Below are 56,330 nucleotides of genomic sequence, written 5' to 3'. Positions count from 1 at the left end.
AACGGTCTGCCGCACCTTTTCGTTCAGCGTGCGCACGGTCAGCTTCATCAGCACTTTGTCGTTGATGATGTTGGGTGCATGACCGGCCTGAATGCTGCCGACAGTCACCACGGCGGGTTCAAACGGGGTGATATTTCGCGACACGATTGACTGCAGGGCGAGGGTGATGTGGCAGGCCACCAGCGTGGCATCAACGGTATGTTCCGGCAGGGCACCGTGTCCGCCTACGCCATTAACTTCTATATGGATCGTATCGGAGGAGGCCATCATGGCGCCATCGCGCAGGCCGATTTTGCCCAGCTTCTGCCCCGGCATATTGTGCAGACCAAAAATATGGTCGCAGGGGAAGGTATCAAACAGGCCATCTTCGACCATCACCCGCCCGCCATACAGCAACTCCTCCGCGGGCTGAAAAATCAGGTGCAGCGTGCCGTTAAAATTGCGGGTGCGGGCCAGATATTCGGCGGCATAGAGCAGGGTGGTGGTATGGCCGTCATGACCACAGCCGTGAAATTTATTCTCAACGGTGCTGCTCCACGCTTTGCCGCTCTCCTCCTGCATGGGTAACGCATCCATGTCGGCGCGCAGGCCAAGGCGTTTGCTGCCGTTGCCCACTTTCAGGGTGCCCACCACGCCGGTTTTCGCCATCCCGCGATGCACTTCGTAACCCCACTGCTGGAGCAGTTCCGCGACGCGCGCGCTGGTCTGCTGCTCCTCAAAACCGATCTCGGGATGCTGATGAAAATGACGGCGCAGTTCGATGAACTGCGCTTCGCGGCTCTGCAGTGCTTCAACAATCGGATGTGTCATTTTTGTTATCCTTTTTTTATCAAACAATGCTAATTTCGAGTTTATGCCGATCGCAGCGTCGGAAAATGCACTTTTTTGTTGTGAAGCGACGCATTATTTCTGATTGTTTTTCATACAAATCCGTTATGACAAAAAAGAGCAGGTTATTATTTGTCTTCCCTGGAGGGGTAAATGGAGCAACGGAGTAGCGAATTTTCGGTGAAGGTGCAGGACATCCGTCAGTTTCATCAGGAAGAGGACGATGCGCTGACGCTGCTGTGGCTGCTGGAAGGACGCGCCGAATTGCAAACCGACCAGCGGCAGACGATCCTGATGGCCGATAGCCTGACCATCATTAATCGTAATCAACGCTGGCAGCTCACCAGCGAGAGCGGGAATACGACGATGCGCGTCGTGCTTTCCGGGCGCTGGATCCAGCAGCTTTGCCGCGACTTTTTTGCCCATGATTATGCGATACCGTCCGGGGCCGGAGGCATCTGGCCACAGAGTGATGAGCTACGTCATCTCCTGCGCCAGCTGCTGGTGAGTACCCTGATTAACGATCAGCATCGCTACCGGCTGGAGGCGACCCGCTGGCTGAGCGAGATCCTGCTGCTGCTGACCAGCCGGTTTCAACAGCCGGCACGCCTGGGCCTGCGGGAAAACCATCCAGGCTTAAGCAAACGCATCGCCCGGGTGGTGGAGCGTATCAATGCCAGCTACACCCGACGCATTACGCTTGCCGAAATCGCCGGCAGTGAGTTTGTCTCGGAAGCCTGGCTCTCCCGCCTCTTTCGTAAAGAGATGGGGGTCAGTTTTATGCAGTACATCACCACCCTGCGGCTGGAGAAGGCGGCCGACGCGCTGCGCCTGACCAATCGACCGCTGCATCAGATTGCGCTGGAGCAGGGGTTCGCCAGTACGCGGATGATGAGCGATCTGTTCCGCCGTCATCATCAGATGGCGCCGGGTGCGTTTCGCAAGCAAAGACGACCTCACGCCGGGCTGCCCCGTTCACGGCACAGCAGCAGCGAGCAGCTCTACCCGGTGGCGGTGGATACGCTTTTCAGCCTGCTGAATGAACCTGAAACGCGCGGCTGGGAGCCGTCAGCATTAACGCCCCACCCGGTACAGGAGAGGGTGTTTGATCTGCGCCAGCTTAAACCCGACGCGCCCCTGCGACATACCCGAATGGTGGTGACGGTGCGCGAGCTGGACGATCTCCTGCGGGAGGACGTGCGTCGCGAGCTGGAAAAGCTGGAGGAGGCGATGCCCATTTTCGGGATTGATATCGCGGAGCCTTTTCTCAGCAGCCGCCTGTTTGCCAGCGGCTGGGACGATCCCCTGATGGCGGGGTATGCCTGCTGGTACAATCTGCATCAGGTCTTTACCTGGCTTGCGAAAAAACGGTGGACGGTGCTGCTGCACACCGGGCTGACCACCCGCACCGATCTGCTGGCGCGCTTTTTACAGCAGGCGGTTAATCACTTTTCACCCGACATCACCGGACGCTGGCAATTTGTCATGCACTGGTCAACCCAGGCAAGCGAGGCGGTGCGTCAGCAGGTCTGGCAGGCCCAGCGGGTGACGCTGCACAATTCTCTGCCGCAGGCGACGTTCGGCGTATGGCACCGCTTTTCACCGGGCCGTGCTGCGCAAAACGATGAGGCGCTGCTTAACTCCACTCTTCTCGCGCAGGCCGATTTTCTGGCCTGTCCGGCCGATGCCAACGAGCTTCTCGATCTGGCGCAGCTGGATCCGGCGCATCTCTCTTCATCGGAAAACTATCCGGTGCAGAAGGTCCGGCAGATCCTGGCGTCGCTTCGCCAGCGAAAGCTCTCTCTTCCGGTATGGCTGCTGTCGTGGAACACCCTCACCGGCAACACGCGGGCCACCAACGGCTGGTTTTTCCGCGGCGCCTTGCTGATGCAAAACCTGCTCGGGCTGTCGGAACAGGTCTGGCTGGCGGGATTCTGGCTCAATTCGGGCTTACAGGGCGAGGCGCGGGCCAACAATACCATCGACACTTCGAGCCTGGCGCTGCAGTACAACCATGGCCTGCCGCGCCCCATCTACTGGGTGATATGGCTGTGGCGACGCCTGCGCGGTGAGGTGCTGGTAAACGAAAAGAATCTTTTGCTGCTGCAACACCACAAGGGATATCAACTGCTGCTGCGCAATACGGTAGTGTTTAACCCGCTGCTCTCCAGCGAAGAGGCCTTCATTCAGCGCTTTCGCCAGCAGTACCATGTTCAGCTTAAAGGCCTGAACGGCAGGTGGCGGATCAAATGTTATCTTTTTGACCAGCACAACGGCGCGCTTTATCCCTTGATTGAAGGGGTGCGCAGTGAACGGGGGCCTGACGAAGAGATGTGGTGCTGGATGAAGCATAAAGCACGCCCAACGCTTTCAATGCGCGATGAACGGCTTTATGAAGGCTGGCAGATAACGGAGTCGCTGGAAAGCAACGCGCTGATGCTCTTTGAAATTGCGCCGTTGCTTTCTCATGAGGGGTGATTACTCGCCGCGATAGACACAGCCTGCGGTGCAGGTCTCTTTGATCATCACCGCGCTCAGCAGCGGCACCAGCGGCTTGATCTCATTCCAGATCCATTTCGCCAGCACTTCGCTGGTCGGGTTCTCAAGGCCTGGAATGTCATTCAGATAGTAGTGATCGAGGCGATTGTAGGTCGGCTTAAAGGCGGCTTTCAGCTCGGCAAAATCCATGATCCAACCGGTGTGCGGATCGACTTCACCCGTGATCTCCAGACGCACCATAAAGGAGTGTCCGTGCAGGCGACCACATTTATGCCCTTCCGGGACGTGAGGCAGATGGTGGGCGGCTTCGAAGATGAAATCTTTAAACAGTGTGGTGGACATCGTGGACTCTCAAAAATGCGGAAAAAACCGCCGTAGAGTACCGGAAAGTACATTTTTTATCATTAACTAAAACGGCCCTTATGGTAAGGGGCTACTGACAGCAAAGTAACTGTTGTTTTTTATTATATTTTTCAGGCGGATAGTTAATCACTTTTATTGTTAAGAACAATAGCTAAAAGAGGTTAGTCCATTTGGTTATTTATTATTTCCATCCCGTCTTTAATTGTTATGATCCGCGCCGTTAACCTTACACTCTGTTCTGTCTTTCAGATAAAAATTCAGATTTGCTACTGGAACATAACGACGCATGACAACACAGGCCCCACCTTCAAATTTGCTTCCCCTGAACCCGGAGCAACTGGCACGCCTGCAGGCGGCCACCACTGATTTTTCGCCCACCCAGCTTGCCTGGGTATCCGGTTATTTCTGGGGAATGCTCAATCAACAGCCGGGGGCTGTGGCGAGTGCACCGGCTGCGGCCGTTGAGATCCCGGCAATTACGCTTATCTCCGCCTCGCAAACCGGCAACGCCCGTCGCGTGGCAGAAGCCCTGCGCGACGATCTGCTCGCGGCCAAACTGAACGTGAACCTGGTGAACGCCGGGGATTATAAATTTAAGCAAATCGCGTCAGAGAAGCTGGTTATCGTTGTGACCTCTACCCAGGGCGAAGGTGAGCCGCCTGAAGAAGCGGTTGCGCTGCATAAGTTCCTGTTCTCGAAAAAAGCGCCAAAACTGTCGGGCACCGCCTTTGCGGTCTTCGGCCTGGGCGACTCCTCCTACGAATTCTTCTGCCAGTCGGGCAAAGATTTTGACAACAAGCTGGCCGAGCTGGGGGCAGAGCGCCTGCTGGATCGCGTCGATACCGACGTGGAATATCAGGCCGCGGCTGCCGAATGGCGCGCGCGCATTGTCGATGTGCTGAAAGCCCGCGTTCCGAAAGAGACGCCAGCCCAGGCGGCAGTCACCGCGGCTGGCGCAGTTAACGATATTCATACCAGCCCGTACACCAAAGAAGCTCCGCTGAGCGCGAGCCTTTCGGTTAACCAGAAAATCACCGGGCGTGATTCTGAAAAAGACGTCCGTCATATCGAAATCGATCTGGGCGACTCCGGTCTGCGCTACCAGCCGGGCGATGCCCTTGGCGTCTGGTACCAGAACGATCCGGCGCTGGTAAAAGAGCTGGTTGAACTGCTGTGGCTGAAGGGCGATGAACCGGTGACGGTTGAAGGCAAAACGCTTCCGCTCTCTGAAGCGCTGCAGTGGCATTTCGAACTGACCGTCAACACCGCGAACATCGTGGAGAACTATGCCACCCTGACCCGCAGCGAATCTCTGCTGCCGCTGGTGGGGGATAAAGCCAAACTGCAACACTACGCCACCACCACGCCAGTCGTCGATATGGTGCGTTTCGCGCCAGCCCAGCTGGATGCCGATGCGTTAATCGGCCTGCTGCGTCCGCTGACGCCGCGCCTGTACTCTATCGCCTCTGCGCAGGCCGAGGTGGAAAGTGAAGTCCACGTCACCGTGGGTGTGGTGCGTTACGATATCGAAGGACGCGCCCGTGCCGGCGGGGCATCAAGCTTCCTCGCGGATCGTGTGGAAGAAGAGGGCGAAGTGCGGGTCTTTATCGAGCACAACGACAACTTCCGCCTGCCTGCTAACCCGGAAACCCCGGTGATCATGATTGGCCCGGGCACCGGTATTGCGCCGTTCCGCGCCTTCATGCAGCAGCGAGCCGCCGACGAAGCGCCGGGCAAAAACTGGCTGTTCTTCGGTAACCCGCACTTCACCGAGGACTTCCTCTATCAGGTGGAGTGGCAGCGCTACGTCAAAGAGGGCGTGCTGAGCCGCATCGATCTGGCCTGGTCCCGCGATCAGAAAGAAAAAATCTACGTACAAGACAAACTGCGCGAACAGGGCGCAGAGCTGTGGCGCTGGATCAATGACGGTGCCCATATTTATGTCTGCGGCGACGCCAATCGCATGGCGAAAGACGTTGAGCAGGCTTTGCTGGAAGTGATTGCTGAATTCGGTGGCATGGATACTGAATCGGCGGATGAATATTTAAGTGAGCTGCGCGTCGAGCGCCGTTATCAGCGAGATGTCTACTAATGAGCGAAAAACATCCTGGCCCTCTGGTGGTCGAAGGCAAACTGTCTGATGCCGAGCGCATGAAGGTAGAAAGCAACTACCTGCGTGGCACCATTGCCGAAGATTTAAATGACGGTCTGACCGGCGGTTTCAAAGGCGACAACTTTCTGCTGATCCGTTTCCACGGCATGTACCAGCAGGACGATCGCGATATTCGTGCCGAGCGTGCTGAACAGAAGCTGGAGCCGCGTCACGCGATGCTGCTGCGCTGCCGTCTGCCGGGTGGGATCATTACCACCAAACAATGGCAGGCGATCGACAAGTTCGCCCATGACAACACCCTTTACGGCAGCATCCGTCTGACCAACCGTCAGACTTTCCAGTTCCACGGCATCCTGAAGAAGAACGTGAAACCGGTACACCAGATGCTGCACTCCGTTGGGCTGGACGCGCTGGCGACCGCCAACGACATGAACCGTAACGTGCTCTGCACGTCCAACCCGTACGAGTCAGAGCTGCACGCTGAAGCCTATGAATGGGCGAAGAAGATCTCCGAGCATCTGCTGCCGCGCACCCGCGCCTATGCCGAGATCTGGCTCGATCAGGAGAAGGTCGCGACCACTGACGAAGAGCCGATCCTTGGCCAGACCTATCTGCCGCGTAAGTTCAAAACCACGGTAGTGATCCCGCCGCAGAACGACATCGATCTGCACGCCAACGACATGAACTTCGTGGCGATTGCTGAGAACGGCAAGCTGGTGGGCTTTAACCTGCTGGTGGGAGGCGGTCTCTCGATTGAGCACGGTAATAAGAACACCTACGCCCGCACCGCGAGCGAGTTTGGCTATCTGCCGCTGGAGCACACCCTGGCGGTGGCGGAAGCGGTGGTCACTACCCAGCGCGACTGGGGTAACCGTACCGATCGTAAAAACGCCAAGACCAAATACACCCTGGAACGCGTGGGCGTTGAGACATTCAAAGCCGAAGTGGAGCGTCGCGCCGGCATCAAGTTTGAACCGATCCGCCCGTATGAATTCACTGGCCGCGGAGATCGTATTGGCTGGGTAAAAGGCATCGACGATAAATGGCACCTGACGCTGTTTATTGAAAACGGGCGTATCCTCGACTATCCGGGCCGTCCGCTAAAAACCGGCCTGCTGGAGATCGCGAAGATCCACCAGGGCGAGTTCCGTATCACCGCCAACCAGAACCTGATTATTGCCGGCGTGCCGGAAAGCCAGAAGGCGAAGATCGAGAAGCTGGCGCGGGATCATGCCCTGATGGATGCGGTGACGCCACAGCGTGAAAATTCAATGGCCTGCGTTGCTTTCCCGACCTGTCCGCTGGCGATGGCTGAAGCCGAACGCTTCCTGCCGTCGTTCACTGATAAAGTGGAAGCGGTGCTGGAAAAACACGGCATTCCTGATGAGCATATCGTAATGCGCGTAACCGGCTGCCCGAACGGCTGCGGCCGCGCGATGCTGGCGGAGCTGGGTCTGGTGGGTAAAGCGCCAGGCCGTTACAACCTGCATCTGGGGGGGAACCGCAGCGGAACGCGCATTCCGCGTATGTATCGCGAGAACATCACGGAACCAGAAATTCTCAGCTCGATTGATGAGTTAGTCGGGCGCTGGGCGAAAGAGCGTGAAGCGGGTGAAGGCTTCGGCGACTTTACGGTGCGTGCGGGCATCATTCGCCCGGTGCTCGATCCCGCACGGGATTTCTGGGAGTAATATCCCAGGGGTTTTGTAGGCCGGGCAAGCGCAGTGCCGCCCGGCAAATCAGGCAAACGAGGTTCTTATGTCCGTACTCGATTTAAACGCCCTTAATGACCTGCCAAAAGTTGAACGTATTCTGGCGCTGGCCGAAACCAACGCGGAGCTGGAGAAGCTGGACGCCGAAGGGCGTGTTGCCTGGGCGCTGGAAAATCTGCCGGGTGAATATGTTCTCTCATCAAGCTTTGGTATTCAGGCGGCGGTCAGCCTGCATCTGGTGAATAAACTTCGCCCGGACATTCCGGTGATCCTCACCGATACCGGTTATCTGTTTCCGGAAACCTACCAGTTTATTGATGAGCTGACGGACAAGCTTAAGCTGAACCTGAAGGTCTATCGCGCAGAGCAGAGCGCGGCCTGGCAGGAGGCGCGCTACGGCAAGCTGTGGGAGCAGGGCGTTGAGGGTATTGAGAAATATAATGCCATCAACAAAGTCGAGCCGATGAACCGGGCGCTGTCTGAACTCAACGCTAAAACCTGGTTTGCCGGTTTGCGCCGGGATCAGTCCGGTAGCCGGGCATCATTGCCGGTGCTGGCCATTCAGCGCGGGGTGTTCAAAGTGCTGCCCATCATCGACTGGGATAACCGTACCGTTTACCAGTACCTGCAGCAGCACGGCCTGAAGTATCACCCGCTGTGGGATCAAGGTTATCTGTCGGTGGGTGATACTCATACCACCCGTAAATGGGAGCCGGGTATGGCAGAAGAAGAGACCCGATTCTTTGGCCTCAAGCGCGAGTGCGGATTGCACGAAGGGTAAGGGTATAGGCCCCTCACCCCGGCCCTCTCCCCAAAGGGGCGAGGGGGAAAAGACGGCTCGGTGCGATCCCCTCTCCCCTGTGGGGAGAGGGGGAAAAGACGGCTCGGTGCGATCTCCTCTCCCCAAAGGGGCGAGGGGGAAAAGACGGCTCGGTGCGATCCCCTCTCCCCTGTGGGGCGAGGGGGAAAAGACGGCTCGGTGCGATCTCCTCTCCCCTGTGGGGCGAGGGGGAAAAGACGGCTCCGTGCGATCTCCTCTCCCCTGTGGGGCGAGGGGGAAAAGACGGCTCGGTGCGCTCCCCTCTCTCCTGTGGGGCGAGGGGGAAAAGACGGCTCGGTGCGATCCCCTCTCCCCTGTGGGGCGAGGGGGAAAAGACGGCTCGGTGCGATCTCCTCTCCCCAAAGGGGCGAGGGGGAAAAGACGGCTCCGTGCGATCCCCTCTCCCCTGTGGGGAGAGGGTTAGGGTGAGGGGCACTAACAACGCTACACTTTCCCTGCTTTCGCCAGCTCTTTCACCAGCGGCAGCATCACGCGGACAACATCCCGGCTGCGGTGTTCAATCCGCTGTGGCAGCGTCCCGTCGATATGCTGCAAATTATCCAGCCTGACGTCGTGCCAGCTTGTTCCCTTTGGATACGCCTTCGATTTTGCCCGCTGCTGATAACCGTCCTTTTTACCCAGTGACCAGTTAGTCGCTTCGACATACAGCACCGGGATCCCGGCTTTATCAAACACCTCGCCATCATTGCAGCATCCGGTTCCTTTTGGATACGCGGCGTTGCCCCCCGGGTTGGTGGCAGCCACGATGCCGTGGGCGCGGGCAATCGCCAGCGCGCGGTCGCGGGTTAATTTACGCACCGGAGCCGGGGTCGTTTTTCCGCTGTTAAAGTAGAGCTTATCGCCGACGATCAAGTTATCGAGATTGATCACCAGCAGGGTATTTTTCTTCTCCGCCGGGGTCATGCGTTTAAGCACATTTTCGGCGCCTAGCCGTCCCTCTTCTTCGCCGCTGGTGGCGATAAAGCGAATGCTGTACTGGGTGGGAATGTGTTTCAGCTGGTCGGCCAGCTCCAGCATCACCCCGACGCCGGCGGCATTATCATCAATGCCCTGCAACGTCAGACCACCCAGATTGTTATCGGCATCGCTGTCGCTCATGGGGGCATAGGTATCAAGATGCGCCAGAATAATAATCTGCTCGGCCGCTTTGCCTTCATGGGCGGCAATGACGGTGCTGCCCGTCACGTTGTGCCAGTTCTTGCTCTGATTACGCGAGGTATAGATGTAGCGGCTCTGAAAGGTGCGGATATCGCTCTGGTAACCCATCCCGGCAAACTGCTGGCGCACGTAATCAGCGGAGAGCATTTCGGCGGGGGTACCGGTCATCCGTCCCGGAAAAAAGGTGGCGATATGACGCGCCTGCGTCGCGGCCATCTCACCCAGAGGCGAGGTCTTAGCCTGAACCGTTCCGATCAAGCAAACGCCGAGCGCCAGGGCGGCGTATCGGTGGCGCATTGCGGAAAACATAAGGAGTCCTTAAAAAAATTGTGCAAAATTTTAACGCGCTTAGTATGAAACTGTGACCGCGCTTACACAATTTGATTTGCTCTTAAATGCCCGGAATTACGCGCGTTAAGCACTTTTTGATATGAGCTTTTCCAGAGCGTTATTCCATTGAGTAACTACTCATTCCAATTCGTAATTTCATTCGCTCGTAGCCGCCCCCTATAGTCCCACTATTCCTGATTGTTAGCGAGTTGTAGCATTGTGGATTACCTTCCCTTATTTGCTGCCGTAAAAGACCGTCCGGTGCTGGTGGTCGGCAGCGGCGAAATCGCCGAGCGCAAAATTGCTTTTTTACATCGGGCAGGCGCGCGCGTACAGGTGGTTGCCGAGGCGGACTTTGCTGAATCGCAAATCGACAATGTGGTGCTGGTTATTGCCGCCACCGAAAACCGGGCGCTCAACCAGCGCGTCTCGGATGCCGCCCAAGCCCGTCACCGCCTGGTGAACGTGGTGGACGACCAGCCGCTGTGCTCCTTTATCTTCCCGTCGATTGTCGATCGCTCGCCGCTGCTGGTGGCGATCTCCTCCGGCGGTACTGCCCCGGTGCTGGCCCGCGTGCTGCGGGAAAAAATCGAAGCGCTGCTGCCGACGAGCCTTGGTCGTATGGCCGAAAAGGCCAGCTACTGGCGCAACCATCTGAAAACCCGCCTGACCAGCGTGGCGGAACGCCGTCGCTTCTGGGAGCGCGTGTTTCGCGGGCGCTTTGCCAGCCTGATGCAGGCCGGTAATGAGACCGCCGCGCAACAGATCCTTGAAGATGAACTGGACAATCCGGGCAGCACGGGCGGGGAGATCGTCCTGGTGGGCGCAGGCCCGGGCGATGCCGGCCTGCTGACCTTGCGCGGTTTACAGGTGCTACAGGATGCCGACGTGGTGTTTTATGACCATCTGGTAAGCGACGGCGTGCGCGAGCTGATTCGTCGCGACGCTGAACAAATCTGCGTCGGCAAACGCGCGGGCGGCCACGCCGTACCGCAGCATGAAACCAATCAGATGCTGATCGCCGCCGCGAAAGAAGGCAAAACCGTGGTGCGTCTCAAAGGTGGCGATCCCTTTATCTTTGGCCGCGGCGGCGAAGAGCTGCAGGCGGCAGCCGAAGCTGGCGTGCCTTTCCAGGTGGTGCCGGGAATTACTGCGGCCTCGGCGGTAACGGCCTACGCCGGTATTCCGCTGACGCACCGCGATTACGCCCAGAGCGTCACCTTTGTCACCGGCCACTACAAGGCCGACAGCACCCCGTTTGACTGGACGCATCTGGCGCAAAGCCGTCAGACCCTTGCCATCTATATGGGCACCATGAAAGCGGCGGAAATCAGTGAACAGCTTATTCAACACGGGCGCGATGCGACTACGCCTGTAGCGGTGATATCCCGCGGCACGCGCGTCGATCAGAAAGTTAAGATCGGCACACTACAACAGCTTGCAACTCTGGCGAAAGATGCCCCGATGCCCGCCCTGATCGTGGTGGGGGAAGTGGTGCAGCTGCACAGCACGCTCGCCTGGTTCCAACATACAACCGACACAGAAGGCTTTGGTTCTTCTGTTGTAAATTTGGCTTAGTCCTGAAGCAACAGGCTATTTTATTTGCCATTTTGCCCCGGGCTGTGCTCGCAATCCTCGCGTACTTGAGTACGCTCCGGTTGCTGTGCGCAGGCCGTGACAAAACCGGCTGCAACAATAACGCCTGTTGCACCAGGCCTTATAAGGAACAGTTATGGACCAAAAACGACTGACGCACCTGCGGCAACTTGAAGCGGAAAGTATTCACATTATCCGCGAAGTGGCCGCTGAGTTTGCTAATCCGGTAATGATGTACTCCATCGGCAAAGACTCCAGCGTGATGCTGCATCTGGCGCGTAAAGCGTTTTACCCGGGCACGCTGCCGTTCCCGCTGCTGCACGTGGATACCGGCTGGAAATTCCGCGAGATGTATGAGTTCCGTGACCGTACCGCCAAAGCCTATGGCTGTGAACTGCTGGTGCATAAAAACCCGGAAGGGGTGGCGATGGGGATTAACCCGTTCGTGCACGGCAGCGCCAAGCACACCGATATCATGAAAACCGAAGGGCTGAAGCAGGCGCTGAACAAGTACGGCTTTGATGCCGCTTTCGGCGGCGCCCGCCGCGACGAGGAGAAATCCCGCGCCAAGGAGCGTATCTACTCCTTCCGCGATCGCTTCCATCGCTGGGATCCAAAAAATCAGCGTCCTGAGCTGTGGCACAACTACAACGGTCAGATTAACAAGGGCGAAAGCATTCGCGTCTTCCCGCTCTCCAACTGGACCGAGTTGGATATCTGGCAGTACATCTATCTGGAAAATATCGAGATCGTGCCTCTGTATCTGGCGGCTGAACGCCCGGTGCTGGAGCGCGACGGTATGCTGATGATGGTGGATGACGATCGTATCGATCTGCAGCCTGGCGAGGTGATCAAAAAGCGGATGGTGCGCTTCCGTACCCTCGGCTGCTGGCCGCTGACCGGCGCGGTGGAATCTGACGCGCAGACGCTGCCGGAGATCATTGAAGAGATGCTGGTCTCAACCACCAGCGAGCGACAGGGGCGCGTGATTGACCGCGACCAGGCAGGCTCGATGGAGCTGAAGAAACGTCAGGGTTATTTCTAAGGAGCCGCCATGAACACCACTATTGCTCAACAGATCGCCAATGAAGGCGGCGTCGAAGCCTACCTGCACGCCCAGCAGCACAAAAGTTTGCTGCGTTTCCTGACCTGCGGCAGCGTGGACGACGGTAAAAGCACCCTGATCGGTCGTCTGCTGCACGATACCCGTCAGATCTATGAAGATCAGCTTTCATCGCTGCACAACGACAGCAAGCGTCACGGCACCCAGGGCGAAAAACTCGATCTGGCCCTGCTGGTGGACGGCCTGCAGGCGGAGCGCGAACAGGGCATCACCATCGACGTGGCCTACCGCTATTTCTCTACCGAAAAGCGCAAATTTATCATCGCCGACACCCCGGGGCATGAGCAGTATACCCGCAACATGGCGACCGGTGCGTCAACCTGTGACCTGGCGATCCTGCTGATCGACGCCCGCAAAGGGGTGCTGGATCAGACCCGTCGTCACAGCTTCATCTCCACGCTACTGGGGATCAAACACCTGGTGGTGGCGGTAAACAAGATGGATCTGGTCAACTTCAGCGAAGAGACGTTTAACGAGATCCGTGAAAGCTACCTGACCTTTGCCGAACAGCTGCCGGGCAACCTCGATATCCGCTTTGTGCCACTGTCGGCGCTGGAAGGGGATAATGTGGCTTCTCAGAGTGTGAGCATGCCATGGTACAGCGGCTCGACGCTGCTGGAAGTGTTAGAAACCGTTGAGATCCAGCGTGAAGTGGATACGCAGCCAATGCGCTTCCCGGTGCAGTACGTTAACCGCCCGAATCTCGATTTCCGCGGCTTCTCCGGCACGATTGCCTCCGGCAGCGTGCGCGTGGGCCAGCGCGTGAAGGCGTTGCCATCCGGCGTGGAGACGGCTATCACCCGCATCGTAACCTTTGATGGCGATCTGCAGGAGGCGGGTGCAGGTGAAGCGGTTACCCTGGTGCTGAAAGATGAAATTGATATCAGCCGCGGCGACCTGCTGGTGGATGCGCAGGAAACGCTGCCTGCGGTGCAAAGCGCTTCGGTGGATGTGGTGTGGATGGCCGAGCAGCCGCTGAGCCCGGGCCAGAGCTACGACATTAAGATTGCCGGAAAGAAAACCCGTGCCCGGGTGGATGGCATTCAGTACCAGGTGGACATCAACAACCTGGCGCAGCATCAGGTAGCTGAGCTGCCGCTGAACGGCATCGGTCTGGTAGATTTCACCTTCGATGAACCGCTGGTGCTGGATCAGTATCAGCAGAACCCGGTGACCGGGGGCTTAATCATTATCGACCGTCTGTCCAACGTTACCGTTGGGGCAGGGATGGTGCGCGAGCCGCACGAACAGTCGAGCGCGGCGCCGTCTGAATTCAGCGCCTTTGAGCTGGAGCTTAACGCGCTGGTACGCAAACACTTCCCGCACTGGGGCGCGCGCGATCTGCTGGGAGGCAAGTAATGGCACAGCACGATGAGAACGTCGTCTGGCATCCTCATCCGGTGACGGTGGCCGAACGTGAACAGCTCCACGGTCACCGTGGGGTTGTGCTGTGGTTTACCGGGCTATCGGGGTCCGGTAAGTCCACCGTGGCGGGCGCGCTGGAAGAGGCGCTGCACAAGCTTGGCGTCAGCACCTATCTGCTCGATGGCGATAACGTGCGCCACGGTCTGTGCAGCGATTTGGGCTTTAGCGACGCGGACCGCAAAGAGAACATCCGTCGGGTGGGCGAAGTGGCCAGCCTGATGGCCGATGCCGGGCTGGTGGTGTTAACCGCCTTTATTTCGCCGCACCGCGCCGAGCGGCAGCTGGTGCGCGAACGGGTGGGCAATAGCCGCTTCATTGAGGTGTTTGTTGATACCCCGCTGGAAATATGTGAACAGCGCGATCCTAAGGGGCTGTACAAAAAGGCCCGCGCCGGTGAGCTGAAAAATTTCACCGGCATTGATGCGGTCTACGAAGCGCCGGAAACCCCGGATATCCACCTTGAAGGCCAACAATTGGTAACAAATTTAGTGGGCCAATTATTAGACCTGCTCCGGCAGGGCGATATTATCAGATCCTGAGATGGTATTGATGGGGATGCTTAATCTCCATCAATATGTCACGGTCACAGGATCAGCTATGCGGAACAGTGAGAACTACATCATCACCGGGTCGGACACAGTATCGGCAAATGACGAGACGACCTGGTCTTTTCCTGGGGCGATTGTCGGCTTCGCGTCATGGCTGATGGCGCTGGGCATCCCTTTCCTGTTTTATGGCAGCAATACGCTGTTTTTCTTCCTTTATACCTGGCCTTTCTTCCTGGCGCTGATGCCCGTTGCCGTCGTGGTAGGGATCGCGTTGCACTCTCTGCTTAACGGCAAGCTGCTCTACAGTTCGCTCACTACCGTGTTGACGGTGGTCGCCATGGTCGGACTGTTATTTTTGTGGCTCATGGGATAAGTTCATCCATAATTCAAACCGTAACCAACTATGAGACATTGTTGGCTTGCGCGAATCTGCTAAAAAAATGTGGTACATTTGCCCGCAATGTTGCGGCATCTCTGTAGCCCCGATGTAGAGTCATGGGGAAAGTTATGGGATGATGATGCCGTTTTTCAGGGGGCAGGATGGGTAAACTTACGCTGCTGTTGCTGGCACTGCTGGTCTGGCTTCAGTATTCGCTGTGGTTCGGTAAGAACGGCCTTCACGATTACAGTCGCGTCAGCGATGACGTGACGGCGCAGCAGGCAACAAACAGCAAACTAAAAGCGCGAAACGATCAGCTGTTTGCGGAAATTGACGATCTCAATGGTGGACAGGAAGCCATTGAAGAGCGTGCACGCAACGAACTCAGCATGACTAAGCCGGGCGAAACCTTCTATCGTCTGGTGCCGGATGCGTCTAAACGCAACCAGGGCTCAGTACAAAACACTCGATAATCAGGCCCAGGATTACGCCATGGCAGTCACTATTTCAAACGTATGCGCCGTTGTGCCAGCCGCCGGGTTTGGCCGGCGCATGCAGACAGAATGTCCTAAGCAGTACCTTTCAATTGGTGATAAAACGATCCTTGAGCACACCGTGGCGGCGCTGCTGGCGAACCCACGCGTGACGCGGGTCGTTATCGCCATCAGCCCGGGCGATGCCCGTTTTGCCGCGCTGCCGCTTGCCCGCCACCCGCAGGTAATCGTGGTTGACGGCGGTGCAGAGCGTGCCGATTCGGTGCTGGCGGGGCTTCAGGCTGCTGGCGAAGCGCAGTGGGTGCTGGTGCATGATGCGGCGCGTCCGTGCCTGCATCAGGATGACCTGGCGCGACTGCTGGCCATCAGCGAAACCAGTCGCGTTGGCGGGATTCTGGCTACGCCGGTACGCGATACCATGAAACGCGGTGAGCCCGGCCTGCCGGCCATTGCCCATACGGTGGAGCGCGTTGACCTCTGGCATGCGCTCACGCCGCAATTTTTCCCCCGCGAGCTGTTGCACCACTGTTTAACCCGTGCGCTGAACGAAGGGGCAACCATCACCGACGAAGCCTCGGCGCTGGAGTACTGCGGTTTTCACCCGGAACTGATTGAAGGGCGCGCAGATAACATAAAAGTGACGCGACCCGAAGATTTACAGCTGGCAGAATTTTATCTTACCCGTTCGACCCATCAGGAGAAGGCATAATGCGAATTGGACATGGTTTTGACGTACACGCCTTTGGCGGCGAGGGCCCAATTATCATTGGCGGCGTACGCATCCCGTATGAAAAAGGACTGCTCGCCCATTCTGATGGCGATGTTGCACTGCATGCGTTAACCGACGCGCTGCTCGGTGCAGCGGCGCTTGGCGACATCGGCAAACTGTTTCCGGACACCGATCCGGCCTTTAAAGGGGCCGACAGCCGCGAGTTGCTGCGCGAAGCCTGGCGTCGAATTCAGGCCAAAGGCTACACCCTGGGCAATGTGGATGTAACCATCATTGCCCAGGCGCCGAAAATGCTGCCGCATATCCCGCAGATGCGCGTCTTTATCGCCGAAGATCTTGGCTGCCATATGGACGATGTCAACGTTAAAGCCACCACTACCGAGAAACTGGGTTTTACCGGACGGGGTGAAGGCATTGCCTGCGAGGCCGTGGCGCTGCTGGTGAAGGCGGCCAAATGACGGATTTCGATAACCTGACGTACCTGCACGGTAAACCGCAGGGCACGGGCCTGCTGAAAGCCAATCCGGAAGATTTCGTGGTAATCGAAGACCTGGGTTTTGAGCCGGACGGCGAGGGCGAGCATATTCTGGTGCGGATCCTGAAAAACGGCTGCAATACCCGTTTTGTGGCTGAAGCGCTGGCAAAGTTCCTGAAAATTCACGCCCGTGAAGTGAGCTTCGCCGGACAAAAAGACAAGCACGCCGTGACGGAGCAGTGGCTCTGCGCCCGGGTACCCGGAAATACGATGCCCGATTTAAGCCAGTTCCAGCTTGAAGGCTGCCAGGTACTGGAATATGCCCGCCACAAGCGCAAGTTGCGCCTCGGCGCATTAAAGGGCAACGCCTTTACCCTGGTGCTGCGTGAGGTGAGTAACCGCGACGAGGTTGAACAACGACTGGCCGCTATCCGCGATCAAGGCGTACCGAACTACTTCGGCGCGCAACGTTTTGGTATTGGCGGCAGCAACTTACAGGGCGCGCTGCGCTGGGCGCAAAGCAACGCTCCGGTGCGTGACCGCAATAAACGCAGTTTTTGGTTGTCGGCAGCACGCAGTGCGTTGTTTAATCAAATCGTCAGCGAACGTCTGAAAAAAACAGACGCGAATCAAGTTGTTGTCGGCGATGCGCTACAATTAGCGGGACGCGGCAGCTGGTTTGTCGCCACTGATGAAGAAATGAGCGATTTGCAGGCGCGCGTCAATGCAAAAACGCTAATGATCACTGCGGCCCTGCCGGGTACCGGCGACTGGGGTCCGCAGGGTGATGCGCTGCGCGTTGAGCAGTCTGCCATCGCCGATGAAACAGCGTTATGTTCACTGTTGGTGCGGGAAAAAGTCGAAGCGGCACGCCGGGCGATGCTGCTCTATCCGCAACAGTTGAGCTGGAACTGGTGGGATGACGTAACCGTCGAGTTACGTTTCTGGCTGCCGGCTGGCAGCTTTGCCACCAGTGTTGTCAGGGAACTTATCAACACTTCGGGTGACTATGCGAATATTGCTGAGTAACGATGACGGGATCCATGCGCCAGGCATTCAGACGCTGGCTAAAGCGCTACGTGAGTTCGCCGAGGTGCAGGTGGTGGCTCCCGATCGTAACCGCAGCGGTGCCTCTAACTCGTTAACCCTCGAGTCGTCTCTTCGTACCTTTACTTTCGACAACGGTGATATCGCCGTTCAGATGGGCACGCCTACGGACTGTGTCTTTCTGGGTGTCAACGCGCTGATGCGTCCCCGCCCCGACGTGGTAGTCTCCGGCATTAATGCCGGGCCTAACCTGGGCGATGACGTGATCTACTCCGGCACGGTGGCCGCGGCAATGGAAGGGCGCCATCTCGGTTTTCCTGCCCTGGCGGTCTCGCTCAATGGCCATCAGCATTATGACACCGCCGCCGCCGTCACCTGTTCTATTCTGCGCGCCCTGAGCCGTGAGCCGCTGCGCACCGGGCGGATCCTGAACATTAACGTGCCGGACCTGCCGCTGGATCAAATCAAAGGCATCCGCGTGACGCGCTGTGGCAGCAGACATCCGGCAGATAAAGTGATCCCGCAGGAAGATCCGCGCGGTAACACCCTCTACTGGATTGGCCCGCCGGGCGAAAAACACGATGCCGGGCCGGATACCGATTTTGCCGCCGTAGATGAAGGCTACGTTTCCGTCACCCCGTTGCATGTAGATTTGACTGCGCATAACGCGCAGGATGTGGTTTCAGGCTGGCTGGATCGTGCCGGAGTGAGCTCGCAATGGTAAGCAATCGTGTACAAACACTTCTGAATCAATTACGTAGTCAGGGCATTGCCGACGAGCGGGTGCTAACCGCCATCTCGCGGGTGCCGCGTGAAAAGTTTGTGGATGAGGCGTTTGAGCACAAGGCGTGGGAAAACGTCGCGTTGCCAATAGGGCAAGGGCAAACCATCTCCCAGCCTTATATGGTGGCGCGCATGACCGAGCTGCTGGAACTGACGCCTGAATCACGGGTGCTGGAGATCGGCACGGGTTCGGGATACCAGACGGCCATTCTGGCGCACCTGGTGCATCATGTTTGCTCAGTCGAACGCATAAAAGGGTTGCAATGGCAGGCGCGCCGGCGCCTGAAGCAGCTCGATTTACATAATGTTTCTACCCGTCATGGGGATGGCTGGCAGGGCTGGACGGCGCGCGGCCCGTTTGATGCCATTATCGTGACGGCAGCACCGCCTGAAATCCCGGCCGCGCTGCTGGCGCAGCTGGACGATGGCGGGATACTCGTTTTACCGGTGGGCGATGAACATCAGCTGTTGAAGCGTGTTCGTCGACGGGGAAACGAGTTCATCATCGATACCGTAGAAGCCGTACGCTTCGTGCCTCTGGTTAAAGGAGAGCTGGCCTGAGACTCGGATTTTTCCAGGGTTTTTCAGGCAAATTGAGCGTATGGTGTGGCGCAAAAGCGTCGTGACGTTACGGTAATTTTAAGTCACTGGTAATTAAAAATAATCCTGGGGGATAAATGAGCGCGGGAAGCCCAAAGTTCACCATCAGCCGTGTTGCGGCATTGTCACTGGTTTCAATCTGGCTGGCAGGTTGTACAACATCGAATAATGCCCCTGCGCCAGTGAGTTCAGTTGGCGGCAGCAACGGTTCCAGCACCGGGAATCCATCCGGTGGCATGCTGATCACCCCTCCGTCTAAGATGGGCACTTCAACGGCACAGCAAACTCCGCAAATTCAGCCTGTTCAGCGTCCGGTTACCCAGCCAACACAGATTCAGCCAGTGGAACAACCTGTGCAGACCGAAAATGGCCGCATTGTGTATAACCGTAAGTATGGGAACATTCCGAAAGGAAGCTATACCGGTGGCAGCACATACACCGTGAAACGCGGCGATACCCTCTTCTATATTGCCTGGATTACCGGGAACGATTTCCGCGATCTGGCAGAGCGAAACAACGTTCCGGCCCCGTATGGCCTGAATGTCGGCCAGACGCTGCAGGTGGGCAATGCAACCGGCGCGCCGTTAACGCCAGGTAATACTGTTTCTGTGGCCGACGTCACAGCGCAAAATAACAGTGTGACGCCTGCGCAAAAATCAAGCACAGTGGTTGCGTCGCAACCGACAATTACGTATTCTGAGGATTCAGGTGAACAGAGTGCTAACAAGATGTTGCCGAATAATAAGGGGACCACGACGGTTGTCACGGCTCCCGTTACGGCACCTGTAGTTAGCTCTACCGCACCCGTTGCCAGCAGTCAGACGTCCAGCTCACCTATTTCTTCGTGGCGCTGGCCGACTGAAGGCAAGGTTATCGAGAACTTTTCTTCCTCCGAGGGGGGAAATAAAGGGATCGATATCGCAGGGAGTAAGGGACAGGCTATTATCGCGACCTCTGACGGCCGCGTTGTATATGCCGGTAACGCTCTGCGCGGTTACGGTAATCTTATTATCATCAAACACAACGATGATTACCTGAGTGCCTACGCCCATAACGATACGATGCTGGTCCGGGAACAACAAGAAGTTAAGGCGGGGCAAAAAATAGCTACTATGGGTAGCACCGGAACCAGTTCTACACGCTTGCATTTTGAAATTCGTTACAAGGGGAAATCCGTAAACCCGCTGCAGTATTTACCGCAGCGATAATTTGGCGGGACATACCTTTTGGTATGTTGCGCCCAGGGATCACGGGTAGGAGCCACCTTTATGAGTCAGAATACGCTGAAAGTTCATGATTTAAATGAAGACGCGGAGTTTGATGAGAACGGAGCAGAGGCTTTTGACGAAAAAGCCTTAGTAGAAGAGGAACCCAGTGATAACGATTTAGCTGAAGAAGAGCTGTTATCGCAGGGTGCCACACAACGTGTGCTGGACGCGACTCAGCTTTACCTTGGGGAGATCGGTTACTCCCCACTGTTAACAGCAGAAGAAGAAGTTTACTTCGCGCGCCGGGCATTACGTGGGGATGTGGCTTCACGCCGTCGTATGATTGAAAGTAACCTGCGTCTGGTGGTCAAGATTGCCCGTCGTTACAGCAATCGTGGTCTGGCTCTGCTGGATCTGATTGAAGAGGGCAATCTGGGGCTGATCCGCGCAGTAGAGAAATTTGACCCTGAACGCGGGTTCCGTTTCTCAACCTATGCGACGTGGTGGATCCGACAGACCATCGAACGGGCAATCATGAACCAGACCCGTACGATTCGACTGCCTATTCACATCGTTAAAGAGTTGAACGTCTATCTGCGTACCGCGCGTGAGTTGTCCCATAAGCTGGACCACGAGCCAAGTGCGGAAGAGATTGCCGAACAGCTTGATAAACCGGTTGATGACGTTAGCCGTATGCTGCGTCTCAATGAGCGTATTACCTCTGTCGACACCCCGCTGGGTGGCGATTCCGAGAAGGCGCTGCTGGATATCCTGGCCGATGAAAAAGACAACGGCCCGGAAGACACCACGCAGGACGATGATATGAAACAGAGCATCGTCAAATGGCTGTTCGAACTGAACGCCAAACAGCGTGAAGTGCTGGCACGTCGTTTCGGTCTGCTGGGGTATGAAGCTGCGACACTGGAAGATGTCGGTCGTGAAATCGGCCTGACCCGTGAACGTGTTCGTCAGATTCAGGTAGAAGGTCTGCGTCGCCTGCGTGAAATCCTGCAGGGGCAAGGGCTGAATATCGAAGCGTTGTTCCGCGAGTAAGCACCTTTTCGTCAAAAAAGGCCAGTCGAGAGACTGGCCTTTTTATTTGCCTCAGGGCTGTGCGGTTTCGTGCAGCAGACGCCAGGCGAGGGTGTTACCGTCCTGATTCACAACGGCGCTGGACCAGCGTACGTTTACCGGCTGATCCGGGCGGGTTTGCGTTTCGCGGTAATGAAGCAGTGCGCCATTGTCCCAGGTCTGCAGCGTCGTTAATTCATCAATGACGATTTTCAGTCCCGGACGGTTACCGCGCTGCTCCTCCAGGAAACGCGCCAGCGCGGGATGATCCAGATGTGCGCCGCTGGGGGCGATCATCATAAAATCCTGGCGAAAACGGGCGAGCAGGGCGGCGAAATCGCCTTCTCCTGAGCCTAACCATTGTTCTAAGGCGATATGCGCATCGATAATTTCTTGTTCGTAGCGGGTCACTCTCTCTCCTTTGACATCATTTTCCGGACCAGATCCGTAAACTGACGGCGCTCTTCAGCGGTTAAACGCCCCAGAAAAGCGTTATCGACGTTATTTCCTACCGGTTTACAGCCCCTGAGCAGCGCTTCCCCTTCAGGCGTTAAGAAGATAAAGCGCCGACGCTTATCTGCAGGATCGGCTTCACGCTTAACCAGCCCGCGTGATTCCATACGGCTCAGCATTTCCGCAAGGGTGGCTTTGCTGCTTACCGCCGCCTCTGTCAGCGCCACCTGTTCAATGCCAGGATGCTCGTCGATAGAACGAAGTACCGCATACTGCGGCTTGGTTAGCTCGGGTAAAGCCTGCTGCCAGTGCGCAGTATGTTGCTGAAAAAGCTGACGTAACAGGTGGAACGCTTCTTGTCTCAGTTCCATGAATTCTCCGGCGTAAAAATCACCTCTCTATGATAGCCCTTATCGCTGGCAAATTTAACGCGGCCCTTTTTATCATTTCGTGTGATCGTGTGCGAACGATCTTGTCAGCGTACCTGTCCGGGCGTAGGGTAATTGAAATGTTCGTATACGAACAAAATAGAGAGGTTCTGAATGAGAGTGATTGTTGGGATGACCGGCGCGACCGGCGCACCGCTCGGCGTAGCGCTGCTGCAGGCGCTGCGCGACATGCCGGAAGTGGAAACCCATCTGGTGATGTCGAAGTGGGCCAAAACAACGATAGAACTGGAAACGTCCTGTACCGTTCAGGACGTTGCGGCTCTGGCCGATGTGGTTCACAGCCCGGCCGATCAGGCAGCAACCATCTCATCCGGATCGTTTCGCACCGACGGCATGATCGTCATCCCCTGCAGTATGAAAACGCTCGCGGGTATCCGCGCAGGCTATGCCGAAGGGCTGGTGGGGCGTGCCGCTGACGTGGTGTTAAAAGAGGGGCGCAAGCTGGTGCTGGTCCCACGAGAAATGCCGCTCAGCACTATCCACCTGGAGAACATGCTGGCCCTCTCCCGCATGGGCGTGGCGATGGTGCCGCCCATGCCCGCTTATTACAACCACCCACAAACCGCCGATGATATTACGCAGCATATTGTGACCCGGGTGCTCGACCAGTTTGGTCTGGAGCATAACAAAGCCCGTCGCTGGAACGGTTTGCAGGCGGCCAGAAATTTATCTCAGGAGAATAAACATGGCATTTGATGATTTGAGAAGCTTCCTGCAGGCGCTCGAAGAGCAAGGGCAACTGCTGAAAATTACGGAACAGGTCGACGCGGAGCCGGATCTGGCGGCGGCAGCCAACGCCACCGGACGTATAGGCGATGGCGCGCCTGCGCTGTGGTTTGACAACATTCGCGGCTTTAGCGACGCCCGCGTGACCATGAACACCATTGGCTCCTGGCAAAACCATGCCATCTCGATGGGATTACCGCCGAATACACCGGTCAAAAAGCAAATCGACGAGTTTATTCGCCGCTGGGATCAATTCCCGGTTGCGCCGGAACGCCGCGCCAACCCGGCATGGGCAGAGAACACGGTGGATGGCGATGCGATCAACCTGTTCGATATTCTGCCGCTGTTCCGTCTGAACGACGGCGACGGCGGATTCTATCTGGATAAAGCCTGCGTGGTCTCCCGCGACCCGCTCGATCCGGACCATTTTGGCAAGCAGAACGTTGGCATCTACCGCATGGAGGTGAAGGGCAAACGCAAACTGGGCCTGCAGCCGGTGCCAATGCACGATATCGCTCTGCACCTGCATAAAGCGGAAGAGCGCGGCCAGGATCTGCCGATTGCGATCACGCTTGGGAACGATCCGATCATCACCCTGATGGGGGCGACGCCGCTGAAATATGATCAGTCGGAATATGAAATGGCGGGTGCGCTGCGCGAAAGCCCGTATCCGATCGCCACCGCGCCGCTGACCGGCTTTGATGTCCCCTGGGGTTCGGAAGTGATCCTCGAAGGGGTGATTGAGGGCCGTAAACGCGAAATCGAAGGGCCATTCGGGGAGTTCACCGGGCACTACTCCGGCGGTCGTAATATGACCGTGGTGCGTATCGACAAAGTCTCTTACCGCACTAAACCAATTTTTGAGTCGCTCTATCTCGGTATGCCGTGGACTGAAATCGACTACCTGATGGGCCCGGCAACCTGCGTGCCGCTCTATCAGCAGCTGAAGGCTGAATTCCCGGAAGTACAGGCGGTGAACGCGATGTACACACACGGCCTGCTGGCGATAATCTCCACCAAAAAACGTTACGGCGGATTTGCCCGTGCCGTAGGTCTGCGGGCGATGACCACGCCGCATGGCCTCGGCTACGTGAAGATGGTGATCATGGTGGATGAGGATGTCGATCCGTTCAACCTGCCGCAGGTGATGTGGGCGCTGTCGTCGAAAGTGAACGCCGCGGGGGATCTGGTGCAGCTGCCGAATATGTCAGTGCTGGAGCTGGATCCGGGTTCAAGCCCGGCGGGGATCACCGACAAACTGATTATCGACGCCACCACGCCGGTGGCCCCGGATATGCGTGGTCATTACAGCCAGCCGGTACAGGATCTGCCTGAAACCAAGGCCTGGGCTGAAAAACTAACCGCGATGCTGGCCGCACGTAAATAAGGAGGGAAGAATGATTTGTCCACGTTGTGCCGATGAACATATTGAGGTGATGGCGACGTCGCCGGTTAAAGATGTCTGGACGGTGTATCAGTGCCAGCACTGTCTGTATACCTGGCGTAATACCGAGCCGCTGCGCCGCACCAGCCGCGATCACTATCCAGAAGCGTTTCGCATGACGCAAAAGGATATCGACGATGCCCCGCAGGTGCCGAGCATTCCGCCGCTGTTGGCAGACGATAAGCGCTGATAAAAAAAGCCGGGTGACGGCTACGCCTTACCCGGCCTACGATCCAGCGTCTTTTGTTGGCCCGTTAAGCGATAGCGCCACCGGGCGTAAAGCCCGCACGAAATCCCCGTAGGCCCGGTAAGCGATAGCGCCACCGGGCAAGACAGACCGCAGAGCTCTACACCAGATTTTTCAACCGATAAATCCACTCCAGCGCCTGACGCGGCGACAGGGAATCCGGGTCGAGGTTCTCCAGCGCTTCCAGGGCCGGGGAGGTCTCTTCGGCGGGGACCAGCAGCGACATCTGGGTACCATCTACCTGCGTGGCCGCCGCGTTCGGCGCCAGGCTCTCCAGCTCGCGCAGTTTCTGGCGCGCCCGCTTAATTACCTCTTTCGGTACACCCGCCAGCGCCGCCACGGCCAGACCGTAACTTTTGCTCGCCGCGCCATCCTGCACGGTGTGCATAAAGGCGATGGTATCGCCGTGCTCCAGCGCATCCAGATGGACGTTCGCCACGCCTTCCATTTTCTCCGGCAGCTGCGTCAGCTCGAAGTAGTGGGTGGCAAACAGGGTCAGAGCCTTGATCTTATTCGCCAGGCTCTCGGCACAGGCCCACGCCAGGGAAAGCCCGTCGTAGGTGGAGGTGCCGCGACCAATTTCGTCCATCAACACCAGGCTGTATTCTGTGGCGTTGTGCAGAATATTCGCGGTTTCGGTCATCTCCACCATAAAGGTGGAACGACCGCTCGCCAGATCGTCCGCGGCGCCTACGCGGGTAAAAATGCGATCGACAGGGCCGATCTCTACCTTTTGTGCCGGAACGTAGCTGCCGATGTAGGCCAGCAGCGCAATCAGCGCGGTCTGGCGCATATAGGTACTTTTACCGCCCATGTTTGGCCCGGTAATGATCAGCATCCGACGCTGCGGCGACAGGTTCAGCGGATTGGCGATAAAGGGTTCGTTCAGCACCTGTTCCACCACCGGATGACGCCCCTCGGTGATGCGTACGCCGGGCTTATCGGTAAAGGTTGGGCAGCAGTAGTTCAGCGTCTCGGCACGTTCCGCCAGGTTGACCAGCACATCCAGCTCGGCCAGCGCGGCGGCGCTCTGCTGTAGCTCGGCAAGGTGCGGCATCAGTATGTCGAACAGGGCGTCATACAGCTGTTTTTCCAGCGCCAGCGCTTTACCCTTAGAGGTGAGCACTTTGTCTTCATACTCTTTCAGTTCAGGAATAATGTAGCGCTCAGCGTTTTTCAGCGTCTGGCGGCGCACATAGTGGATAGGCGCCAGGTGGCTTTGCCCCCGGCTGATCTGAATAAAGTAGCCGTGCACGGCGTTGTAGCCGACTTTCAGGGTATCCAGCCCGAGCCGCTCGCGCTCGCGGATCTCCAGTTTATCCAGATAATCCGTCGCGCCATCGGCCAGCGAGCGCCACTCGTCCAGCTCTTCGTTGTAGCCTGGGGCGATAACACCGCCGTCACGCACCAGTACCGGCGGAGCGTCGATAATGGCGCGCTCCAGCAGGTCGCGCAGTTCGCTGAATTCACCCATCGCGTCGCGCAGCTTCTGAACCGGCGCGCAGTCGATCTCTGCCAGCTGGCTGCGCAGTTCCGGTAGTTGCTGGAAGGCGTGACGCATCCGGGCTAAATCGCGTGGCCGCGCCGTGCGCAGCGCCAGTCGCGCCAGAATTCGCTCCAGATCGCCCACCTGACGTAACACCGGCTGCAGGTCACTGTACCGATCCTGCATAGCGCCAATGGTTTGCTGGCGCGCGGTGAGCGTGGCGGTATCGCGAACCGGCATATGCAGCCAGCGTTTCAGCATACGGCTGCCCATCGGGGTGACGGTGCTGTCGAGTACCGAGGCGAGGGTATTCTCCACGCCCCCGGCCAGGTTCTGGGTGATCTCCAGATTGCGACGGGTGGCGGCATCCATAATGATGCTGTCCTGCTGGCGCTCAATCGTAATAGAGCGGATATGCGGCAGGGCGGTACGCTGGGTATCTTTCACGTACTGCAGCAGGCAGCCGGCTGCACACAGGCCGCGCGGCGCATTTTCAACGCCAAAGCCGGTCAGATCGCGGGTGCCAAACTGCAGATTGAGTTGCTGACGCGCTGTATCGATTTCGAATTCCCACAGCGGGCGGCGACGCAGGCCGCGACGACCTTCAAGCAGCGCCATTTCGGCAAAATCTTCGGCATATAACAGTTCCGCAGGGTTCGTGCGTTGCAGCTCGGCGGCCATGGTTTCGCGGTCGGCCGGTTCACTCAGGCGAAAACGCCCGGAGCTGATATCCAGCGTGGCGTAGCCGAAACCTTTGCTGTCCTGCCAGATGGCGGCGAGCAGATTATCCTGGCGCTCTTGTAACAGCGCTTCATCGCTGATGGTGCCCGGGGTGACGATACGCACCACTTTGCGCTCTACCGGGCCTTTCGAGGTGGCCGGATCGCCAATCTGTTCGCAGATGGCGACCGATTCACCCTGATTGACCAGCTTCGCCAGGTAGTTCTCAACCGCATGATGCGGAATACCGGCCATCGGGATAGGTTCACCGGCCGAAGCGCCGCGTTTGGTCAGGGAGATGTCGAGCAGTTGCGAGGCGCGTTTCGCATCGTCATAAAACAGCTCGTAAAAGTCGCCCATCCGGTAAAAGAGCAGGATTTCAGGATGCTGAGCTTTCAGCTTCAGGTACTGCTGCATCATGGGGGTATGGGCGTCAAAATTATCAGTAGTGGTCATGGAGTGATGATGTCCATTTCTTTGAAAATAGTGCTGTTCAGGCGACGTTAGCGTCGTGTATTACCGCTATTGTCGCATGAAAAAATGGCCCGGCGCAGCAAAATGTCACCGTCTTAACCCGCCTCTTCGTCAACCAGCTCAATCACCAGTTTTCCCTGTTCCACCAGCACTCGTACCCGTGAATGGGTTTTAAAACCGGCTTCTTCCAGCCAGTCGCCCTTTAAACTCAGCGCGGCATGTACGCTGTAGCGTGTCGGGATCTTGGTCTTGCGATCCTCATGACGCTTTCTGAAGTAACCCACGGTGAGCTGACGGCTGGGTCTGGAAATGCTGATATCTGACATAGAAACTCCTTTTTCTCAGGTAAGGATCAGGTGCGACAAACACCTGTATAAAATGCCAGTAAAATGCGGCGGCGACAAATGTATAACTGAGAAGCGCCTTCAGAAAATGGAATGCAAAAGATGAAATCGGGCTGAACATCACAACTGAAAGGGGTATTATTTATGCAACTTATAAACAGGTACCAGGCTATGTCAGGAAAACGCATCACGCGCGAAAAAGAGACCATCCGTAAGATGATCGCGCTATATGAAAAGCAGTGCCCACAGGCGTCGAAAGAGGCGGGGCACTACGCAGCGCTGAACGAGTACGCCGACAAGCGGCTGGATAAATGCGTGTTTGGCGAAGAGAAACCGGCCTGCAAGCAGTGCCCGGTTCACTGCTACCAGCCAGCTAAGCGTGAAGAGATGAAGCAGGTAATGCGCTGGGCGGGGCCGCGCATGCTGTGGCGTCACCCGATTTTAACCGTGCGTCATCTGATTGACGACCGCCGTCCGGTGCCTGAACTGCCGGAAAAGTACCGCCCGAAACAGTAATCTCTCAGGTGCGCGGCCTGCGCATCGGGCGACAGATCGCGACCATAGCGATGGCGCTGCACAGCGGAAACACCGCCAGTACCAGCCACGGAACGCTCGCCCCGACGGACGGCGTCAGCGCCTGGTCGAGCAGATCGCCGAGCAATAGATTGCCCGCCAGCACCGCGCAGCCGCCTGCGGTGGCCAGTGCGCCATAGTGCGCGCCTAAGGTCGATTCGCTGGCAAACCACGGCACCACGTCTTTTCCCGCCGGTACCAGCAGCATCTGCCCGGTGGTCAGCAGCGTAACAAAACAGGCCGCTGGCAGCAGGCGCAGCAGTCCGGTGCCCGGCTGCGAGGCGGCGAACAGCGCGACGCTCAGAAACGCGGCGGCGATAAGCCCAAACCCCACCGGCAGGATCCGCACCGCGCCCACCCGACGGGCAAAGCGCGCCAGCGGTAGCTGAAAGAGGATCACCAGTCCCGACGCCAGCATAAACAGCGGGCCGAGATCTTTTTCGCTGCCCCCGACGCGCTGGATCTCAACCGGCAGCGCCAGATAAAGCTGGTTATAGCTCAGCAGCCAGCTACTCCAGGCGATAATAAATGCCACGAACCGCGGCTGACGAAAGGTGGTCCACCACGGCGTGATGTGCAGCGGCTGGTTTTTTGCTGAACCTGAAGGTAAACAGAAGAACAGTACGATTAACGCCACAACAAAGACTACAGCCCCTGCCAGCGCCACCTGACGAAAGCCCAGACCGGTGAGCAGCGCGCCCGCGACCGGGCCAAGGACCGCGCCCAGCTCGCCGCACACCGCAAACAGGGCAAACCACTCGGCACGGCTGCGTTTGCCCTGCGCCTCGCTACGGGTTCCGGCTTTTGCCAGTAATGCTTCGATGGAGGGGGAAAACAGCGCGCCGCCAATCCCGGTGAGGCATGCTCCGGCGATAATAACGGGCAGGCTGTAACCGAAGGCCAGCAGCAGATAGCCCACTACCCGCACGACGCAGCCGCAAAGAATAATGATGCGCGCGCCGTAGCGGTCGGACAGGGCGCCGCCGACGATAAACATCCCCTGTTGCGAGAAGGTACGCAGCCCAAGCACCAGCCCGATCATCCCGCCGGAAAGCAGCATATCGTCGCGTAAAAAAATTGCCAGAAAGGGGACAACGGCATAAAAACCGATGTTGAAAACAAACTGGCTGCCCAGTAAGACGGGGGGCCAGAGCTGCCTGGCGGGGCGAATCAGTGTCACGGTTTACCCTGCCTCAGACGAGGAAGTGAATGTGCTTTTTGCCATGATCGGGGGAGAGCTCAATGCGGGTTTTGACCCGGAATATCTCCCACAGCAGTTCCTCGGTCAGGATCGCCTGCGGCGTACCGGTGGCGACCACCCGCCCGCCCTGCATAACGATCAGCGCATCACAAAACATAGAGGCGTGGTTAAGATCGTGAATGGCGACAATGCTGGTAACCGGCAGCTGGCTGATCAACTGCATCAGCTGCATCTGATGGTGAATATCCAGGTGGTTGGTGGGCTCATCCAGCAGAATTTCTGTCGGCATTTGCGCCAGCGCCCGGGCAATGTGCACCCGCTGACGTTCACCGCCGGAGAGGCTCAGCCAGCCCTGCTCGCTGTGATGCAACATATCGACCGTCTTCAGCGCCTGGGTCACCGTTTCGTCATCCTGCGCCGTCCAGCCGGAAAAAGGAGAGTGGTGCGGAATACGCCCCAGCTTCACCACGTCACGCACCCGCATGTTGGCATCGGTCATGCCGTGCTGTTCCACAAAGGCCACCCGGCGGGCAAGCTGCTTTTTCGGGATCCCGCTGATGCTTTTACCATCCAGCGCGACGGTGCCGCTATGGGGGCGACGCAAACCCGCCAGGATCCGCAGCAACGACGATTTGCCGGAGCCGTTCGGCCCCAGCAGGCCGACGGTCTGCCCTTGTGATACCGTCAACGAGACGTTATCGACGATGACCTTTTTGCCCACCTTCCAGGTGATATTTTCAGCAGTGATGCTCATCACTTATTCCTTGAACGATAGATAATCACGGCAAAGAACGGGACGCCCACCAGTGCGGTGACGACGCCGACCGGCAGGCTTTGCGGGGCAATCAGCAGACGGGAGGCGATATCCGCCAGCACCATCAGGATAGCGCCCGCCAGCGCGCTGGCGATAAGCAAGGTGCGATGCAACGGACCAAAGAAGAAGCGCATCATATGCGGCACGACCAGGCCAACAAAGCCAATCGAACCCGCCATGCTGACGATGGTGGCGGTCATCAATGCGGTGACGATAAACAGCACCAGTCGCACCCAGGGGACCGCAATTCCCAGCGAGGCGGCGGCATCGTCGCCAAAGGTGAAGGCGTCGAGCGCCCGGGCGTAATACAGGCAGATCGCCAGGCCCACCAGCATGACGATCAGCACCAGCTGGAACTCCGGCCACCTTACCCCGCTAAAGCTGCCCAGCAGCCAGAACATCACGTCACGCGCCTGCTGCGCGCTGGCCGAGGTGCTGACGGTCCAGGCGGTGATGGCGTTAAACAGCTGCGAGGCGGCAACCCCGGCAAGAATGGTACGCTCACTGCCGCCGCGGGCGCCGTTGGTCAGCAGAGCCACAAACGCGAAGGCGGCAAACGCCCCGGCGAAGGCGCCTGCCGAAAGGGTCACGGTGCCGCTGCCAATGCCCAGCACCACCACGGAGACCGCGCCGGTTGACGCCCCGGCGGACACGCCCAGCACGTAAGGTTCGGCGAGGGCGTTTTTCAGCAGGCTCTGCAGCACAGCCCCGCAGATAGCAAGACCCGCGCCGCAACAGGCCGCCACCAGCGCCCGGCTCAGGCGAAAGTCCCAGATCACGCTCTCGTAAATACGATTGAGCGGCGCCTCGGTTAAGCCCATTTTATTGGTAATGGCATAGAACACGCTCTGCAGGGGAATCGACAGCTCCCCCACGCTGACGCCAAAGGCGATAACCAGCAGCAATGCCACCACCGCCAGGCAGCCCGAAGCTGGCAGCAGCCAGCTCTGTCGGGTCTGTTGAATCACTGCGGTCATTCATTCAGTCCCATTTTTCTGAGCTGCTCGCCGATCTGTTCCGCGCCGTAGATGGTGCGGATAGTCGGGTTCATGGCCTGACCGTCCATAATTACAATGTGGCCTTTTTTCACCGCATCCAGCTGGCTGACGGCCGGATCGCTTTTCAGGAATTTGATTTTTTCTTCGGCGCTATCCAGCGCCCAGCGGTTACGGTCGAGGCTGGAGACCACGATCACGTCGGGGTTAGCGGCGATGATGCTCTCCCAGCCGACGGTCGGCCATTCGGTTTCTGAGGTAATGGCATTGTGGCCGCCCAGCACGCTGGCAATGAAGCCGGAGGCGCTGTTTTTACCGCCGACGTAGGCGTCAGAAGAGGGGGATGAGCTGGAGAACCAGAAGACGAACGACAGGTCTTTTTTGTTCTTGCTGAACTCAGACCGCAGGTCGGCTTCGCGCTTTTTGAAATCGGCGATCAGCGCCTGGCCGCGATCTTCAACGTTAAAGATCCGGGCGAAATCTTCGATCTCCTTATAAAGGAAGGTCATATCCCACAGCTTCTGGCGGCTGCCGTACATATCGCCAATGTCTTTTTTGGTGGCGCACATGCCCGGCGACATGTAGCTGTTTACGCCCACGGTGGCCAGATCTTCGCGTTTGGCGACTTTACTCTCTGGTCCCAGCAGCAGCGGCAGCTGGGCCGGAACGAAGTCCGGATTCTGCGCCAGGATGGATTCCAGGGTGGGGATCTCAACGGTCAGCGTTTTAACTTTTTTGTTCTGTTCAGCCAGCTGCGGCAGCACTTTGGTGGGCCAGAAGGCGCTGGCGGCAACCTTATCTTCAAGGCCCAGCAGCAAGAGAATTTCTACGGTGTTCTGACCCAGCGCGACCACGCGTTCCGGCGCTTTAGTGAAGGTCTCTTTGTATCCGCAATTCTCAATCGTCAGAGGGTAGGTAGTTGCAAATGCGGAACCGGCTGTCGCGATCAGCAAGCCTAATGCGCCGATGACCTTTTTCATAAAACGCTATCCTTCATTAACTTATTTATGACAGCCCGGGTTTCTGGCTGAGAATGAATATCATTTATTACGGCGCAGTTTTATACAATGATATATTCATGGTGTCAATGAATGATAATAACGCTATGAAACTATTAGGGTTGCTCTGGAGAGGAGGCCGGGCACGCGCAGCGCCACCCGGCAGAAAGGCAGGTTAATCTAAATCAGCCCCGTTGCTGGCAATCACTTTCTTATACCACCAGAACGATTTTTTGCGTTTGCGATCGAGGGTGCCATTGCCGGCATCATCGCGATCGACATAGATAAAGCCGTAGCGCTTGCTCATCTCACCCGTGGAGGCAGCCACCAGATCGATACACCCCCAGTTGGTATAGCCGATAAGCGGAATACCGTCTTCAATGGCATCGCTCATCGCGCGAATATGCTCGCGCAGGTAGCTGATGCGATAGTCATCGTTGATCTCGCCGTTGGCGTCAATTTCATCTTTCGCACCGAGGCCATTCTCCACAAGAAACAGCGGCTTCTGGTAGCGGTCGTACATCATGTTCATGGTGATGCGCAGGCCCAGCGGATCGATGCCCCAGCCCCATTCGCTCACTTCGATGTGTGGGTTGCGCAGGGATTTAACGATATTGGCCGCGCTGGTGTTGTTGGCGTTCATGTCGGCCGAGGCGCAGCGCGAGGCGTAATAGCTGAACGAGACAAAATCGACGGTGTTTTTCAGCAGTTCGTCATCGCCCGGGTCTTTTACAATCACCACCCCTTTTTCACGGAACACGCGGGCAGAGTAGGCCGGGTAGCGGCCGCGGGCCTGGACGTCGATAAAGAACAGGTTCTCACGATCTTTTTCCAGCGCCGTCCACACGTCTTCCGGCTTGCAGGAGTATGGGTAGAAATTACCGCCCGCCAGCATGCAGCCGACCTGGTTTTGCGGATTGACCTCGTGGGCAATTTTGGTTGCCAGGGCGCTGGCCACCAGCTCATGGTGTGCCGCCTGATACTTCACCTGATCTTCGTTTTCACCTTCTTCAAACACCAGCCCGGCACCCGAGAAGGGGCTGTGCAGCATGATGTTGATCTCGTTAAAGGTGAGCCAGTATTTCACCAGCCCGTTGAACGCCTCGAAGCAGGTGCGCGCATAGCGGGCAAAGAAATCGACCATCTTACGGTTACGCCAGGAGCCGTATTCGGTAACCAGGTGCATCGGCACATCGAAGTGGCACAGGGTCACCAGCGGCTCGATGTTGTACTTCTTGCACTCCTCAAACACCGCGCGGTAAAAGGCAATCCCTTCTTTATTGGGCAGCGGCTCGTCGCCGTTCGGGTAGAGGCGGCTCCAGGCAATCGAGGTGCGGAATACCGTGAAGCCCATCTCGGCCATTAAGGCGATGTCTTCTTTATAGCGATGGTAAAAATCGATCGCCTCGTGGCTGGGATAGAACTCGTCGTCACGTAGCGAAAAGCGTTTTTCCTTGCCGACTTTCACCGCCAGGCGATTTGCGCCGTGGGGGATCATATCGACGGTGGTCAGGCCCTTGCCGCCTTCACGGTACGCGCCTTCGCTCTGGTTAGCGGCCAGTGCGCCGCCCCATAAAAATCCTTGTGGAAAAACAGACATTCTTACCTCGCTATAAATTTATGCTTGTGCTGCTTTGGCCTGAACCGGTGCGGATTGCAGCGCGCGCGCTTTTTCTGCTTCATCTTCTACCGGGATATCTTCAAAGCCCAGAATAAGGGTCAGCATGAAAGAGAGCACCACGGCCAGCGCCATCACCCCGAATACCCAGACGATGGACATCGGGTTGGCCGGGTCGAAGAACTGGACGCTGGTAAACAGGCCCGGTGCCGCCATCGAGTGGCTGGCCAGCCCGGCGATCCCGGCGACGGCTCCGCAGATAAAGCCGCTGATCAGGCTTGCAATAAGCGGCCGTTTCAGGCGAACGGCGACGCCGTACAGCGCCGGTTCAGAGATCCCGGCCATGATGGCGGAAGCCGCCGCCGCCAGCGCCGTCTGGCGCAGTTCCGGGTTTTTGGTTTTCCAGGCCACCGCCAGCGACGAACCGCCAAGAGAGAGGTTAGCGCCAATTTCAGACGGCATCACCATTCCCTCTTTGCCGGTCTCGGCAATGGTCTGAATGATGGTTGGCGTAAAGACGCGGTGCATCCCGGTCATCACCAGCAGCGGCCACAGCGCGCCCATGATGGCGACGGACAGCCAGCCCAGATAGCCGTGAATGGTGTAAACCAGCGCGGAGATAGCGCTACCGATCCAGATCCCCAGCGGCCCAATCAGGACGATGGCGAGCGGGGCGGCAATCAGCACGATCAGCATTGGCTTGAGGAAGTTTTTGGTCACGGCCGGGGTAATTTTGTCCACCCAGCGCTCGATATACGACAGGCACCAGGTCATCACCAGCGCCGGGATCACCGTGTAGGTGTACTTCACCGCGGTGACCGGCACAAACGCGAACTCAACGTGCTCGCCCTGCGCCGCTTTCGCCATCAGCTCGATAAAGCTCGGGTGCACCAGCACGCCGGCAATGGCGATGGCCAGCGACATGTTGGTTTTGAATTTCACGGCGGCAGAGGCGGCCACCATCAGCGGCAGGAAGAAGAACGCGCCATCGCCGATCACGGTCAGAATGGTCAGCGTCGGTTCGCCTTTGGTCAGCACGCCGGTCATCTCGAGGATCATCGCCAGCAGTTTGACCATCGATCCCCCGATGATCGCCGGGATCAGGGGGGACATGGTGCCGATCAGTGCATCAAGGATCCCGGCCCCAACGCGCCTGAGCGTAAGTTTTTGCGGCCCCTGCGGCGCGGCAGGCTGCAGGTCGGCGGGCAGCAGATTCACTACCTCGCGATAGGCCTGGGAAACGGTATTGCCGATGATGACCTGGCACTGGTTGTCGTTGCGCACGACGCCCAGCACGCCGCTGATGCTTTTTAGCGTCGCGCTGTCGATCAGGCTCTCGTCTTTCGCCACGAAGCGCAGTCGGGTCATGCAGTGGGTGACGGCGACGATGTTGTCTTTGCCACCGAGCGCGCTGACAACGGCGTTTGCCAGCGCAGCATAGTTTTTGGCCATCGGGTTGTATCCTGTTTTATCAGTAAGGTACGTCTTCATCGGAGTGAGCGATGAAACTTATATAGGAAACCGGTTCCACAAAATCATGAAGAGTTTCATTGGATCAAACAAGATGGATTTTTGGTCATTTTTTCGTTTCGTGATGGCGATCACCTGACGTATTAAAAAGCGTGCGCCAGACGCTGCGACAATTTTCCCGCAGTGCAGTACACTGCCGCTCACTGGATTAAGACGGAACAGATGCATGACCACGATGCTGGAAGTGGCGAAGCGGGCAGGGGTTTCGAAGGCGACGGTTTCCCGGGTGCTTTCGGGCAATGGCTACGTGAGCCAGGAGACAAAAGACCGGGTTTTTCAGGCGATTGAAGAGAGCGGTTACCGGCCCAATTTGCTGGCGCGTAACCTGGCGACCAGGCGCACGCAAACCCTTGGGCTGGTGGTGACCAACACCCTCTACCACGGAGTCTATTTCAGCGAGCTGCTGTTTCATGCGGCCAGAATGACCGAGGAGAAAGGGCGCCAGCTGATCCTTGCTGACGGTAAGCACAGCGCCGATGAAGAGCGCGAGGCAATTCAGTATCTGCTCGATATGCGCTGCGATGCGATTATCATCTACCCGCGTTTTCTCAGCGTCGATGAAATGGACGAGATCATCCAGAAGCACGAGCAGCCGGTAATCGTCCTCAACCGCCGTCTGCGTAAAAACAGCAGCCACTGCGTCTGGTCAGATCATAAAGCCTCCAGCCAGGCGGCAGTCTCGACCCTCATCGAACAGGGCCATCGCGACATCGCGTTTATTACCGGATCGCTGGACTCTCCCACCGGGATTGAACGTCTTTCCGGCTATAAAGACGCCCTTACTGCGCACCGCATTCCATTGCGTGAATCGCTGATTGTCGAGGGCAAATGGCATCCTGCCAGCGGCGCGGCAGGGGTGGCGACGCTGCTGGCACGCGACGCAACCTTTACCGCGCTGGTGGCGAGTAACGACGATATGGCGATTGGCGCCATCAAGCAGCTCCACGACAGCGGGGTCGCCGTGCCGCAGTCGGTTTCGGTGGTAGGTTTCGATGACATTGCAATGGCGCCGTACGTAGTGCCATCGCTCTCCAGCGTACGTGTGCCGGTGACGGAGATGGTGAAAGAGACCATCAGCCGCCTGATCTTTATGCTTGATGGCGGGGACTTCACCTTCCGTCAGACTTTTGCCGGGGAGCTAATTCTGCGCGACTCGGTGATCCCCGGGCCGCACCGCTGATTTATACGTCTGCCGGGGGCAGCCAGGCGCGGGTAAAATCGAGCCAGCCGCCCGCGGTCAGCACCATATCCTGCACATTTTCCAGAGCGTTGATCCGGTAGCGATAGTGGAATAGCGGCGTGCAGCGCCCCTCCGTCAGCAGACGTTGAAAAAAGGGCATCAGGTGCGCGTCAAAATGCGCTTCGCTGTCGCTGTTTTGCATCAGCTGCTGTTTCCCGGCTTCCCAGCCCGCCTCGCCCAGCGCCGTGGCCCAGGCGGGTTCATAGATAAACCACTCCGCCAGCGCAAACCCGGCCATGCCGGTCGCCAGATGATCCCCCAGCAGCAGATCGGCATCCGCCAGCGTATCGGGCGCATACCAGCCGTCGCGATCTTTCCAGTCGGTGTGCAGCTCGCAGCCACGCTGTTGCAGATGAACCCGCCATATCTCCGCCAGTTCGCGCAGTTCCGGCGTGTTGTAGCACACCAGCGTCAGCTGCGAGGGCAGCGCGATATCAGGCGGGGCGGGCAGGTCGGGCACCTGTAATCCCGGCAGAATTTCGGTGTGTGTTTGCAGATCTTCACGCCAGTCAAAGCACTGTTGGTTGAGGGTTAACAGGCTCTGGCGCAGATAAGCGGCAAGCGCGGCGGGCAGCTTCGCATTCACCATCAGCCATGCGAATCCACCGCTTGTGGAGGTGACCGCTTCCTGCGGCACGTTGCCTTTTCCCACCGTTATCCAGGCCGCTTTATCAGTTGCCATGCCGGTGCGCCAGAATTCAATGGCATGCAGCAGGGGATGGGCGGCAAAGTACCACGGCTGGCGCTCAAGGCGCAGAAAATGCGAGTGGTGACGGGCAATAGTAAAAGGCCCGGCGCCCACGTCAGCTTGCCGGGGATGCGGCAAACGACAGACAGGATGCGCGAGGCGATGCGCCAGCATGGCATCCGGTGCATGCAGGTAAACCGCCAGACACCAGGGGGCGACGAGCCTGACGGCGTCGATATGCATCAACCCGCTGTTGCGGGCCGGATCGCCCAGCAGCAGCTGCACCGCACTCAGAATATCGTCATCGCTTACCGGCTGGCCGTTATGCCAGTGTGCGCCGCTGCGCAGGTAAAAATGCCAGCGCAGGCCGTCGTCTGAGCAGGCCCAGTGGTGCGCCAGGTCGGCTACCGGCTGTGCCTGGCCCGGTTCATAACGGGTTAAACCGGCGTGTACCGCGCAGATAATATGCTGTTCGGCGCGCCGCCGGTGGCGGGCCGGATGCAGCGAGGTGAGCGGGCGGTACCAGGGAATGCGCAGCGTCGGCTGGTACTTGAGCCATTTGCCGCCGAGAAACGGCGTGATGATGTGATGCAGACTGGCCGGATCGCCGTCCGCCAGCTGTAACGCGCTCTGATAATCCCCTTTCTCCAGACAGGCATGCATCAGCGGGGCGCTGAGTTCGCTGGTGGTCACCAGACAGTGCAGGGTGGCGCGGTGCCCGCGTCCCGGCTGCGCACGCCAGCTTAACCAGCCGCTTTCAGCCAGCTGGCGGAGCAGCGTGCGCGCATGGCGCTCGCTGCACAGCGCCACTTCGGCGACCTCGGTGATGGTTGTGAGCTGTGGCGTAGAGCCGTAATGGGCTGAAAGGCGTTGATACTGGCGGATTTTCTGAAGCTGGCGCATAAGTTTGCCCGGGAAAATTAACTGCTCAGAGTGTAGGATTTTTTACGGAAGAAATAAGGGAGCGATATCGCAACTGTTCCGCTTTTATTCGCGAAATGGTGACCCTCTCTCCATCGACAGGAGAGAGGGAGGAGGGCTATGCCTCGAGTCGGGCCCGGATTTTAAGCGCGATGCTTTCAGCCTGCGGTCCCAGGATTACCTGGGCGTTCTGAGTGCCCATTTTCAGGATGCCTTTCGCGCCCAGCGCCTTCAGAGCTGGCTCATCGAGCACGCTGTTGTCGGCCAGGGTTAAACGCAGACGGGTGATACAGGCATCAACCAGCTTCAGGTTCTCTTTGCCCCCCAGCGCGCTGATGTACTGTGTAATGGCTTCACTCTGGTCGTCAGATTCACCCGCGACGCTGACATCATCTTCACGACCCGGTGTTTTCAGCCTGAAGAAGCGGATAGCGAAGCTGAAGACCACAAAATAGATCGCAAAGAACAGGGCAATCAGGGGGATCAAAATCCAGGGCTTAGTGGCAAGACCCCAGTTCAGGACGAAGTCGATCAGACCCGCTGAGAAGCCAAAGCCGTGCAGCACGCCGAGGCTGTTGACGATCACCATGCTCACGCCTGCGAGCACGGCATGCAGGGCATACAGCGCGGGGGCAAGGAACAGGAAAGAGAACTCAATCGGCTCGGTAATACCGGTAAGGAATGCGGTCAGGGCTACGGAAAGCAGCATCCCGCCCACCGCCGCGCGACGTGCTTTCGGTGCCGCAAAGTACATTGCCAGCGCCGCACCGGGCAGGCCGCCCATAAAGATTGGGTAAGCCCACGCCATGTATACCCCGGCATGCGGGTCGCCCGCAAAGAAGCGATTCAGGTCGCCGCGGGTGAGGTCGGCAGCAATCTGGGTAATGCTCGAGCCCTCTATACCCGGGACCGCGCCGCCCACCACCAGGCCTTTCACTACATCCGGTGCGAGGCAGATGTTATGCACGCTGCTGGCCGCATCATAGGTGACTTTCAGGCAGTCCCCGAGGCTGAACCAGAATACCGAATGCAGAATATAGTGCAGGCCGAAGGGGATTAACGCGCGGTTAAGGATGCCGTAAATAAACCAGCCTGGCTCACCGCTGCGGGAAACCATCAGGCTGAAGGTATCAATACCGTGCTGAACGGACGGCCAGACATAGCCGCAGATCCAGGCCAGCAGCAGGCAGATTAGCCCGGTCATGATCGGCACCAGACGCTTACCGGCAAAGAAGGCGAGGAAGTCGGGGAGTTTCGTATCGGAGAAGCGGTTATAGCAGTGACCCGCGACGATACCGGCGATGATCCCCGCGAAGAAGGACATATTAATCGATGAGTTGATGACCGCTGTGGCTTTAGTCAGTACCAGAAAACCGACGGCACCGGCCAGGGCGGCGGCCCCTGCGTTATCCTTCGCCAGGCCAATAGCAATACCGAGGGCAAACAGCAGGGGCAGGCTGTCAAATATTCCGCCACCCGCGCTGGCGATGAAGGGAATATTAAATACATCGGGTTGCCCCAGACGTAATAAAATAGCCGCCACGGGCAGGGTGGCGATAGGTAACATCAGGGCCTTGCCCAGTCTTTGCAAATAGCTAAATGCGTTCATGAGATAAATTCCGAAGAAGAGGCTTAATTCACGGCGAAAAATAACAGCTTTCCTCCCTCCTGAAAATAGAGGTGAATGAAAATGTGATGGAGGCTAAATTAAAATTTGGCGTTTATATTTGTTTTGTTAATATTTTTCTAAACAAGGATATCTTCAATGAATTGTTCCGGGTTTAAGGCATAAAAAAACGGCGTGCATGCCGTTTTTTTATTACTTTTTTTTATTGCTGAGGGGCATCATTAGCTCCTGAAGCCTTTGCGTGCGCTCCTGCGGGCTCAGGTAAAGCCAGCGAAATAAAATGCGCTCGCTACTCTGCACCTTTTTAAAGTAGTCAGAGAGGATGTTAATTTCTTTTCTGAAGTTTGCCATTTTCGTCTCCAGCTTAAGGATTCCTCAGTAGCGTAGAGCGAAATCAGGAAATAAAACAGGTTGCGGTTTTTAGTCTGTTCCCCATTTATTTTATTGCGGCTGAATAAGGGCCGATAAAATTACCGTATTTAAGTGTTGAATATTTACCTGATGAATGAACTGTATAAAAAAAGCCCCGGGGCACCGGGGCTGCGAAAGGCAAAATCGGACAGAAATACAACGAACAGATCAAGAGTTTGAGGGTTAAACGGGTAATGCTTTCAGCAGGGCGAAGGCCTCCTTCATCCGATCTTCACTGACCACGAAGGCGCGCAGGTTGCCGTCGCTGTCGGCCCCTTTCGCCACCATTCCCTGCGGGTCGATGGCGATCTGCCAGTTCAGATCCTGGCGCTGGGTTTCGCCTGCCAGATGCAGCGGCAGTTCCGGCGTTTTGACCTTCACCAGCATGGCGGGCAGTTTTAGCGGGGTATTGGCCCCGAGCAGATTTTTCGCCAGATACATGGCGCTTAACTGGATTGGTTGCAGGAACGGCAGTACCTGACCGTTAATTTCGGCGCAGTCGCCCAGAGCATAGATATCCGGCTGCGTGGTTTGCAGATAGCTGTCGACCTTCACGCCGCGATTCACTTCCGCCCCGGCCCGCTGGGCCAGCGCCGTTTCCGGGCGCAGGCCGGTGGCGGCAATCACCACATCCACCTCAACGCAGCGATCGCTGCTCAGCTGGGCGCGGATACCCTTGTCGGTTTGCGTCAGGCTTTGCAGCTGGGATTTCAGCTGCAGGTGCACGCCCATATCCGTCAGTCGATGTTGTAAGCGACTACTTACTTCGGCTGGCATCAGCGCCGACAGGATGCTGGCGGAGTGGTCAACCAGGGTGACCGCTTTCCCGGCGCGGCAAAAATCCATCGCCAGTTCGCTGCCGATAAGCCCCGCACCCACAATCATTACCCGTCTGGCATCACGCAGCGTGGATTCGCAGGCGCGGTACTCCATCTGGCTGTTCAGGGTCAGCATCAGCTCGCGCCCCGGCACCGGCGGTACAAAGGCCGAGGCGCCGGTAGCCAGCACCAGCTTGTCATAGGACCACTGTTGATCTTTGCCTTTTACCACGCGGGCGGCGGCATCGATGTCGGTGACCCAGGTATAAGGAAACAGGCGCAGATTAAACTGTTCGGCAAACTCCCCCGCCGTCTGGCGGGTGAGGTCGTCGGCATGCTGACTCTGGCTGATAACATGGCTTAAGTCTGGCTTGTTGTACTCATCCATGCTGTCCGCCGCGATCAGCGTCAGCGGAATGTTCGCATCCTGTTTACGGATGTTTTTCACCAGTTGGCGGGCGGCGAAGCCCGAGCCGATAATCACGATACCCTGGCTCATTTTGCCTCCGATGCCAGTTCGTCAAAGACGTCTTTACCGAGGGAACATTCCGGGCAGAGGAAGTTATCCGGCACGTCACTCCAGGGTGTGCCTGGTGCGACATCCTGCAGCGGTTCGCCAAGAGCTGGATCGTAGATCCACTGACAGACGCTGCACTGCATGCAGGGGCCGAGGTCGGCGGTGGTGTCTGTGCTGCTGGCGATCTCCGGCGCGTTTTCGGTGGCTTTCTCGCTGGCTTCAGGCAGCGGAGCGAGCGCCCACTGACGTGCAATGTCGCGGCCATGCTGACGACAGATTTCCAGCGCATCGAGATCCGGGCGCCATTTCGCCTTCAGGCTCATCGACATTTCAAAGCCCGCATCCTGCAGACGGGTGGAGAGGCGATCTACCGCGCCGCCGCTCCAGCCGTGGGAGCCAAAGGCGCTGGCACGTTTGTTACGGAACCGCAGGCCGGTCATCTCTTCCACCAGCCCGGCAATTTTCGGCATCATTACGTTGTTCATGGTGGAGGTACCCACCAGCACACCTTTGGAGCGGAAGACGTTGGTCAGGATGTCGTTTTTGTCGCTGCGCGCCACGTTGAAAATTTTCACCGCCACGTTCGGGTCAACTTCGTTGATGCCCTGGGCAATGGCGTCCGCCATCATGCGGGTGTTGTTGGACATGGTGTCGTAGAAAAGGGTGATGCGATCCTCCTGATAGTCGGCCGCCCATTTCAGGTACTGCTCGACGATCTGGGTTGGGTTATCGCGCCATACCACCCCGTGGGAAGTCGCAATCATATCCACCGGCAGGTTGAAGCCGAGGATTTCGGTAATTTTTGGCGTTACCAGGCGGCTGAACGGCGTCAGGATGTTGGCGTAGTAGCGCTGGCACTGCTCGTACAGCTCGGCCTGATCCACTTCGTCGTTAAACAGACGCTCGTCGCAGTAGTGCTGACCGAAGGCGTCGTTACTGAACAGTACCGCGTCGCCGGTCATGTAGGTCATCATGCTGTCCGGCCAGTGCAGCATGGGAGTCTCTACAAAGATCAGCTGCTTGCCGTTGCCGATATCCAGCGAGTCACCGGTTTTCACCACGTTGAAATTCCACTCGGGATGGTGGTGATGGCCGTTGATGGAGTCGATGGCGTTGGCGGTGCAGTAGATCGGGGTATCCGGGATGCAGGACATCAGTTCGGTCAGCGCCCCGGCGTGGTCCTCTTCCGCATGGTTAATGATGATGTAGTCGATATCGGCCAGGTCAATTTCACTGCGCAGGTTCTGCACGAATTCACGGCTGAATTTATGGTCGACGGTATCGATCAGGACGTTTTTCTCTTCCCGGATGAGATAGCTGTTGTAGCTGCTGCCGCGCAGCGTTTTATATTCCGTTCCGTGAAAATCACGTACTTCCCAGTCACGTTGACCAACCCAAAGAATGTTATTTTTAACCAGAATAGACATAGCAACCTCAACGTAATACAGCGAATTAAAAGAAAGATGTTTTGCTCATTGCAGGTTGCGTGCCAACTTTTTAACTGATTGATTTAAATGTAGTTTTAAAATATTACTCCCTGGTGGGTAGTCAATTTGACTGTCATTGTTATAGTCAATATGACAATATGCATTGTCAAAATGACAGCGAGGCGAAAATGAGTTTTTCCGTAGAGGTGCTGGCGAAAATCGCCATTGAATTGCAGAGCGGGATTGGCCATCAGGATCGCTTTCAGCGGCTCATCTCCACCCTGCGCCACGTGCTGGATTGTGATGCATCGGCGCTGCTGCGCTATGAAGGGCGGCAGTTTATTCCGCTGGCCATCGACGGGCTGGCGCAGGACGTGCTGGGGAGGCGCTTCACCCTTGAGGGGCACCCGCGGCTGGAGACCATCGCCCGTGCCGGGGACGTGGTGCGCTTCCCGGCCGACAGCGACCTGCCCGATCCTTACGACGGCTTAATCCCCGGTCAGGAGAGCCTGAAGGTACACGCCTGTATTGGGCTGCCGCTGTTTGCCGGGCAGAACCTGATTGGCGCGCTGACCCTCGACGGCATGTCGCCGGACCAGTTTGATACCTTCAGCGACGAAGAGCTCAGGCTGATTGCCGCGCTGGCCGCCGGGGCGCTGAATAATGCCCTGCTGATTGAGCAGCTGGAGAGCCAGAACAGCCTCTCCACCCGGCCGACGGGGTTTGAACAGGTGAAAAGCACCGGGATGATCGGCCTGTCGCCGGGCATGATGAGCCTGAAAAAAGAGATTGAGATCGTCGCCGCCTCCGACCTGAACGTGCTGATCGAGGGTGAAACCGGCACCGGGAAAGAGCTGGTGGCGAAAGCCATCCATGAGGCCTCCCCGCGGGCGGTAAATCCGCTGGTCTATCTCAACTGCGCCGCGCTGCCGGAAAGCGTGGCGGAGAGCGAGCTGTTTGGTCACGTCAAAGGGGCGTTTACCGGCGCCATCAGCAACCGCAGCGGCAAGTTTGAAATGGCCGATAACGGCACGCTGTTTCTGGATGAGATTGGCGAACTGTCGCTGGCGCTGCAGGCCAAGCTGCTGCGCGTGCTGCAGTATGGCGATATCCAGCGCGTGGGTGACGACCGCAGCCTGCGCGTCGACGTGCGGGTACTGGCGGCCACCAACCGCGATCTGCGCGAAGAGGTGCTGGCCGGGAATTTCCGCGCCGACCTGTTCCACCGCCTGAGCGTGTTTCCGCTTTCAGTGCCGCCGCTGCGCGAGCGTGGCGAAGATGTGGTCCTGCTGGCGGGTTATTTCTGCGAACAGTGCCGGTTACGGATGGGGTTATCCCGGGTAGTGTTAAGCCCCGGCGCCCGCGCGCATCTGCTCGGCTACGGCTGGCCGGGTAACGTACGTGAGCTGGAACATGCCATCCATCGTGCGGTGGTGCTGGCCCGGGCGGCGCGGCCAGGGGATGAGGTGGTGATCCACGCGCAGCACTTTGCCCTGCATGATGAGAGCGCGCCTGCGGTGATGCCGGAGACGCCGCTTATTGCCAGTCAGAACCTGCGCGATGCAACGGAAGAGTTTCAGCGTCAGATGATTTCCCGTGCGCTGGCGCAGAACGGCCGCAGCTGGGCGGCGAGCGCCCGGGCGCTGGAGATCGACGTCGCCAACCTGCACCGGCTGGCGAAACGTCTGGGTCTTAAAGGTTAGAGAATGCCGGCCTGGTAGAAATCCTGCAGGTTGATGGCGCCACACAGGCGGCCGCTGTTGTCCACCACCGGCGCGGCGGTGATTTTGCGCTTCATCAGCAGCTCTTTGGCTTCAATGGCGCGGCTTTCGGCATTGAGCGTCAGCCCGCCTGGGGTCATGGCGTGGCTGACGGCGATCTCCAGTTTGCCGCCGCCCACCAGCCAGCGACGCAGGTCGCCGTCGGTGAATACCCCTTTAACCAGATGGTCGTCATCGCAGACCGCCACCAGCCCCAGTCCGGTACGGCTCAGCTCCAGCATCGCGTCCATTACGCTGGTGTGCAGCTTCACCTGCGGGATGGCCTCGTCGGTGCGCATCAGGTGGTGTACTTTATTGAGCAAACGTGCCCCCAGCGCCCCTGCCGGGTGGGAGCGGGCAAAATCTTCTTCATTAAAGCCGCGCGCCTGCATGACGGCCATTGCCAGTGCATCGCCCATCATCAGGGTATTAACGGTACTGGAGGTGGGGGCCAGGTGCATCGGGCAGGCTTCGCGCTCCACTGAAATATCCAGCGTGGCCCTGGCGGCCAGCGCCAGCGGCGAGCGGGACTTACCGGTCATCGCCAGCAGCGCGACCGATTTTTCCTGCAGACGCGGCAGGATCAGATCCAGCTCTTTTGCCGAGCCGGAGTAGGAGATAAACAGCAGCACGTCGCGGCTTTCGATCATCCCCAGATCGCCGTGCAGCGCTTCAGCGGGATGCACAAAAAAGGCCGGGGTGCCGGTGCTGGCGAGGGTCGCGGCAATCTTCTTGCCGATATGCCCGGACTTGCCGATGCCCGAGACAATCACTTTACCTTCGCACTGAATAATGGTGCTTGCCGCCCGCACGAAATCTTCGCCCAGACGGTCCGGCAGGCGGCTGGCTTCCTGCAGTTCCAGCATCAGCGTCTGACGGCCCGCGTCTAACAGAAAATCACTCATCTTTTTCTCCGGTTACAATCACGTCGATTCCTTTCTCTTCCAGCGCTTTTTTAAACGCCGGATCGATGCCCGCGTCGGTGATCAGCTTATCGACGCTCTCCAGGCTACAGACAATATTGGGGCTTTTACGGCCAAACTTCGATGAGTCTGCCATCAGGATCACCTCCCGGGCGGCGTTGCACATCGCTTTGCTGACGCTGAACACTTCGTTAAAGGTGGTGACGCCCGCGTTGAGATCGATACCGTCGGTGCCCATAAACAGACGGTCGAAGCTGAAATGATCGAAAGCATTTTCTGCCAGCTGGCCATGAAACGAGGCTGATTTTTTACGGAAGGTCCCGCCGGGCATCAGGATGGTTTGTTCGTTGTCGAATTCTGACAGGGCGTTAACGATATGCAGACTGTTGGTCATTACCGTGATGTTATTGAAGCGGCTGAGCATCGGCACCATCTGCAGCACCGTACTTCCCGCATCGAGAATAATGGAGTCACCGTCGTGGATAAATTTTACCGCCGCGTCGGCAATCAACGCTTTCTGGTGGGTGTTGATCAGCGTCTTGTGATCGATAGGCGGATCGGCCTCGTCTTTATTCAGCACCACGCCGCCATAAGTACGGATCACCGCCCCGGAATTTTCCAGGATCACCAGGTCCTTGCGGATGGTGGTGCCGGTGGTGTCAAAGTAGTGGGCCAGATCCTCAACCGAGCATTTTCCCTGTTTTTGCAGATGGTCGAGTATGGCCGCCTGCCGCTGGCGGGGTTTCATAGGCGTTGAGTTCCTCAGGTTGCGAAATGATAATTTCGCAAGCTTACAGCGTTCACAACGAAATTATCCATGTTTCAATTTAAGCGCTAATGATAGTGCATCCTGACACAGTGAATCATTGGGAAAGATCACATCGGGCTTTAATTCCTGCCACGACAGGCCGTTAATTGCCTGGATTTTCGCCGGTCGGGCAAAGACCGTCAGCCCACGCATCATCAATGAGTCACAGACCCGGTGGTTATCATCCAGCGCAATGGCGACAATGACCCGCGGTTTGAAGCGCCCGCCTGAACGGCCCACGCCCACGCGGCCTTTCTGGCAAAGGGCGTCGAAGGCACGGTTAAAACGATGGATTTGCCAGCCGCCGAGCGCCAGCTGGCACAGCCAGGCGATAACGGCAACGGTGATTAATGCTGTAACCATATCAGCTCCTTGTTTTGTTCCCTCTCCCTGGGGGAGAGGGGTAGGGTGGGGGCAACAGACCGCTCGATCAGAACATCACCTGCCCGCCGGTGATATTGATTGACTGCCCGGTGCAATAAGAGGCTTTTGGACTGGCATAAAACAGCAGCATATTCAGCACATCCTGATAGTCGCAGCCGCGCTTCAGCGGCACTTTATCGATGTAATACTGCTCCACCTGATCTTCATTAATGCCAAGCTTGGTGGCGTACTGCGGCAGCAGGGACTGGAACATCGGCGACTTCAGCAGGTTGCCGAGCATCAGCGAATGCACGGTGATGCCGTACTCCGCCAGATCCAGCGCCAGGGACTGCGTCAGCCCCACGCCGCCGAACTTGGCCGCGCTGTAGCCGGAGTTGTGCTTGCTGCCCACCTTGCCGGATTTGGAGTTAATCTGAATGATGCGCCCGGCAATGCCGTCGCGGATCATCAGGCGCGAGAACTCCCGGGCACAGAGGAAATAGCCCACCAGGTTTACCTGCAAGGAGCGGTCGAAATCCCCCAGCTCTACGTCGCTGATAAACGCCGCTTTGGCGATCCCGGCGCTGTACACCAGCAGGTCGGTGCGGCCAAAAATCTCGTCTACGCCACGGGCGAGAGCCAGCACGCTCTGCTCGCCGGTGGCATCGGCACCAAAGCCCCAGGCCCGACCTTCACCAAACTCGGAGTTAATGGTGTCCGCGACGCGGGCGGCTTTCTCACTCTGAATATCGACCACCGCCACGCGGTAGCCTTCTGCGGCAAGCCCACGACAGAGGAACTCACCTAAGGTTTGTCCTCCACCAATGACAACGGCAACCTGACTCATATCTCTCTCCTTAATTACGCAACGAATTTTAACGTGCAGCCTGGGGTAACAGCCTGGGGAACCGGGCCATCCACATGTACCGTGCCGGGGTATTCCGCCCGCGGCTGGCCATCGAAACGCAGGGTAATGTGGCCCAGTTCGCGCAGGTTTTGTTCGGCTACGTCACCTACGGCGGTAACGGCATAGCGCGTCTCACCCAGTTCAAGATGGCTTCCGGCCTTTAGTTCGCCATTCAGTTCGCCGTGGCAGTGAATAAAACAAAATTCTTCGATATCCGCCGGCGCCCCTTCACGAAAGGTAATTAGCATCTGGTCGCTGAGCGCATCCGGGGCACTCTGGCCGATGCGGGTAATGGTGGTCTCGTAAATCACGGTCATGGGGTGTTCCTCTTATTGATAAATAAAGCCGGAGACGAACCAGGCGATCAGCGCCGTTGGCGCGCCGGTCAGAAAGCGGCTTACCAGCACCGAGGGCACGCCGACGCGCACGGTGTCCTGACGTGCTTCGGCCAGCGACAGTCCCACCGGGATAAAGTCGCAGGCGGCCTGGGCGTTAATGGCAAACAGCGCGGGCAGGGCGAGGTGCGGGGGAATATTGCCCAGCCCAATCTGCACGCCAATCAGGACGCCAATCACCTGGGCGATAACCGCCCCGGGGCCGAGGAACGGCGACAGCAGCGGGAAGGAGCAGATCAGCGCCAGGGTCACCAGACCCAGCGGATGGCTGGCCAGCGGGGCGAGGCCGTGGGCAATCCAGTCCCCCAGACCGGAGGCCATAATGATGCCGATCAGCGCGGAGACGAAGGCCATAAACGGCAGGATGGTTTTCAGCACCGTATCGATGGTGTCGCGCCCGGACTGGAACAGCACGGCAACCGCGGAGCCCATCCCCATGCCCACTTTGGCCAGCAGGCCATCGCTCTGCTCGGTGATCTTCTTGCTGGTGTCGTATTCGCGCGGCGCGCCCTTTTTCGCCGGGGCAACCCCATCAACCAGACTGATGTTCTCCTCTTTCACGCCAGAGACGTAAATGTCCTCCAGGATATGCTGTGCCAGCGGGCCGGATTTCCCCGTCGAATGAATGTTGACGGTGGGAATGCGCCGTTTCGGGTAGATGCCGCAGCGCAGGGTACCGCCGCAGTCGATCACCGCCACGCCGATTTCCGCCTCTGGCGGCTCGCCCTCTTTAAAACCGTCCACCGCTTCCCAGCCGGTGAGCTCGTGCAGTTTGTCGACAATGGCCGGTCGGGTACCTGCGGTGATATAGACGATCTTTTTCTCGCCGGTGGCGTCCAGCTCCAGCGGGCCGCCCCAGCCGCCCACGCCTTTTTCAATCCGGATACGGGTCATGCTGTCGCTCCCTTAAGCTGGACTTTCTGCTCAAGCTGAATACCCATTTTCTTTTCGAAAATGGCGGTGGTGAGATCGGTCACCCAGCCGCGGAAGAAGTTGGTCACAAGGCCGACCAGCAGATAGCTCACTGCCAGCGGGCCCAGCGGCAGGCCGAGGGTGGTCAGGCCGCTGGCGATCCCCAGATAGACGAACAGTTCGCCGGGATTGATGTGCGGAAACAGGCCGTTCATCGAGTGGCAGCTGTACGAGGCCGCCGCGTAGTAGCTCGGCTTGTAGCGCTCGGGCATAAAGCGTCCGAGACTCAGGGTCATAGGATTACAGAACACAAAAGTGCCGACGCAGGGCAGCAGCAGGTAGCGGGACAACGGATTTCCGGCGCAGCGCTGGGCCAGCCTTTCGATCCGGTGCTGGCCAATGAAATTGATCAGCGCATTCATGATCACCAGCAGGCTGATCAGCAGCGGCAGGATCCCGGTGACCATGCCGGTAAAGACCTCGCCACCTTTCTGAAACAGCCCAATAAACCACTCGGCGCCGTGGGTGATGGTTTCTATCATTATTTTCTCCTGTAGGGTGAGTTCATCTCTGACGGGCTAATAATAATCACTTTGAAAGGTATTAAAGTGTTAAACAGATCTCACAATGAAAGAAAAATAGATCATTTTGAAAGATAATGAGCGAAGTGAGGGTGATATGGTTGAGAGGAACACAAATTTGTCTTTGGGCAGCGTAAAGATTTTGCCGTGCGGGTTCGCATCTCTTCCTTGAGGTGTCCCGAATGCTTTACCATACTTGCCACTTATCGAATTCATGGAATGGATGTGTCATGTTCAAGCGTCGTTACGCAGCGCTGCTTCCTGCGCTTATTCTGCTTTCTGCCTGCAGTAGCAAACCGAAGACCGAAGAGGTCCAGCAAACGGCAGGCGTCCCTTCCGGCGGCTTCCTGCTGGAGCCCCAGCATAACGTGATGCAGATGGGGGGCGACTTTGCCAACAACCCTGCGGCACAACAGTTCATCGACAAGATGGTGAGTAAACACGGGTTTAACAAAGCCCAGCTGCAGGAGATCCTCTCCCAGGCGAAACGTCTGGATTATGTACTGCGACTGATGGATCGTCAGGCGCCAACCACCCAGCCACCGGCAGGGCCGAACGGCGCGTGGCTGCGCTATCGCAAGCAATTTATTACCCCTGACAACGTGCAAAATGGCGTGGCGTTCTGGAACCAGTATCAGGATGCGCTAACCCGCGCTCAGCAGGTTTATGGCGTACCGCCGGAGATTATCGTTGGGATCATCGGCGTGGAAACCCGCTGGGGCCGGGTGATGGGCAAAACCCGTATTCTTGATGCGCTGGCGACGCTCTCCTTTAACTACCCGCGTCGCGCGGAGTACTTCTCCTCTGAGCTGGAAACATTCCTGCTGATGGCGCGTGACGAGCAGGACGACCCGCTGGATCTGAAAGGCTCCTTTGCCGGCGCCATGGGTTACGGCCAGTTTATGCCGTCCTCGTATAAGCAGTATGCGGTCGATTTCAACGGGGACGGGCACATTAACCTGTGGGATCCTGAGGACGCGATTGGCAGCGTTGCCAACTACTTTAAAGAGCATGGCTGGACGCCAGGTCAGCCGGTCGCTGTGATGGCTAACGGCCAGGCGCCGGGTCTGGAAAACGGCTTTAAAACCCGCTACAGCGCGGCACAGCTGACCTCTGCCGGACTTACGCCGCAGCAGCCGCTGAGTGGTAATCAGCAGGTAAGCCTGCTGCGTCTGGATATCGGTACCGGCTATCAGTACTGGTACGGTCTGCCGAACTTCTACACCATTACCCGCTACAACCACAGCACGCACTATGCGATGGCGGTCTGGCAGCTGGGGCTGGCGGTATCCCAGGCGCGGGCATCTTCGCCGTTCAGTTAACGCACAGAAACCTGAGTAGCTGATGCTGCTCACGTTTAAACCCTGGCCGGATGGCCAGGGTATTTTTTCTGAAGCCCCCTCGTAAAACCTCCATCTCATCCTCATATCTACTGGCTAAAGTGCTATCTTGTGCTGCATGTTTTTCAGGAGACAAAACGAGATGACTGACCATGAATTGATGCAGCTCAGTGAGGCGGTAGGGCAGGTGCTGAAACAGCGCGGCGCGACGGTAACCACGGCTGAGTCCTGTACCGGCGGCTGGGTGGCGAAAGCTATTACCGATATCGCGGGCAGCTCCGCCTGGTTTGAGCGCGGTTTTGTCACCTACAGTAATGAAGCGAAATCGCAGATGATCGGCGTGCGTGAGCCCACGCTTATTGAGCATGGCGCGGTCAGCGAACCGGTGGTCATCGAGATGGCAATTGGCGCCTTGCGTGCCGCCCGTGCGGACTATGCTATCTCTATTAGCGGTATCGCCGGGCCGGACGGCGGCAGCGAAGAAAAGCCTGTCGGCACGGTCTGGTTTGGCTTTGCGACCGCTCAGGGTGAAGGCATTACCCGCCGGGAGTGCTTCAGCGGCGACCGTGAAAGCGTGCGCCGTCAGGCCACCGTTTATGCGTTAAAAACGCTCTGGCAACAATTTCTACAAAACACTTGATACTGTATGAGCATACAGTATAATTGCCCCAACAGAACAGAAATCCACGGTGAAGCGCAGTTGTTTCACCCGGCATGAGAGGAAAAAATGGCTATCGACGAAAACAAACAGAAAGCGTTGGCGGCAGCACTGGGCCAGATCGAAAAGCAATTCGGTAAAGGTTCCATCATGCGCCTGGGTGAAGATCGTTCCATGGATGTAGAAACTATCTCCACCGGTTCGCTTTCTCTGGATATTGCACTGGGTGCTGGCGGCCTGCCAATGGGTCGTATCGTAGAAATCTACGGGCCAGAATCCTCCGGTAAAACCACCCTGACGTTACAGGTTGTGGCCGCTGCTCAGCGTGAAGGTAAAACCTGTGCCTTTATTGACGCAGAGCACGCGCTGGATCCGGTCTACGCACGTAAGCTGGGCGTGGATATCGACAACCTGCTGTGTTCTCAGCCGGATACCGGTGAGCAGGCGCTTGAAATCTGTGACGCACTGGCACGCTCCGGCGCCGTTGACGTGATTATCGTCGACTCCGTTGCCGCGCTGACTCCGAAAGCAGAAATCGAAGGCGAAATCGGTGACTCTCACATGGGCCTCGCGGCACGTATGATGAGCCAGGCGATGCGTAAGCTGGCCGGTAACCTGAAGCAGTCCAACACGCTGCTGATCTTCATTAACCAGATCCGTATGAAGATTGGTGTGATGTTCGGTAACCCGGAGACCACTACCGGCGGTAATGCGCTGAAATTCTACGCCTCCGTGCGTCTGGATATCCGCCGTATCGGTGCCGTAAAAGACGGCGAGAACGTAGTGGGTAGCGAAACCCGCGTGAAGGTAGTGAAGAACAAAATCGCTGCACCGTTTAAGCAGGCTGAATTCCAGATCCTTTACGGCGAAGGTATCAACTTCTACGGTGAGCTGGTTGACCTGGGCGTGAAAGAGAAGCTGATTGAAAAAGCGGGCGCCTGGTATAGCTACAACGGCGATAAGATTGGTCAGGGTAAAGCGAACGCTATCTCCTGGCTGAAAGAGAACCCGGCGGCAGCCAAAGAGATCGAGAAGAAAATTCGCGAACTCCTGCTGAGCAATCAGGATTCTAAACCGCAGTTCGCGGTTGATGGCGAAGACGTTGAAGAAACCAACGAAGACTTCTGATAATCGAGTGTAATAAAAAAGGTCGCTTAGAGCGGCCTTTTTGCTTTTGTACTGCAGCAGGTTTACTTATGAATGAATCCACAGCACGTCGTCCTGCCTATGCCCGCCTGTTGGATCGGGCGGTACGTATTCTTGCCGTCCGTGACCACAGCGAACAGGAGTTGCGTCGCAAACTCTCCGCGCCCGTTATGAGTAAAAACGGACCAGAAGCCATCGATGCGACGGAAGAAGATTATGATAAGGTGATCGCCTGGTGCTATGAACACGGCTATCTCGATGATGCCCGTTTCGTCTCGCGCTTTATTGCCAGCCGCAGCCGAAAAGGGTATGGCCCGGCGCGTATCCGCCAGGAGCTTAATCAGAAGGGAATCGCGCGCGAAACCAGCGAAAAGGCAATGCGTGAATGCGATATCGACTGGTGCGAGCTGGCGAGGGAACAGGCGGTGCGGAAATACGGCGAACCGCTGCCGCGCGAGTTTTCAGAAAAAGTTAAAATCCAGCGATTTTTGCTCTACCGCGGCTTTCTGATGGAGGATATTCAGGATATCTGGCGTAATTTTACTGATTGAACGCATGCGGGATTTTACTTCCCACTAAAGAAAACTTATCTTATTCCCACTTTTTTCAGTAGCTGGTCCGTTCAACATCGGTTGTGTTGTGACCTGCTGTGACATTTCGTTAGCTTGATTTCAGGATAATTATGAGCAAGAGCACCGCTGAGATCCGACAGGCGTTTCTCGATTTTTTCCATAGTAAGGGACATCAGGTTGTTGCCAGCAGCTCCCTGGTACCGAACAACGATCCAACTTTACTGTTTACCAACGCCGGGATGAACCAGTTCAAGGATGTCTTCCTTGGTCTCGACAAGCGTAATTATTCCCGCGCGACCACCTCGCAGCGTTGCGTGCGGGCGGGCGGTAAACATAACGATCTGGAAAACGTCGGTTACACTGCACGTCACCACACTTTCTTCGAGATGCTGGGTAACTTCAGCTTCGGCGACTATTTCAAAAATGATGCTATTCAGTACGCATGGGAACTGCTGACCGGTGCAAACTGGTTTAACCTGCCGAAAGAGCGTCTGTGGGTTACCGTCTACGAAACCGACGACGAAGCCTATGAAATTTGGGAAAAAGAAGTGGGTATCCCGCGCGAACGTATTATTCGCATCGGCGATAACAAAGGCGCACCTTATGCGTCTGACAACTTCTGGCAGATGGGCGACACCGGCCCATGCGGTCCATGTACCGAAATTTTCTACGATCATGGCGATCACATCTGGGGCGGCCCTCCGGGTAGCGCAGAAGAAGACGGCGACCGTTATATCGAAATCTGGAATATCGTCTTCATGCAGTTTAACCGTCAGATCGACGGCACCATGGAGCCGCTGCCGAAGCCATCCGTAGATACCGGTATGGGCCTGGAGCGTATTGCCGCGGTACTGCAACACGTTAACTCCAACTACGACATCGATCTGTTCAGCAATCTGATTAAGTCCGTTGCCGAAGTGACTGGCGCGACTGACCTGAGCAACAAATCCCTGCGCGTCATTGCGGACCACATCCGCTCCTGTGCGTTCCTGATTGCTGACGGCGTGATCCCCTCGAATGAAAACCGCGGCTACGTGCTGCGTCGTATCATCCGTCGCGCTATCCGCCATGGCAACATGCTGGGCGCAAAAGACACCTTCTTCTATAAGCTGGTGGGGCCGCTGATTGACGTCATGGGCGCTGCCGGTGAAGAACTGAAGCGCCAGCAGGCGCAGGTTGAACAGGTTCTGAAAACCGAAGAAGAGCAGTTTGCACGTACTCTGGAGCGTGGCCTGACCCTGTTGGACGACGAGCTGGCGAAGCTGAAAGGCGATACCCTGGATGGCGAAACCGCCTTCCGTCTGTACGACACCTATGGTTTCCCGGTTGACCTGACGGCTGACGTTTGCCGCGAGCGTAACATCAAAGTTGACGAAGCGGGCTTCGAAGCAGCAATGGAAGAACAGCGCCGCCGTGCGCGTGAATCCAGCGGTTTTGGTGCCGACTACAACGCCATGATCCGCGTTGAGGGCAGCAGCGAATTCGAAGGCTACGAACATCTGGAAACCAACGGTAACGTGACAGCGCTGTTCGTTGACGGCAAAGCCGTGGACAGCATCAGCGCGGGTCAGACTGCTGTTGTGGTTATGGACAAGACACCGTTCTACGCAGAATCTGGCGGCCAGGTTGGCGATAAAGGCGAGCTGAAAGGCAATGGCTTCAGCTTTGCGGTAAGCGACACGCAGAAATACGGCCAGGCGATTGGTCACCAGGGTACGCTGGTATCCGGTGAACTGAAAGTGGGTGATGGCGTTCAGGCTACCGTTGATGAAGCGCGCCGCGCACGTATTCGTCTGAACCACTCCGCGACGCACCTGATGCACGCCGCGCTGCGCCAGGTTCTGGGCACGCATGTTGCGCAGAAAGGCTCGCTGGTAAACGACAAAGTGCTGCGTTTCGACTTCTCGCATTTTGAAGCGATGAAACCGACAGAGATTCGTGCGGTTGAAGATCTGGTGAACGCCCAGATCCGTCGTAACCTGCCGATTGAAACCAACATCATGGATCTCGAGGCGGCGAAAGACAAAGGCGCAATGGCGCTGTTCGGCGAGAAGTATGACGAGCGTGTTCGTGTGCTGAGCATGGGTGATTTCTCCACCGAGCTGTGTGGCGGTACGCACGCTAGCCGTACAGGCGATATCGGCCTGTTCCGCATTCTGTCCGAATCTGGTACGGCGGCAGGCGTTCGTCGTATCGAAGCGGTCACCGGTGAAGGTGCAATCGCCAGCCTGCATGCTGAGAGCGATCAGCTCCACGACATCGCGCAACTGCTGAAGGGCGACAGCCAGAACCTGGGTGAGAAAGTGCGCAGCGTAATGGAGCGTACTCGTCTGCTGGAAAAAGAGTTGCAGCAGCTGAAAGAGCAGGCTGCGGTTGCCGAGAGCGCAAACCTCTCCAGCAAAGCGGTTGAAATTAATGGCGTCAAGCTGCTGGTCAGCGAGCTGGCGGGCGTTGAGCCGAAAATGCTTCGTACCATGGTCGACGATCTGAAGAACCAGCTTGGTTCAGCAGTCATTGTTCTGGCAACGGTAGCAGAAGGTAAGGTTTCTCTGATTGCGGGCGTATCTAAGGACGTGATCGACCGCGTGAAAGCTGGGGAACTGATTGGTATGGTCGCTCAGCAAGTGGGCGGTAAAGGCGGTGGACGTCCTGACATGGCGCAAGCCGGTGGTACGGATGCAGCAGCCCTCCCGGCAGCACTGGCCAGTGTAGAAAGCTGGGTAAGTTCGAAACTGTAATAATTACAAAGCGTACTCAGACGCCATAACGACAACGTTATGGCGTTCTGCACTCTACGCTATCGATAATGATAAAGTCAGGTTGAGTTTGTGTATATCGGCTAAACTTACGTTTAACAGATTGTGATGCCGTGACTACCTACACATTACGTGTTTGTCATCGCTTACTTTTTGACGTTATAT

General features: G+C 57.4%; 53 protein-coding genes (1 of these 53 running past the window's edge). 28 read left to right on the top strand and 25 right to left on the bottom strand.

Annotated features, from left to right (window positions below; translation table 11 throughout):
• Positions 1 to 810 carry the 5' portion of a M20 aminoacylase family protein gene (locus MXM41_RS14960; protein WP_325932777.1) on the bottom strand. It extends 360 nt beyond the left edge of the window, so the window shows 810 of its 1,170 coding nt (coding positions 1–810); it begins with the start codon at positions 808 to 810; its stop codon lies off the left edge, out of view.
• A 171-nt stretch (positions 811 to 981) separates the two neighbouring features.
• Between MXM41_RS14960 and MXM41_RS14955 the strand changes: the two genes are divergently transcribed.
• On the top strand, positions 982 to 3,306 hold the full coding sequence (locus MXM41_RS14955) for a helix-turn-helix domain-containing protein (protein WP_325932776.1): 2,325 nt from the start codon (positions 982 to 984) through the stop codon (positions 3,304 to 3,306).
• Here the strand turns inward: MXM41_RS14955 and queD are convergent, their stop codons facing one another.
• The gene (gene queD / locus MXM41_RS14950; protein ID WP_325932775.1) at positions 3,307 to 3,669 is read right to left on the bottom strand and encodes a 6-carboxytetrahydropterin synthase QueD; all 363 of its coding nucleotides are present in this window, start codon (positions 3,667 to 3,669) and stop codon (positions 3,307 to 3,309) included.
• A 307-nt stretch (positions 3,670 to 3,976) separates the two neighbouring features.
• Between queD and cysJ the strand changes: the two genes are divergently transcribed.
• The 3 genes from cysJ to cysH all read left to right on the top strand — a co-directional run bounded on the left by cysJ (position 3,977) and on the right by cysH (position 8,296).
• Positions 3,977 to 5,782, top strand: coding sequence for an NADPH-dependent assimilatory sulfite reductase flavoprotein subunit (gene cysJ, locus MXM41_RS14945; RefSeq protein WP_325932774.1), 1,806 nt, complete (start codon positions 3,977 to 3,979; stop codon positions 5,780 to 5,782).
• On the top strand, positions 5,782 to 7,494 hold the full coding sequence (cysI, locus tag MXM41_RS14940; protein WP_325932773.1) for an assimilatory sulfite reductase (NADPH) hemoprotein subunit: 1,713 nt from the start codon (positions 5,782 to 5,784) through the stop codon (positions 7,492 to 7,494). The genes cysJ and cysI overlap by 1 nt, the downstream gene beginning before the upstream one ends.
• A 67-nt stretch (positions 7,495 to 7,561) precedes the next feature.
• Entirely contained in the window at positions 7,562 to 8,296 is a 735-nt protein-coding gene (gene cysH / locus MXM41_RS14935; RefSeq protein ID WP_325932771.1) for a phosphoadenosine phosphosulfate reductase, read from the top strand.
• A gap of 483 nt (positions 8,297 to 8,779) precedes the next feature.
• Here the strand turns inward: cysH and MXM41_RS14930 are convergent, their stop codons facing one another.
• Positions 8,780 to 9,823, bottom strand: a complete 1,044-nt coding sequence (locus tag MXM41_RS14930) for an aminopeptidase (RefSeq protein WP_325932769.1) — start codon at positions 9,821 to 9,823, stop codon at positions 8,780 to 8,782.
• 240 nt (positions 9,824 to 10,063) lie between these two features.
• On the opposite strand from MXM41_RS14930, the gene cysG reads away from it, so the two are divergent.
• From cysG to MXM41_RS14875, 11 genes are all read left to right on the top strand, one after another.
• Complete coding sequence (cysG, locus tag MXM41_RS14925; RefSeq protein WP_325932768.1) at positions 10,064 to 11,422, top strand: siroheme synthase CysG; 1,359 nt, start codon at positions 10,064 to 10,066, stop codon at positions 11,420 to 11,422.
• 154 nt (positions 11,423 to 11,576) lie between these two features.
• Entirely contained in the window at positions 11,577 to 12,485 is a 909-nt protein-coding gene (gene cysD / locus MXM41_RS14920; protein WP_325932767.1) for a sulfate adenylyltransferase subunit CysD, read from the top strand.
• 9 nt (positions 12,486 to 12,494) lie between these two features.
• On the top strand, positions 12,495 to 13,922 hold the full coding sequence (cysN, locus tag MXM41_RS14915) for a sulfate adenylyltransferase subunit CysN (protein WP_325932766.1): 1,428 nt from the start codon (positions 12,495 to 12,497) through the stop codon (positions 13,920 to 13,922).
• On the top strand, positions 13,922 to 14,527 hold the full coding sequence (gene cysC, locus MXM41_RS14910) for an adenylyl-sulfate kinase (RefSeq protein ID WP_325932765.1): 606 nt from the start codon (positions 13,922 to 13,924) through the stop codon (positions 14,525 to 14,527). The genes cysN and cysC overlap by 1 nt, the downstream gene beginning before the upstream one ends.
• Before the next feature lie 58 nt (positions 14,528 to 14,585).
• A complete protein-coding gene (locus tag MXM41_RS14905) occupies positions 14,586 to 14,909 on the top strand; it encodes a DUF3561 family protein (RefSeq protein WP_325932764.1) in 324 nt (107 codons plus the stop codon).
• A 167-nt stretch (positions 14,910 to 15,076) separates the two neighbouring features.
• Positions 15,077 to 15,388 carry a cell division protein FtsB gene (gene ftsB / locus MXM41_RS14900; protein ID WP_032613637.1) on the top strand — a complete coding sequence of 104 codons (312 nt, stop codon included), beginning with the start codon at positions 15,077 to 15,079 and terminating at the stop codon, positions 15,386 to 15,388.
• 19 nt (positions 15,389 to 15,407) lie between these two features.
• Positions 15,408 to 16,118 carry a 2-C-methyl-D-erythritol 4-phosphate cytidylyltransferase gene (gene ispD / locus MXM41_RS14895; RefSeq protein WP_325932763.1) on the top strand — a complete coding sequence of 237 codons (711 nt, stop codon included), beginning with the start codon at positions 15,408 to 15,410 and terminating at the stop codon, positions 16,116 to 16,118.
• Complete coding sequence (ispF, locus tag MXM41_RS14890) at positions 16,118 to 16,597, top strand: 2-C-methyl-D-erythritol 2,4-cyclodiphosphate synthase (protein WP_006811766.1); 480 nt, start codon at positions 16,118 to 16,120, stop codon at positions 16,595 to 16,597. Before ispD ends, ispF begins: the two co-directional genes overlap by 1 nt.
• Positions 16,594 to 17,643, top strand: coding sequence for a tRNA pseudouridine(13) synthase TruD (gene truD, locus MXM41_RS14885; RefSeq protein ID WP_325932761.1), 1,050 nt, complete (start codon positions 16,594 to 16,596; stop codon positions 17,641 to 17,643). The genes ispF and truD overlap by 4 nt, the downstream gene beginning before the upstream one ends.
• The gene (gene surE / locus MXM41_RS14880) at positions 17,624 to 18,385 is read left to right on the top strand and encodes a 5'/3'-nucleotidase SurE (protein ID WP_032613629.1); all 762 of its coding nucleotides are present in this window, start codon (positions 17,624 to 17,626) and stop codon (positions 18,383 to 18,385) included. Before truD ends, surE begins: the two co-directional genes overlap by 20 nt.
• On the top strand, positions 18,379 to 19,005 hold the full coding sequence (locus tag MXM41_RS14875; protein ID WP_325932760.1) for a protein-L-isoaspartate(D-aspartate) O-methyltransferase: 627 nt from the start codon (positions 18,379 to 18,381) through the stop codon (positions 19,003 to 19,005). The genes surE and MXM41_RS14875 overlap by 7 nt, the downstream gene beginning before the upstream one ends.
• Before the next feature lie 67 nt (positions 19,006 to 19,072).
• Here MXM41_RS14875 and MXM41_RS14870 read toward each other — a convergent pair whose 3' ends face one another.
• Positions 19,073 to 19,282: a hypothetical protein gene (locus tag MXM41_RS14870; protein ID WP_325932759.1), complete on the bottom strand. Its 210-nt coding sequence runs from the start codon at positions 19,280 to 19,282 to the stop codon at positions 19,073 to 19,075.
• On the opposite strand from MXM41_RS14870, the gene nlpD reads away from it, so the two are divergent.
• Both nlpD and rpoS read left to right on the top strand, forming a co-directional pair.
• Positions 19,182 to 20,252: a murein hydrolase activator NlpD gene (nlpD, locus tag MXM41_RS14865; RefSeq protein ID WP_325932987.1), complete on the top strand. Its 1,071-nt coding sequence runs from the start codon at positions 19,182 to 19,184 to the stop codon at positions 20,250 to 20,252. The genes MXM41_RS14870 and nlpD overlap by 101 nt on opposite strands.
• Positions 20,253 to 20,312: 60 nt before the next feature.
• On the top strand, positions 20,313 to 21,305 hold the full coding sequence (rpoS, locus tag MXM41_RS14860) for an RNA polymerase sigma factor RpoS (RefSeq protein ID WP_039029959.1): 993 nt from the start codon (positions 20,313 to 20,315) through the stop codon (positions 21,303 to 21,305).
• Between the two features lie 51 nt (positions 21,306 to 21,356).
• Here rpoS and MXM41_RS14855 read toward each other — a convergent pair whose 3' ends face one another.
• Both MXM41_RS14855 and MXM41_RS14850 read right to left on the bottom strand, forming a co-directional pair.
• Entirely contained in the window at positions 21,357 to 21,734 is a 378-nt protein-coding gene (locus MXM41_RS14855; RefSeq protein ID WP_325932758.1) for a DUF4440 domain-containing protein, read from the bottom strand.
• Positions 21,731 to 22,147, bottom strand: coding sequence for a MarR family transcriptional regulator (locus MXM41_RS14850; RefSeq protein ID WP_325932757.1), 417 nt, complete (start codon positions 22,145 to 22,147; stop codon positions 21,731 to 21,733). Before MXM41_RS14850 ends, MXM41_RS14855 begins: the two co-directional genes overlap by 4 nt.
• A 171-nt stretch (positions 22,148 to 22,318) precedes the next feature.
• Between MXM41_RS14850 and MXM41_RS14845 the strand changes: the two genes are divergently transcribed.
• Genes MXM41_RS14845 through MXM41_RS14835 form a run of 3 tightly spaced genes read left to right on the top strand, consistent with a single transcriptional unit; the run spans position 22,319 to position 24,585 of the window.
• Positions 22,319 to 22,921 (top strand): non-oxidative hydroxyarylic acid decarboxylases subunit B, encoded by a 603-nt coding sequence (locus MXM41_RS14845; protein WP_325932756.1) that lies wholly within the window; start codon positions 22,319 to 22,321, stop codon positions 22,919 to 22,921.
• Positions 22,911 to 24,338, top strand: a complete 1,428-nt coding sequence (locus tag MXM41_RS14840) for a non-oxidative hydroxyarylic acid decarboxylases subunit C (protein WP_325932754.1) — start codon at positions 22,911 to 22,913, stop codon at positions 24,336 to 24,338. The genes MXM41_RS14845 and MXM41_RS14840 overlap by 11 nt, the downstream gene beginning before the upstream one ends.
• Before the next feature lie 10 nt (positions 24,339 to 24,348).
• Entirely contained in the window at positions 24,349 to 24,585 is a 237-nt protein-coding gene (locus tag MXM41_RS14835; protein WP_325932753.1) for a non-oxidative hydroxyarylic acid decarboxylases subunit D, read from the top strand.
• A 157-nt stretch (positions 24,586 to 24,742) separates the two neighbouring features.
• Here MXM41_RS14835 and mutS read toward each other — a convergent pair whose 3' ends face one another.
• Together mutS and MXM41_RS14825 are read right to left on the bottom strand one after the other, a co-directional pair.
• Positions 24,743 to 27,304: a DNA mismatch repair protein MutS gene (mutS, locus tag MXM41_RS14830; protein ID WP_325932752.1), complete on the bottom strand. Its 2,562-nt coding sequence runs from the start codon at positions 27,302 to 27,304 to the stop codon at positions 24,743 to 24,745.
• A gap of 113 nt (positions 27,305 to 27,417) precedes the next feature.
• Entirely contained in the window at positions 27,418 to 27,648 is a 231-nt protein-coding gene (locus MXM41_RS14825; protein ID WP_325932751.1) for a SymE family type I addiction module toxin, read from the bottom strand.
• Between the two features lie 189 nt (positions 27,649 to 27,837).
• On the opposite strand from MXM41_RS14825, the gene MXM41_RS14820 reads away from it, so the two are divergent.
• Positions 27,838 to 28,182: a nitrous oxide-stimulated promoter family protein gene (locus MXM41_RS14820; protein WP_325932750.1), complete on the top strand. Its 345-nt coding sequence runs from the start codon at positions 27,838 to 27,840 to the stop codon at positions 28,180 to 28,182.
• 4 nt (positions 28,183 to 28,186) lie between these two features.
• On the opposite strand, the gene MXM41_RS14815 is transcribed toward MXM41_RS14820, so the two are convergent.
• From MXM41_RS14815 to ascF, 6 genes are all read right to left on the bottom strand, one after another.
• Positions 28,187 to 29,419: an MFS transporter gene (locus tag MXM41_RS14815; RefSeq protein WP_325932749.1), complete on the bottom strand. Its 1,233-nt coding sequence runs from the start codon at positions 29,417 to 29,419 to the stop codon at positions 28,187 to 28,189.
• 13 nt (positions 29,420 to 29,432) lie between these two features.
• The gene (locus MXM41_RS14810; RefSeq protein WP_325932747.1) at positions 29,433 to 30,194 is read right to left on the bottom strand and encodes an ABC transporter ATP-binding protein; all 762 of its coding nucleotides are present in this window, start codon (positions 30,192 to 30,194) and stop codon (positions 29,433 to 29,435) included.
• Positions 30,194 to 31,231 (bottom strand): FecCD family ABC transporter permease, encoded by a 1,038-nt coding sequence (locus tag MXM41_RS14805; protein WP_325932746.1) that lies wholly within the window; start codon positions 31,229 to 31,231, stop codon positions 30,194 to 30,196. The genes MXM41_RS14810 and MXM41_RS14805 overlap by 1 nt, the downstream gene beginning before the upstream one ends.
• Positions 31,228 to 32,229 carry an ABC transporter substrate-binding protein gene (locus MXM41_RS14800; RefSeq protein ID WP_325932745.1) on the bottom strand — a complete coding sequence of 334 codons (1,002 nt, stop codon included), beginning with the start codon at positions 32,227 to 32,229 and terminating at the stop codon, positions 31,228 to 31,230. Before MXM41_RS14800 ends, MXM41_RS14805 begins: the two co-directional genes overlap by 4 nt.
• Before the next feature lie 193 nt (positions 32,230 to 32,422).
• Complete coding sequence (locus tag MXM41_RS14795; RefSeq protein WP_325932744.1) at positions 32,423 to 33,847, bottom strand: 6-phospho-beta-glucosidase; 1,425 nt, start codon at positions 33,845 to 33,847, stop codon at positions 32,423 to 32,425.
• Positions 33,848 to 33,865: 18 nt separating this feature from the next.
• Entirely contained in the window at positions 33,866 to 35,317 is a 1,452-nt protein-coding gene (gene ascF, locus MXM41_RS14790; protein ID WP_325932743.1) for a PTS cellobiose/arbutin/salicin transporter subunit IIBC, read from the bottom strand.
• Between the two features lie 244 nt (positions 35,318 to 35,561).
• On the opposite strand from ascF, the gene MXM41_RS14785 reads away from it, so the two are divergent.
• Positions 35,562 to 36,575, top strand: coding sequence for a LacI family DNA-binding transcriptional regulator (locus MXM41_RS14785; RefSeq protein WP_325932741.1), 1,014 nt, complete (start codon positions 35,562 to 35,564; stop codon positions 36,573 to 36,575).
• A 1-nt stretch (position 36,576) separates the two neighbouring features.
• Here the strand turns inward: MXM41_RS14785 and MXM41_RS14780 are convergent, their stop codons facing one another.
• The 4 genes from MXM41_RS14780 to norV all read right to left on the bottom strand — a co-directional run bounded on the left by MXM41_RS14780 (position 36,577) and on the right by norV (position 43,044).
• Entirely contained in the window at positions 36,577 to 38,226 is a 1,650-nt protein-coding gene (locus MXM41_RS14780; RefSeq protein WP_325932740.1) for an SgrR family transcriptional regulator, read from the bottom strand.
• A 136-nt stretch (positions 38,227 to 38,362) separates the two neighbouring features.
• Positions 38,363 to 39,853, bottom strand: coding sequence for an N-acetylglucosamine-specific PTS transporter subunit IIBC (gene nagE / locus MXM41_RS14775; RefSeq protein ID WP_325932739.1), 1,491 nt, complete (start codon positions 39,851 to 39,853; stop codon positions 38,363 to 38,365).
• Between the two features lie 612 nt (positions 39,854 to 40,465).
• A complete protein-coding gene (gene norW / locus MXM41_RS14770) occupies positions 40,466 to 41,599 on the bottom strand; it encodes an NADH:flavorubredoxin reductase NorW (RefSeq protein WP_325932738.1) in 1,134 nt (377 codons plus the stop codon).
• Positions 41,596 to 43,044 (bottom strand): anaerobic nitric oxide reductase flavorubredoxin, encoded by a 1,449-nt coding sequence (norV, locus tag MXM41_RS14765; protein WP_325932737.1) that lies wholly within the window; start codon positions 43,042 to 43,044, stop codon positions 41,596 to 41,598. Before norV ends, norW begins: the two co-directional genes overlap by 4 nt.
• A gap of 188 nt (positions 43,045 to 43,232) precedes the next feature.
• Here norV and norR point away from each other — a divergent pair, with 188 nt between their 5' ends.
• Complete coding sequence (norR, locus tag MXM41_RS14760) at positions 43,233 to 44,747, top strand: nitric oxide reductase transcriptional regulator NorR (RefSeq protein ID WP_325932736.1); 1,515 nt, start codon at positions 43,233 to 43,235, stop codon at positions 44,745 to 44,747.
• On the opposite strand, the gene gutQ is transcribed toward norR, so the two are convergent.
• From gutQ to srlA, 7 genes are all read right to left on the bottom strand, one after another.
• Positions 44,744 to 45,709 (bottom strand): arabinose-5-phosphate isomerase GutQ, encoded by a 966-nt coding sequence (gutQ, locus tag MXM41_RS14755; RefSeq protein WP_325932735.1) that lies wholly within the window; start codon positions 45,707 to 45,709, stop codon positions 44,744 to 44,746. The genes norR and gutQ overlap by 4 nt on opposite strands.
• Positions 45,702 to 46,475, bottom strand: coding sequence for a glucitol operon DNA-binding transcriptional repressor SrlR (srlR, locus tag MXM41_RS14750; protein WP_325932734.1), 774 nt, complete (start codon positions 46,473 to 46,475; stop codon positions 45,702 to 45,704). The genes gutQ and srlR overlap by 8 nt, the downstream gene beginning before the upstream one ends.
• A gap of 63 nt (positions 46,476 to 46,538) precedes the next feature.
• Entirely contained in the window at positions 46,539 to 46,898 is a 360-nt protein-coding gene (gutM, locus tag MXM41_RS14745; RefSeq protein WP_325932733.1) for a transcriptional regulator GutM, read from the bottom strand.
• 67 nt (positions 46,899 to 46,965) lie between these two features.
• On the bottom strand, positions 46,966 to 47,745 hold the full coding sequence (gene srlD, locus MXM41_RS14740) for a sorbitol-6-phosphate dehydrogenase (protein ID WP_325932732.1): 780 nt from the start codon (positions 47,743 to 47,745) through the stop codon (positions 46,966 to 46,968).
• Positions 47,746 to 47,759: 14 nt separating this feature from the next.
• Positions 47,760 to 48,122: a PTS glucitol/sorbitol transporter subunit IIA gene (srlB, locus tag MXM41_RS14735; protein ID WP_325932730.1), complete on the bottom strand. Its 363-nt coding sequence runs from the start codon at positions 48,120 to 48,122 to the stop codon at positions 47,760 to 47,762.
• Between the two features lie 12 nt (positions 48,123 to 48,134).
• Positions 48,135 to 49,094, bottom strand: a complete 960-nt coding sequence (locus MXM41_RS14730; RefSeq protein WP_325932729.1) for a PTS glucitol/sorbitol transporter subunit IIB — start codon at positions 49,092 to 49,094, stop codon at positions 48,135 to 48,137.
• Positions 49,091 to 49,654 carry a PTS glucitol/sorbitol transporter subunit IIC gene (gene srlA, locus MXM41_RS14725; protein ID WP_325932728.1) on the bottom strand — a complete coding sequence of 188 codons (564 nt, stop codon included), beginning with the start codon at positions 49,652 to 49,654 and terminating at the stop codon, positions 49,091 to 49,093. The genes MXM41_RS14730 and srlA overlap by 4 nt, the downstream gene beginning before the upstream one ends.
• Positions 49,655 to 49,923: 269 nt before the next feature.
• Between srlA and mltB the strand changes: the two genes are divergently transcribed.
• From mltB to alaS, 5 genes are all read left to right on the top strand, one after another.
• A complete protein-coding gene (mltB, locus tag MXM41_RS14720) occupies positions 49,924 to 51,015 on the top strand; it encodes a lytic murein transglycosylase B (protein WP_325932727.1) in 1,092 nt (363 codons plus the stop codon).
• 160 nt (positions 51,016 to 51,175) lie between these two features.
• Positions 51,176 to 51,673 (top strand): nicotinamide-nucleotide amidase, encoded by a 498-nt coding sequence (pncC, locus tag MXM41_RS14715; protein ID WP_325932726.1) that lies wholly within the window; start codon positions 51,176 to 51,178, stop codon positions 51,671 to 51,673.
• Between the two features lie 87 nt (positions 51,674 to 51,760).
• Positions 51,761 to 52,819, top strand: coding sequence for a recombinase RecA (recA, locus tag MXM41_RS14710; RefSeq protein WP_325932725.1), 1,059 nt, complete (start codon positions 51,761 to 51,763; stop codon positions 52,817 to 52,819).
• A 68-nt stretch (positions 52,820 to 52,887) separates the two neighbouring features.
• Positions 52,888 to 53,388 carry a recombination regulator RecX gene (recX, locus tag MXM41_RS14705; RefSeq protein ID WP_325932724.1) on the top strand — a complete coding sequence of 167 codons (501 nt, stop codon included), beginning with the start codon at positions 52,888 to 52,890 and terminating at the stop codon, positions 53,386 to 53,388.
• A gap of 131 nt (positions 53,389 to 53,519) precedes the next feature.
• Complete coding sequence (alaS, locus tag MXM41_RS14700; RefSeq protein ID WP_325932723.1) at positions 53,520 to 56,147, top strand: alanine--tRNA ligase; 2,628 nt, start codon at positions 53,520 to 53,522, stop codon at positions 56,145 to 56,147.
• Positions 56,148 to 56,330: the final 183 nt, after the last annotated feature.

The organism is Leclercia adecarboxylata (assembly GCF_035787115.1).
Taxonomy (GTDB): Bacteria; Pseudomonadota; Gammaproteobacteria; order Enterobacterales; family Enterobacteriaceae; genus Enterobacter; species Enterobacter adecarboxylatus_E.
The sequence above is the reverse complement of the archived record's forward strand: the minus strand, read 5'-3'. Positions and strand labels throughout refer to the sequence as shown.

What these genes read in the sequence shown, in the direction of transcription:
- gutQ (WP_325932735.1), bottom strand. Translation starts at nt 45,709, where the DNA reads ATGAGTGATTTTCTGTTAGACGCGGGCCGTCAGACGCTGATGCTGGAA.
- MXM41_RS14780 (WP_325932740.1), bottom strand. Translation starts at nt 38,226, where the DNA reads ATGCGCCAGCTTCAGAAAATCCGCCAGTATCAACGCCTTTCAGCCCAT.
- MXM41_RS14785 (WP_325932741.1), top strand. Translation starts at nt 35,562, where the DNA reads ATGACCACGATGCTGGAAGTGGCGAAGCGGGCAGGGGTTTCGAAGGCG.
- MXM41_RS14850 (WP_325932757.1), bottom strand. Translation starts at nt 22,147, where the DNA reads ATGGAACTGAGACAAGAAGCGTTCCACCTGTTACGTCAGCTTTTTCAG.
- cysJ (WP_325932774.1), top strand. Translation starts at nt 3,977, where the DNA reads ATGACAACACAGGCCCCACCTTCAAATTTGCTTCCCCTGAACCCGGAG.
- MXM41_RS14870 (WP_325932759.1), bottom strand. Translation starts at nt 19,282, where the DNA reads ATGCCACCGGATGGATTCCCGGTGCTGGAACCGTTGCTGCCGCCAACT.
- ascF (WP_325932743.1), bottom strand. Translation starts at nt 35,317, where the DNA reads ATGGCCAAAAACTATGCTGCGCTGGCAAACGCCGTTGTCAGCGCGCTC.
- queD (WP_325932775.1), bottom strand. Translation starts at nt 3,669, where the DNA reads ATGTCCACCACACTGTTTAAAGATTTCATCTTCGAAGCCGCCCACCAT.
- mltB (WP_325932727.1), top strand. Translation starts at nt 49,924, where the DNA reads ATGTTCAAGCGTCGTTACGCAGCGCTGCTTCCTGCGCTTATTCTGCTT.
- surE (WP_032613629.1), top strand. Translation starts at nt 17,624, where the DNA reads ATGCGAATATTGCTGAGTAACGATGACGGGATCCATGCGCCAGGCATT.
- mutS (WP_325932752.1), bottom strand. Translation starts at nt 27,304, where the DNA reads ATGACCACTACTGATAATTTTGACGCCCATACCCCCATGATGCAGCAG.
- nagE (WP_325932739.1), bottom strand. Translation starts at nt 39,853, where the DNA reads ATGAACGCATTTAGCTATTTGCAAAGACTGGGCAAGGCCCTGATGTTA.
- norR (WP_325932736.1), top strand. Translation starts at nt 43,233, where the DNA reads ATGAGTTTTTCCGTAGAGGTGCTGGCGAAAATCGCCATTGAATTGCAG.
- gutM (WP_325932733.1), bottom strand. Translation starts at nt 46,898, where the DNA reads ATGGTTACAGCATTAATCACCGTTGCCGTTATCGCCTGGCTGTGCCAG.
- truD (WP_325932761.1), top strand. Translation starts at nt 16,594, where the DNA reads ATGACGGATTTCGATAACCTGACGTACCTGCACGGTAAACCGCAGGGC.
- MXM41_RS14835 (WP_325932753.1), top strand. Translation starts at nt 24,349, where the DNA reads ATGATTTGTCCACGTTGTGCCGATGAACATATTGAGGTGATGGCGACG.
- MXM41_RS14810 (WP_325932747.1), bottom strand. Translation starts at nt 30,194, where the DNA reads ATGAGCATCACTGCTGAAAATATCACCTGGAAGGTGGGCAAAAAGGTC.
- cysN (WP_325932766.1), top strand. Translation starts at nt 12,495, where the DNA reads ATGAACACCACTATTGCTCAACAGATCGCCAATGAAGGCGGCGTCGAA.
- MXM41_RS14875 (WP_325932760.1), top strand. Translation starts at nt 18,379, where the DNA reads ATGGTAAGCAATCGTGTACAAACACTTCTGAATCAATTACGTAGTCAG.
- ftsB (WP_032613637.1), top strand. Translation starts at nt 15,077, where the DNA reads ATGGGTAAACTTACGCTGCTGTTGCTGGCACTGCTGGTCTGGCTTCAG.
- MXM41_RS14905 (WP_325932764.1), top strand. Translation starts at nt 14,586, where the DNA reads ATGCGGAACAGTGAGAACTACATCATCACCGGGTCGGACACAGTATCG.
- MXM41_RS14825 (WP_325932751.1), bottom strand. Translation starts at nt 27,648, where the DNA reads ATGTCAGATATCAGCATTTCCAGACCCAGCCGTCAGCTCACCGTGGGT.
- srlR (WP_325932734.1), bottom strand. Translation starts at nt 46,475, where the DNA reads ATGAAACCCCGCCAGCGGCAGGCGGCCATACTCGACCATCTGCAAAAA.
- alaS (WP_325932723.1), top strand. Translation starts at nt 53,520, where the DNA reads ATGAGCAAGAGCACCGCTGAGATCCGACAGGCGTTTCTCGATTTTTTC.
- MXM41_RS14795 (WP_325932744.1), bottom strand. Translation starts at nt 33,847, where the DNA reads ATGTCTGTTTTTCCACAAGGATTTTTATGGGGCGGCGCACTGGCCGCT.
- cysC (WP_325932765.1), top strand. Translation starts at nt 13,922, where the DNA reads ATGGCACAGCACGATGAGAACGTCGTCTGGCATCCTCATCCGGTGACG.
- MXM41_RS14805 (WP_325932746.1), bottom strand. Translation starts at nt 31,231, where the DNA reads ATGACCGCAGTGATTCAACAGACCCGACAGAGCTGGCTGCTGCCAGCT.
- pncC (WP_325932726.1), top strand. Translation starts at nt 51,176, where the DNA reads ATGACTGACCATGAATTGATGCAGCTCAGTGAGGCGGTAGGGCAGGTG.
- MXM41_RS14840 (WP_325932754.1), top strand. Translation starts at nt 22,911, where the DNA reads ATGGCATTTGATGATTTGAGAAGCTTCCTGCAGGCGCTCGAAGAGCAA.
- MXM41_RS14845 (WP_325932756.1), top strand. Translation starts at nt 22,319, where the DNA reads ATGAGAGTGATTGTTGGGATGACCGGCGCGACCGGCGCACCGCTCGGC.
- MXM41_RS14820 (WP_325932750.1), top strand. Translation starts at nt 27,838, where the DNA reads ATGTCAGGAAAACGCATCACGCGCGAAAAAGAGACCATCCGTAAGATG.
- norW (WP_325932738.1), bottom strand. Translation starts at nt 41,599, where the DNA reads ATGAGCCAGGGTATCGTGATTATCGGCTCGGGCTTCGCCGCCCGCCAA.
- rpoS (WP_039029959.1), top strand. Translation starts at nt 20,313, where the DNA reads ATGAGTCAGAATACGCTGAAAGTTCATGATTTAAATGAAGACGCGGAG.
- cysI (WP_325932773.1), top strand. Translation starts at nt 5,782, where the DNA reads ATGAGCGAAAAACATCCTGGCCCTCTGGTGGTCGAAGGCAAACTGTCT.
- recX (WP_325932724.1), top strand. Translation starts at nt 52,888, where the DNA reads ATGAATGAATCCACAGCACGTCGTCCTGCCTATGCCCGCCTGTTGGAT.
- MXM41_RS14955 (WP_325932776.1), top strand. Translation starts at nt 982, where the DNA reads ATGGAGCAACGGAGTAGCGAATTTTCGGTGAAGGTGCAGGACATCCGT.
- MXM41_RS14800 (WP_325932745.1), bottom strand. Translation starts at nt 32,229, where the DNA reads ATGAAAAAGGTCATCGGCGCATTAGGCTTGCTGATCGCGACAGCCGGT.
- recA (WP_325932725.1), top strand. Translation starts at nt 51,761, where the DNA reads ATGGCTATCGACGAAAACAAACAGAAAGCGTTGGCGGCAGCACTGGGC.
- cysD (WP_325932767.1), top strand. Translation starts at nt 11,577, where the DNA reads ATGGACCAAAAACGACTGACGCACCTGCGGCAACTTGAAGCGGAAAGT.
- srlB (WP_325932730.1), bottom strand. Translation starts at nt 48,122, where the DNA reads ATGACCGTGATTTACGAGACCACCATTACCCGCATCGGCCAGAGTGCC.
- srlA (WP_325932728.1), bottom strand. Translation starts at nt 49,654, where the DNA reads ATGATAGAAACCATCACCCACGGCGCCGAGTGGTTTATTGGGCTGTTT.
- norV (WP_325932737.1), bottom strand. Translation starts at nt 43,044, where the DNA reads ATGTCTATTCTGGTTAAAAATAACATTCTTTGGGTTGGTCAACGTGAC.
- MXM41_RS14730 (WP_325932729.1), bottom strand. Translation starts at nt 49,094, where the DNA reads ATGACCCGTATCCGGATTGAAAAAGGCGTGGGCGGCTGGGGCGGCCCG.
- MXM41_RS14930 (WP_325932769.1), bottom strand. Translation starts at nt 9,823, where the DNA reads ATGTTTTCCGCAATGCGCCACCGATACGCCGCCCTGGCGCTCGGCGTT.
- srlD (WP_325932732.1), bottom strand. Translation starts at nt 47,745, where the DNA reads ATGAGTCAGGTTGCCGTTGTCATTGGTGGAGGACAAACCTTAGGTGAG.
- ispF (WP_006811766.1), top strand. Translation starts at nt 16,118, where the DNA reads ATGCGAATTGGACATGGTTTTGACGTACACGCCTTTGGCGGCGAGGGC.
- cysH (WP_325932771.1), top strand. Translation starts at nt 7,562, where the DNA reads ATGTCCGTACTCGATTTAAACGCCCTTAATGACCTGCCAAAAGTTGAA.
- ispD (WP_325932763.1), top strand. Translation starts at nt 15,408, where the DNA reads ATGGCAGTCACTATTTCAAACGTATGCGCCGTTGTGCCAGCCGCCGGG.